Annotated in this window: 52 protein-coding genes and 4 riboswitches (2 of these 56 running past the window's edge); of the genes, 27 read left to right on the top strand and 25 right to left on the bottom strand. The window is 64.1% G+C overall.

Features of this window, described 5'->3' with window-relative positions:
- The 3 genes from IEY43_RS10045 to IEY43_RS10055 all read left to right on the top strand — a co-directional run.
- Positions 1 to 291, top strand: the 3' portion of a protein-coding gene (locus IEY43_RS10045) for a hypothetical protein (RefSeq protein WP_188948460.1). 261 nt of this gene lie to the left of the window's left edge; only the last 291 of its 552 coding nucleotides appear in the window; the start codon falls outside the window, past its left edge; the stop codon is at positions 289 to 291.
- A 207-nt stretch (positions 292 to 498) separates the two neighbouring features.
- On the top strand, positions 499 to 1785 hold the full coding sequence (locus IEY43_RS10050) for an aspartate kinase (RefSeq protein ID WP_188948461.1): 1287 nt from the start codon (positions 499 to 501) through the stop codon (positions 1783 to 1785).
- A gap of 112 nt (positions 1786 to 1897) precedes the next feature.
- Positions 1898 to 2677: an aminoglycoside 3'-phosphotransferase gene (locus IEY43_RS10055; RefSeq protein ID WP_188948462.1), complete on the top strand. Its 780-nt coding sequence runs from the start codon at positions 1898 to 1900 to the stop codon at positions 2675 to 2677.
- On the opposite strand, the gene IEY43_RS10060 is transcribed toward IEY43_RS10055, so the two are convergent.
- Positions 2674 to 3348, bottom strand: coding sequence for a response regulator (locus IEY43_RS10060; RefSeq protein ID WP_188948463.1), 675 nt, complete (start codon positions 3346 to 3348; stop codon positions 2674 to 2676). The genes IEY43_RS10055 and IEY43_RS10060 overlap by 4 nt on opposite strands.
- Entirely contained in the window at positions 3345 to 5042 is a 1698-nt protein-coding gene (locus tag IEY43_RS10065; protein ID WP_188948464.1) for a sensor histidine kinase, read from the bottom strand. The genes IEY43_RS10060 and IEY43_RS10065 overlap by 4 nt, the downstream gene beginning before the upstream one ends.
- Positions 5043 to 5230: 188 nt before the next feature.
- On the opposite strand from IEY43_RS10065, the gene IEY43_RS10070 reads away from it, so the two are divergent.
- On the top strand, positions 5231 to 6670 hold the full coding sequence (locus IEY43_RS10070; RefSeq protein WP_188948465.1) for a CitMHS family transporter: 1440 nt from the start codon (positions 5231 to 5233) through the stop codon (positions 6668 to 6670).
- A gap of 88 nt (positions 6671 to 6758) precedes the next feature.
- On the opposite strand, the gene IEY43_RS10075 is transcribed toward IEY43_RS10070, so the two are convergent.
- Positions 6759 to 7313: a mycothiol transferase gene (locus IEY43_RS10075; protein WP_188948466.1), complete on the bottom strand. Its 555-nt coding sequence runs from the start codon at positions 7311 to 7313 to the stop codon at positions 6759 to 6761.
- Positions 7314 to 7458: 145 nt separating this feature from the next.
- On the opposite strand from IEY43_RS10075, the gene IEY43_RS10080 reads away from it, so the two are divergent.
- From IEY43_RS10080 to IEY43_RS10090, 3 genes are all read left to right on the top strand, one after another.
- Positions 7459 to 8352, top strand: a complete 894-nt coding sequence (locus IEY43_RS10080; protein ID WP_188948467.1) for a 3-methyladenine DNA glycosylase — start codon at positions 7459 to 7461, stop codon at positions 8350 to 8352.
- Between the two features lie 66 nt (positions 8353 to 8418).
- Positions 8419 to 8880, top strand: coding sequence for a hypothetical protein (locus IEY43_RS10085; protein WP_188948468.1), 462 nt, complete (start codon positions 8419 to 8421; stop codon positions 8878 to 8880).
- A 42-nt stretch (positions 8881 to 8922) separates the two neighbouring features.
- Complete coding sequence (locus IEY43_RS10090; RefSeq protein WP_188948469.1) at positions 8923 to 10500, top strand: cation:proton antiporter; 1578 nt, start codon at positions 8923 to 8925, stop codon at positions 10498 to 10500.
- Positions 10501 to 10507: 7 nt separating this feature from the next.
- On the opposite strand, the gene IEY43_RS10095 is transcribed toward IEY43_RS10090, so the two are convergent.
- Positions 10508 to 11638, bottom strand: a complete 1131-nt coding sequence (locus IEY43_RS10095; protein ID WP_188948470.1) for a methyltransferase domain-containing protein — start codon at positions 11636 to 11638, stop codon at positions 10508 to 10510.
- A 176-nt stretch (positions 11639 to 11814) separates the two neighbouring features.
- Here IEY43_RS10095 and IEY43_RS10100 point away from each other — a divergent pair, with 176 nt between their 5' ends.
- Entirely contained in the window at positions 11815 to 12780 is a 966-nt protein-coding gene (locus tag IEY43_RS10100) for an ankyrin repeat domain-containing protein (protein ID WP_188948471.1), read from the top strand.
- Here the strand turns inward: IEY43_RS10100 and IEY43_RS10105 are convergent.
- The gene (locus tag IEY43_RS10105) at positions 12777 to 13187 is read right to left on the bottom strand and encodes a YchJ family protein (RefSeq protein ID WP_188948472.1); all 411 of its coding nucleotides are present in this window, start codon (positions 13185 to 13187) and stop codon (positions 12777 to 12779) included. The genes IEY43_RS10100 and IEY43_RS10105 overlap by 4 nt on opposite strands.
- Positions 13188 to 13406: 219 nt before the next feature.
- Here IEY43_RS10105 and purS point away from each other — a divergent pair, with 219 nt between their 5' ends.
- From purS to purL, 3 genes are read left to right on the top strand one after another with little or no spacing between them, the layout of a single operon-like run.
- Complete coding sequence (purS, locus tag IEY43_RS10110; RefSeq protein WP_188948473.1) at positions 13407 to 13658, top strand: phosphoribosylformylglycinamidine synthase subunit PurS; 252 nt, start codon at positions 13407 to 13409, stop codon at positions 13656 to 13658.
- On the top strand, positions 13658 to 14410 hold the full coding sequence (purQ, locus tag IEY43_RS10115) for a phosphoribosylformylglycinamidine synthase subunit PurQ (RefSeq protein ID WP_188948474.1): 753 nt from the start codon (positions 13658 to 13660) through the stop codon (positions 14408 to 14410). Before purS ends, purQ begins: the two co-directional genes overlap by 1 nt.
- On the top strand, positions 14407 to 16719 hold the full coding sequence (gene purL / locus IEY43_RS10120) for a phosphoribosylformylglycinamidine synthase subunit PurL (protein WP_188948475.1): 2313 nt from the start codon (positions 14407 to 14409) through the stop codon (positions 16717 to 16719). The genes purQ and purL overlap by 4 nt, the downstream gene beginning before the upstream one ends.
- Positions 16720 to 16970: 251 nt before the next feature.
- On the opposite strand, the gene IEY43_RS10125 is transcribed toward purL, so the two are convergent.
- The gene (locus IEY43_RS10125) at positions 16971 to 17366 is read right to left on the bottom strand and encodes a GerMN domain-containing protein (protein ID WP_229777351.1); all 396 of its coding nucleotides are present in this window, start codon (positions 17364 to 17366) and stop codon (positions 16971 to 16973) included.
- Between the two features lie 462 nt (positions 17367 to 17828).
- On the opposite strand from IEY43_RS10125, the gene IEY43_RS10130 reads away from it, so the two are divergent.
- Entirely contained in the window at positions 17829 to 18890 is a 1062-nt protein-coding gene (locus tag IEY43_RS10130) for an LLM class flavin-dependent oxidoreductase (protein ID WP_188948476.1), read from the top strand.
- Positions 18891 to 18910: 20 nt separating this feature from the next.
- Entirely contained in the window at positions 18911 to 19573 is a 663-nt protein-coding gene (locus tag IEY43_RS10135) for an NADPH-dependent F420 reductase (protein WP_188948477.1), read from the top strand.
- A 90-nt stretch (positions 19574 to 19663) separates the two neighbouring features.
- Here IEY43_RS10135 and IEY43_RS10140 read toward each other — a convergent pair whose 3' ends face one another.
- The gene (locus IEY43_RS10140) at positions 19664 to 20011 is read right to left on the bottom strand and encodes a zinc ribbon domain-containing protein YjdM (protein ID WP_188948478.1); all 348 of its coding nucleotides are present in this window, start codon (positions 20009 to 20011) and stop codon (positions 19664 to 19666) included.
- 199 nt (positions 20012 to 20210) lie between these two features.
- On the opposite strand from IEY43_RS10140, the gene IEY43_RS10145 reads away from it, so the two are divergent.
- Positions 20211 to 21398, top strand: a complete 1188-nt coding sequence (locus IEY43_RS10145) for a siderophore-interacting protein (RefSeq protein ID WP_188948479.1) — start codon at positions 20211 to 20213, stop codon at positions 21396 to 21398.
- 120 nt (positions 21399 to 21518) lie between these two features.
- Here the strand turns inward: IEY43_RS10145 and IEY43_RS10150 are convergent, their stop codons facing one another.
- The 4 genes from IEY43_RS10150 to IEY43_RS10165 all read right to left on the bottom strand — a co-directional run bounded on the left by IEY43_RS10150 (position 21519) and on the right by IEY43_RS10165 (position 25149).
- Positions 21519 to 22856 (bottom strand): NtaA/DmoA family FMN-dependent monooxygenase, encoded by a 1338-nt coding sequence (locus IEY43_RS10150; RefSeq protein WP_188948480.1) that lies wholly within the window; start codon positions 22854 to 22856, stop codon positions 21519 to 21521.
- Entirely contained in the window at positions 22853 to 23662 is an 810-nt protein-coding gene (locus IEY43_RS10155; RefSeq protein ID WP_188948481.1) for a 3-oxoacyl-ACP reductase, read from the bottom strand. Before IEY43_RS10155 ends, IEY43_RS10150 begins: the two co-directional genes overlap by 4 nt.
- A 61-nt stretch (positions 23663 to 23723) precedes the next feature.
- A riboswitch (TPP riboswitch) is annotated at positions 23724 to 23817 on the bottom strand.
- Between the two features lie 65 nt (positions 23818 to 23882).
- Positions 23883 to 24485: a hypothetical protein gene (locus IEY43_RS10160; RefSeq protein WP_188948482.1), complete on the bottom strand. Its 603-nt coding sequence runs from the start codon at positions 24483 to 24485 to the stop codon at positions 23883 to 23885.
- A gap of 4 nt (positions 24486 to 24489) precedes the next feature.
- Complete coding sequence (locus IEY43_RS10165) at positions 24490 to 25149, bottom strand: hypothetical protein (protein ID WP_188948483.1); 660 nt, start codon at positions 25147 to 25149, stop codon at positions 24490 to 24492.
- A 135-nt stretch (positions 25150 to 25284) separates the two neighbouring features.
- Between IEY43_RS10165 and IEY43_RS10170 the strand changes: the two genes are divergently transcribed.
- The 3 genes from IEY43_RS10170 to IEY43_RS10180 all read left to right on the top strand — a co-directional run bounded on the left by IEY43_RS10170 (position 25285) and on the right by IEY43_RS10180 (position 28901).
- Complete coding sequence (locus IEY43_RS10170) at positions 25285 to 26073, top strand: HNH endonuclease family protein (RefSeq protein ID WP_229777352.1); 789 nt, start codon at positions 25285 to 25287, stop codon at positions 26071 to 26073.
- A 172-nt stretch (positions 26074 to 26245) separates the two neighbouring features.
- Positions 26246 to 26455, top strand: a complete 210-nt coding sequence (locus IEY43_RS10175) for a hypothetical protein (protein WP_188948484.1) — start codon at positions 26246 to 26248, stop codon at positions 26453 to 26455.
- 241 nt (positions 26456 to 26696) lie between these two features.
- Positions 26697 to 28901, top strand: coding sequence for a bifunctional metallophosphatase/5'-nucleotidase (locus tag IEY43_RS10180; RefSeq protein ID WP_229777353.1), 2205 nt, complete (start codon positions 26697 to 26699; stop codon positions 28899 to 28901).
- Positions 28902 to 28980: 79 nt separating this feature from the next.
- On the opposite strand, the gene IEY43_RS10185 is transcribed toward IEY43_RS10180, so the two are convergent.
- From IEY43_RS10185 to IEY43_RS10240, 12 genes are all read right to left on the bottom strand, one after another.
- The gene (locus tag IEY43_RS10185; RefSeq protein ID WP_047118098.1) at positions 28981 to 29304 is read right to left on the bottom strand and encodes a putative quinol monooxygenase; all 324 of its coding nucleotides are present in this window, start codon (positions 29302 to 29304) and stop codon (positions 28981 to 28983) included.
- 595 nt (positions 29305 to 29899) lie between these two features.
- The gene (locus IEY43_RS10190; RefSeq protein WP_229777354.1) at positions 29900 to 30292 is read right to left on the bottom strand and encodes an MmcQ/YjbR family DNA-binding protein; all 393 of its coding nucleotides are present in this window, start codon (positions 30290 to 30292) and stop codon (positions 29900 to 29902) included.
- Between the two features lie 50 nt (positions 30293 to 30342).
- The gene (locus IEY43_RS10195; protein WP_188948486.1) at positions 30343 to 31284 is read right to left on the bottom strand and encodes a class C sortase; all 942 of its coding nucleotides are present in this window, start codon (positions 31282 to 31284) and stop codon (positions 30343 to 30345) included.
- 95 nt (positions 31285 to 31379) lie between these two features.
- Complete coding sequence (locus tag IEY43_RS10200; RefSeq protein ID WP_188948487.1) at positions 31380 to 32879, bottom strand: SpaH/EbpB family LPXTG-anchored major pilin; 1500 nt, start codon at positions 32877 to 32879, stop codon at positions 31380 to 31382.
- An 82-nt stretch (positions 32880 to 32961) separates the two neighbouring features.
- Complete coding sequence (locus tag IEY43_RS10205) at positions 32962 to 35652, bottom strand: DUF7927 domain-containing protein (protein WP_188948488.1); 2691 nt, start codon at positions 35650 to 35652, stop codon at positions 32962 to 32964.
- A gap of 225 nt (positions 35653 to 35877) precedes the next feature.
- The gene (locus IEY43_RS10210; RefSeq protein ID WP_188948489.1) at positions 35878 to 36294 is read right to left on the bottom strand and encodes a CoA-binding protein; all 417 of its coding nucleotides are present in this window, start codon (positions 36292 to 36294) and stop codon (positions 35878 to 35880) included.
- Between the two features lie 96 nt (positions 36295 to 36390).
- On the bottom strand, positions 36391 to 37809 hold the full coding sequence (locus tag IEY43_RS10215) for an NtaA/DmoA family FMN-dependent monooxygenase (RefSeq protein WP_188948490.1): 1419 nt from the start codon (positions 37807 to 37809) through the stop codon (positions 36391 to 36393).
- 2 nt (positions 37810 to 37811) lie between these two features.
- Positions 37812 to 39056, bottom strand: coding sequence for an acyl-CoA dehydrogenase family protein (locus IEY43_RS10220; protein WP_188948491.1), 1245 nt, complete (start codon positions 39054 to 39056; stop codon positions 37812 to 37814).
- A 44-nt stretch (positions 39057 to 39100) separates the two neighbouring features.
- Positions 39101 to 40723: an ABC transporter ATP-binding protein gene (locus IEY43_RS10225; protein ID WP_188948492.1), complete on the bottom strand. Its 1623-nt coding sequence runs from the start codon at positions 40721 to 40723 to the stop codon at positions 39101 to 39103.
- A gap of 28 nt (positions 40724 to 40751) precedes the next feature.
- Positions 40752 to 41639, bottom strand: coding sequence for an ABC transporter permease (locus IEY43_RS10230; RefSeq protein ID WP_188948493.1), 888 nt, complete (start codon positions 41637 to 41639; stop codon positions 40752 to 40754).
- A gap of 14 nt (positions 41640 to 41653) precedes the next feature.
- Positions 41654 to 42610 carry an ABC transporter permease gene (locus IEY43_RS10235; protein ID WP_188948494.1) on the bottom strand — a complete coding sequence of 319 codons (957 nt, stop codon included), beginning with the start codon at positions 42608 to 42610 and terminating at the stop codon, positions 41654 to 41656.
- A gap of 11 nt (positions 42611 to 42621) precedes the next feature.
- Positions 42622 to 44256, bottom strand: a complete 1635-nt coding sequence (locus tag IEY43_RS10240; RefSeq protein WP_188948495.1) for an ABC transporter substrate-binding protein — start codon at positions 44254 to 44256, stop codon at positions 42622 to 42624.
- Between the two features lie 121 nt (positions 44257 to 44377).
- Positions 44378 to 44469: riboswitch (SAM riboswitch) on the bottom strand.
- A 543-nt stretch (positions 44470 to 45012) separates the two neighbouring features.
- Here IEY43_RS10240 and IEY43_RS10245 point away from each other — a divergent pair.
- The 6 genes from IEY43_RS10245 to IEY43_RS10270 all read left to right on the top strand — a co-directional run bounded on the left by IEY43_RS10245 (position 45013) and on the right by IEY43_RS10270 (position 50550).
- Entirely contained in the window at positions 45013 to 45876 is an 864-nt protein-coding gene (locus IEY43_RS10245; RefSeq protein WP_188948496.1) for an SDR family oxidoreductase, read from the top strand.
- Positions 45877 to 46038: 162 nt separating this feature from the next.
- Complete coding sequence (locus IEY43_RS10250) at positions 46039 to 46545, top strand: sigma-70 family RNA polymerase sigma factor (protein ID WP_229777355.1); 507 nt, start codon at positions 46039 to 46041, stop codon at positions 46543 to 46545.
- Complete coding sequence (locus IEY43_RS10255; protein WP_188948498.1) at positions 46542 to 47228, top strand: anti-sigma factor family protein; 687 nt, start codon at positions 46542 to 46544, stop codon at positions 47226 to 47228. The genes IEY43_RS10250 and IEY43_RS10255 overlap by 4 nt, the downstream gene beginning before the upstream one ends.
- A 69-nt stretch (positions 47229 to 47297) precedes the next feature.
- Positions 47298 to 47825 carry a COG4315 family predicted lipoprotein gene (locus tag IEY43_RS10260; RefSeq protein ID WP_188948499.1) on the top strand — a complete coding sequence of 176 codons (528 nt, stop codon included), beginning with the start codon at positions 47298 to 47300 and terminating at the stop codon, positions 47823 to 47825.
- A gap of 190 nt (positions 47826 to 48015) precedes the next feature.
- Positions 48016 to 49839 (top strand): gamma-glutamyltransferase, encoded by a 1824-nt coding sequence (gene ggt / locus IEY43_RS10265; protein WP_188948500.1) that lies wholly within the window; start codon positions 48016 to 48018, stop codon positions 49837 to 49839.
- A 195-nt stretch (positions 49840 to 50034) separates the two neighbouring features.
- Positions 50035 to 50550, top strand: coding sequence for a COG4315 family predicted lipoprotein (locus tag IEY43_RS10270; protein ID WP_188948501.1), 516 nt, complete (start codon positions 50035 to 50037; stop codon positions 50548 to 50550).
- A 94-nt stretch (positions 50551 to 50644) separates the two neighbouring features.
- Here IEY43_RS10270 and IEY43_RS10275 read toward each other — a convergent pair whose 3' ends face one another.
- Positions 50645 to 52063: an LLM class flavin-dependent oxidoreductase gene (locus tag IEY43_RS10275; protein ID WP_188948502.1), complete on the bottom strand. Its 1419-nt coding sequence runs from the start codon at positions 52061 to 52063 to the stop codon at positions 50645 to 50647.
- 73 nt (positions 52064 to 52136) lie between these two features.
- Positions 52137 to 53480: an acyl-CoA dehydrogenase family protein gene (locus IEY43_RS10280; protein ID WP_188948503.1), complete on the bottom strand. Its 1344-nt coding sequence runs from the start codon at positions 53478 to 53480 to the stop codon at positions 52137 to 52139.
- Positions 53481 to 53497: 17 nt separating this feature from the next.
- Positions 53498 to 53588, bottom strand: a riboswitch (SAM riboswitch).
- A 266-nt stretch (positions 53589 to 53854) separates the two neighbouring features.
- Positions 53855 to 53956: riboswitch (SAM riboswitch) on the top strand.
- 5 nt (positions 53957 to 53961) lie between these two features.
- Here IEY43_RS10280 and IEY43_RS10285 point away from each other — a divergent pair.
- The 4 genes from IEY43_RS10285 to acs form a co-directional block, all read left to right on the top strand.
- Positions 53962 to 54783: an ABC transporter ATP-binding protein gene (locus tag IEY43_RS10285; RefSeq protein ID WP_188948504.1), complete on the top strand. Its 822-nt coding sequence runs from the start codon at positions 53962 to 53964 to the stop codon at positions 54781 to 54783.
- Between the two features lie 83 nt (positions 54784 to 54866).
- Entirely contained in the window at positions 54867 to 55889 is a 1023-nt protein-coding gene (locus tag IEY43_RS10290) for an aliphatic sulfonate ABC transporter substrate-binding protein (RefSeq protein WP_188948505.1), read from the top strand.
- 5 nt (positions 55890 to 55894) lie between these two features.
- Entirely contained in the window at positions 55895 to 56731 is an 837-nt protein-coding gene (locus IEY43_RS10295) for an ABC transporter permease (protein WP_188948506.1), read from the top strand.
- A 72-nt stretch (positions 56732 to 56803) separates the two neighbouring features.
- On the top strand, positions 56804 to 56825 hold the 5' portion of the coding sequence (gene acs, locus IEY43_RS10300; RefSeq protein WP_188948507.1) for an acetate--CoA ligase. 1940 nt of this gene lie beyond the right edge of the window; 22 of the gene's 1962 nt are visible here — the first part of the coding sequence; its start codon is at positions 56804 to 56806; its stop codon lies off the right edge, out of view.

A 56825-nucleotide genomic window follows, 5' to 3' on the forward strand; every position in this document is an offset into this window, starting at 1 on the left:
GCGACGCTTCCGACGACGCTGGACGGCGCTCTGGAGCGCTGGCTGCGGGCGGTGTCCGGCCTGGCGGAATTCAACGGGCAGACGCTGACCGCGGACCCCGCGATCAGTTCCAGCGAACGCTGGCGCTATTGGCGCGCGAGCTTCAGCGACGGCACCAAGACCCAGGTGGACATTGGTCTCAAGGGCGAAAAAGCCGTCGTTGCCGTAAACGTTACTAAGGCTGGGAGTCCAGAGATGGTGTCGGAGTGGAAGTCCTTTTGGCGACAAATTTTGGCTCGCACCAAGGAATAAGGCGCGATAATAGGCACATTCACCGGCGCTCTCTAGGCAATATGACCAACCGTTAACGTCACAAGTAGGTCATGATCGAGCGAAGCTGTCACAATATTTATCTGGTAGATGTCTCGCGCGGCATGATCCTGTACCCGCCAACCACGGTGTCGGCGGCGCTTCGGGAGGCGCGCGAGCCACAGCTTTCAACAGGTGGAGTGAGTGCCCATGGGCCTAATTGTGCAAAAGTTTGGCGGTTCGTCCGTATCGGATGCCGAAGGCATCAAACGCGTCGCGCGCCGAATTATTGACACCAAGAACCAGGGCCACGAGGTGGTTGTGGTGGTTTCCGCCATGGGCGACACCACCGACGACCTGCTGGACCTTGCCGGCCAGCTGACCGACGAGGCTCCCGCCCGCGAGATGGACATGCTCCTGTCCGCAGGTGAACGCATCTCCATGTCCCTGCTGGCCATGGCGATCGACCAGTTCGGCGAACGCGCCGCTTCCTTCACCGGCTCCCAGGCCGGCCTGATCACCGACTCGACCCACGGCAAGGCCCGCATCATGGAGGTCTCGCCGCAGCGCGTGCGCCGCGCCATCGACCGCGGCTTCATCGCCATCGTCGCCGGCTTCCAGGGCATGAGCAAGGAATCCAAGAACATCACCACGATGGGCCGCGGCGGCTCCGACACCACCGCGGTGGCGCTGGCCGCAGCGCTCGGCGCCGACGTCTGCGAGATCTACACCGACGTTGACGGCATCTACACTGCCGACCCGCGCGTGGTCCCGTCCGCGACCAAGATCGAGAAGATCACCAGCGAGGAAATGCTGGAAATGGCGGCCAGCGGATCCAAGATCCTGCACCTGCGTTGCGTGGAATACGCGCGCCGCTTCGGAGTGCCGCTGCATGTGCGCTCCTCCTTCAGCACCAACGAGGGCACCTGGGTGCTCCCGGACCCCAACGACAAGATCAAGATTCAAGAGGGAGAACCCTTGGAACAGCCAATCATCTCCGGTGTTGCCCACGACCATTCCGAGGCGAAGGTCACCGTCATCGGCGTCCCCGACATCCCGGGCAAGGCAGCACAGATCTTCGGCGTGATCGCCGCGGCCCAGGCCAACATCGACATGATCGTGCAGAACATCTCGACCCGCGGCTCGGGCAAGACCGACATCTCCTTCACCCTGCCGATGACCGAGACCAAGCATGTGCTGGACGCGCTGAACACCGCCAAGGGCGAGATCGGCTTCGAGGACATCGAGCACAATGACGAGGTCGGCAAGCTGTCGCTGATCGGCGCCGGCATGCGCTCGAACCCGGGCGTCTCCTTCACCTTCTTCGAGGCCCTGCACCAGGCCGGCGTGAACGTGGACATGATCTCCACCTCCGAGATCCGCATCTCCGTGGTGACCGATGCTGACAAGCTCAACGACGCGGTCCGCGCCATCCACACCGCGTTCAACCTGGACACCGAGGTGGAAGCCACCGTGTACGGCGGCACCGGCCGCTAGGCGAACCTTCCACTTGATCCGCCAGGCGGCCAGGCACTTCGGTGCCCGGCCGCCTGCGGCGTTAACACCCCGGACTTTGCGGCGCGCTCCGGGGCGCTGTCATGCTTGGGGCATGAGCAAACCCCTTTTCCTGGCAGCTCCCCCGCCCGCGGATCTGGCGGTGCCGCCCCGCGTGCTCCAGGCGGCCGGCGGCGAGCCGATCCACGGAGTCTGGCTCAACGGCCCGGGCGGGGTGACCTACCGGCTCGGTGAAGGACCTTCGCCGCGCTTCGCCAAGTGGTCCCCGCGCCCGGACGCTTCCGGCGAGGCCCGGAGCACCGCGGCCGATGAACTCGATCTGCGCCTCGAGGCCGAAAGGCTGCGCTGGGCGGCGGACTACCTGGCGGTGCCGCGGGTGCTGTCGCTGGAGGAATTCGACGACGGCCAGCTCATGGTCACCGCCGCGCTTCCCGGCCAGAATCTGGTCTCCGATTTCGGCAAGGCCGAACCGAGGCTGGCGGCCCGCGCACTGGGCCGGGGGCTGCGCCGGCTGCACGAAGCGCTGCCGGTGGGGCGCTGCCCGTTCCGCTGGGATCTGGAAACCCGTGCGGGATGGCTGGGGGACGAACTGCGCGCAGCATTCCTGGCCGAAGCGCCCGAGGAGGACCTGGTGGTCTGCCACGGGGATGCCTGCGCGCCGAACACCCTGGTCGGACCGGGGTACGAGGTCACCGGACACGTGGATTTCGGCGAGCTGGGCGTGGGCGACCGCTGGGCCGACCTGGCGGTGGCCGCATGGAGTACCGAATGGAATTTCGGGGCCGGGGTCGAAGCCGAGGTCTATGCCGGGTACGGCATCGAGCCCGACGCGCGCAAGATCGACTTCTACTGCCGCCTCTGGGACGCTACCTAGCGGGAGAGGTAGCGGTGCTCGGGGCGGCCGCGCGTCCCGTAGCCCAGTTGCAGCTCCAGCGCCTCGTTCGCGACCAGCGCCGCAAGGTAGCGCTGCGCCGTGGCCCGCGCGACGCCCACGGCCTCGGCCACCTCGGCGACGCTCATCGGCCGGGCCGACTGCTTCACGCAAGCCAGCACCGCCTGCTCGGTGGGCGCCGCGCTCGCGCCGGCGGCCGGCGCGTCATCGGCCCCTTGCAGCGTCTTGTAGAGCCGGTCGATGCCCTGCTGGTCCAGCTGCCCCGCGCCCTCCAGCTGACGTCGGTAGCGGGCCCAGCCCTTGAGCTTGGAGGACAGCGTCTTGGCGCCGAAGGGCTTGATGATGAAGGACAGCGCCCCGCGCGAAATCGCCTGGGAGATGTTCTCCGGTTCGGTCGCGGCGGAGATCATGATTGCGTCCACGCCCAGCGCGGGCAGCAGCTCCAGGCCGCTGACATGCGGCAGGTACAAATCCAGCAGGACCAGATCCGGTTTCTGCGCGGCGACCACCTTGGGCACCACCCGCGGATCCTGCACCGGTTCCAGCGCCTGGAATCCGGGCAGCGCGTTGACCATGTCCGCGTGCAGGGCGCCGACGCGGAAGTCGTCGTCGACGATCAGCACCCGATAGTTTCCCGTGGTTTTGCCGCTCATGGGCGAGGTCCTTCCGGTCGTGGATTTTCGGCGGGGGCCTGCGTTTCGGCGAGTACCGCGGGCAGCCGGGCGGCGAGCACGGCTCCGCCCTCGGCGCCTCCGGGGTCGGCCACCCAGACGTCCCCGCTGCGCGACTGGGCCAGCCGGCGGATCAGCGGCAGCCCCACCCCGGCGCCGTGCTCCGCGCCCTGCGCGGAGCCGGTGGAGACCGCGGGCGCGAAGATGTCCAGGCCGGCGGCGATGCCAGGGCCGGAATCCGCCACGGCCAGGTGCAAGGTGGTTCCCTCGGAGAGCAGGTCCACCTCCACCCAGGGGTCTCCGACGCCGCGCAGCGCCGCGGTGAAGGCGTTGTCCAGCAGGTTGCCGAGCACCGCGGTGGCGTCCTGCGCGTCATGGGCGGAGGCGATCTGGCCGAAGAGCATCGACTGCGGCGAGACACGCAGCTCGATGCCCTGCTCGTGGGCGCGCACCGCCTTCGCGGAGATGAAGGCGGACAGGTAGGCGTCGCGCACCGCCTCAAGCCCGGGGACCTGGGCAATCTTCGGCCCGGTCTCCATGACCTCCTGCAGGTACTGTTCGGCCTGCTCGATCTTGCCCAGGTTGATCAGCCCCAGCACCGCATGCATGCGGTTGGCGAATTCGTGGCGCTGGGCGCGCAGCGCATCGGCCATGTCTTGCACCGCGTCAAGCTTGGTGCCCAGTGCCTCCACGGTGGTCACGTCGTGGATCAGCACCACCTGCCCCAGGTCCACGCCGTCGCGGTTCACGTCGGTGACCCGGGCGATCAGCGAATTCCCGTTGGCATTCAGCCGCAGCGGCGCCTTGGCGTGCTCGCGGATGGCGCGCACCAGGGCCGCATCCAGCCCGGCCGACGCGTAGTGGCGCCCGACGACGTCCTTCAGCTCGGTGCGGTGAGGCAGGCCCAGCAGCTGGCGGGCCGCCTTGTTGCGCACCGTGATCCGGTGGTCCACGCCGATGCCCATGACGCCTTCGGTCACTCCGTAGAGCACCGCCTGCTGGTCGCGGACCAGCTGCGCGATCTCAGAGGGTTCCAGTCCCAGGGTCTGCCGCTTGAGCTTGCGCACCGTGTAGCGACCGGCGAGCACCGCCAGCACGGCAGCCAGCAGGGCGAACAGCACGATCCAGCTGAAGGACTGCGCCAGCGCCCCGGTCAGCGAATCGGTGGTCACGCCAACCGATACCTCGCCTATGACTATGCCGGAAGAGGAATATATCGGGACCTTGGCGCGGACCGATTCCCCCAGGGTGCCGTGCTCGCGCGAGAGATCCTCCACGCCGCTCAGCGCCACCGGCTCGGTGGACACCTTGCGCCCGATTTCCGCCGGGTTGGGATGGCTCAGCCGCAGCCCGCGGTCCTCGGTCACCACCACGAAATAGGCTTCGCCGCGGGCCACGATGGCCTCGGCCAGCTGCTGCAGCGGTCCGGTCCGCAACGCCTGGACATCAAGCCGATCCTGGGCCGCGTAGCGCTCGACCTCCCGGACCACCGAGGGCATGACCGCCACCGAGCGCGCGATGGTCAGCGAGCGGTCCTCGGCCCGGTTGAACACCTGGTTGTAGCTGGCATAGAGCGTGCCCGCGGTAACCAGCACAATCAGGAAACCCACCACGATGAACTGCAAGCGCATGATGCGCGAGGCGAAGTGTCGGGTTCCGGTGCGGGAGGAAGGCATGGCACCAAGCATATCCACCGGAGCGCACCCGGGTGAGTTTTATGAGCAAAAAGATTCCAATGACCTAAAGGGGACAGTAATCAGCACAAGCATCGCGACGTGAGCGCCGACACGTAGCTTGAAGGGGATTCCTCATTCCACCGGATGCCACGCCGATGTGGCACCACAGATCCAAGGAGGTCGGGGCAATGCTTGTTGCACTCGGATTCCTCATGGTCATCACCTTCATGGTGCTGATCATGACCAAACGCATGACTCCGCTGCTGGCGCTGATCATAGTCCCCACCGCGTTCGGCCTGTTCGCCGGCGCCGGGTTCGGCCTGGGCGACATGATCATGGACGCCATCAAGTCAATGTCCGGCACCGCGGCGCTGCTGATGTTCGCCATCATGTACTTCGGCCTGATGATCGACGTCGGGCTCTTCGACCGCCTGGTGGCGGGCATCCAGAAACTGGTCGGCAACGACCCGGCCAAGGTCGTCATGGGCACCGCCCTGCTGACCGCAGTGATCTCGCTGGACGGCGACGGCTCCACCACCTTCATCGTGGTGACTGCCGCGCTGCTGCCGATCTACCAGCGGCTGGGCCTGAGCCCGGTGGTGCTCACCTGCGTGGCCGGCTTGACCAACGGCACCTTGAACATCGTCCCCTGGGGCGGCCCGACGGCCCGCGCCGCCGCGGCGCTGGGTGTCGAGGCCTCCGACGTGTTCGTCCCGATGCTCCCGTCGCTGGGCATCGCCCTGGTGGTCATCGGCATCTTCGCCTGGCAGATGGGCATCGCCGAGCGCCGCCGCATGCAGCGCGAACGTCCCGAGCTCTGGGGCACCTCCTTGGGCGGCGGCAATGTGACCGCCGGCGCAGGCGGTTCCGGCAAGGGCCGCAGGACTCCGGGCGGCGCGTCGGCCGGCGGCTCCCCCATCGCCGTGCTGGAAGCCGTGGCCACCAAGGGCAACGGCACCGAGGCCGCGACGCTGGACGGCACCGTGCTGGACCCTAACCGCGAGACCCTGCGCCCGAAGCTGTTCTTCTTCAACCTGGCGCTGACGGTGGCCATCATGGTGCTGCTGGTCGTCGACGTGCTGCCGCTGTCCTACCTGTTCATGATCGGCACCGCCATCGCGCTGGTGGTCAACTTCCCGAAGGTCTCAGACCAGGTGAAGATGATTTCCTCGCACTCCAGCGAGATCATCGCGGTGGTCTCCATGGTGCTCGGCGCCGCGGTGCTCACCGGCGTGCTCTCCGGCACCGGCATGGTCGACGCGATGAGCCAGTGGCTGGTGGCGATCATCCCGGATTCACTGGGCCAGTACATGGCGGTGATCACCGGCCTGATCTCCATCCCGGCAACCTTCTTCATGAGCAACGACGCGTTCTACTTCGGCATCCTGCCGGTGCTCACCGAGGCCGGCGCGCACTTCGGAGTCCCCGCGGTGGACATGGCCCGCGCTTCCATCACCGGCCAGCCCGTCCACATGCAGTCCCCGCTGGTCCCGGCGATCCTGCTGCTGGTGTCCCTGGCCCGCGTGGACCTGGGCGACCACCACAAGAAGGTGCTGTGGCGTGCGCTGGTGGTCAGCCTGGTCATGCTCGTCTCCGGCGTGCTGTTCGGAGCGATCGCCATGGGCTAAGCGCCCAGCGGACCGTCCCCCGTTCCGCCCTCGTCCTCGGCCCGTGCTCCGCCCCTCCGGCGGGACACGGGCCGAAGTTCTTGCATGCTCAGGTCCGGGGATACCACGGCGGCAGATAGTCCCGCGGCGGATCCTCCCCGACGCGCCCGTCGATCGCTTCGCGCAGCAGATCCGCGTGGCCTGCATGACGGCCGTACTCCTCGATGAGGTCGCACACCAGCCGTCGGACGCTTGCCTTGCCGCCGTCGAATTCCAGCGCACTGGGCTGGTCCAGCGCCCCGGGTTGCAGCAGCCCTTGCTGGATGCGGCGGCTCGCGGCCACCGCCTGGTCGTACCTCCGGTAGGCCGCCGCAGGGTCGGTGCCGATGAGCTGGAACTGGTCGACCCCCTCCGCACTCAGCGCCAGCAGCGTTTCAGGCTTGCGCCGGGCGATCAGCCAGGTGAACTTCTCGTCCTCGACGGCGGCCAAGTGCTGCAGCAGCCCGCCCAGGCTCAGTTCGCTGGATTCCAGCCGGAAATCCAGCTGCTCGATGCCCAACCCGTCGGCCTTGTAGCGGAAGGTCGCGCGCAGCCGGTCCAGCATGCCGAACAGGTGCTGCTGCTCCGTGCCCGCCGGCGGCGGCTCCCATAGTGGTTCATTCATCGTGCGGCCTCCCGGGTTTTCGGTTTTGCTGCCTTGCAGTATGCGCGCCTGGGGCCCTGTCCGCCAACATCAACCGGCGGCCGCGCAGGTGTGAACTGGAGTACCAAAGGTGGAGTTGCAGCGCGCGGGACAGGATAATTGAGCCATGCCCCAAACCCTTGAGGTCCTCGCCCCGGCCGATTGGCTGGCCCGGGCGGCCGCGCACGAGCGCCGCGCCCGCGCCTTCGGCGAACCCTTCGTGGCGCGGCGGATGACGGGGCGCAAGCACCCGATCGAGGACTTCCTGTTCACCTACTACACGCAGAAACCCGGCCAGCTCTACCGCTGGCATCCCGGGAACGGCGTAGTGCTCTCCGGCCCCGAGGCCGCGCAACGCGGGAACTGGAAGTTCTACCGCCAGGTGGACACCGAAGGTGGACCCGGCTGGGGCTTCGACGCCGAGGCCTTCGGCCGAGCCCGCACCGAGGCCATCAGGTTCGCCCGCATCATCCTCTCCGGCACCGCGCAGCGCCCGGGAAATTTCGCCTGCTTCGGCCTGCATGAGTGGGCCATGGCGTACAAGTCGGAGGCCAACGGCATCCGCCACGAGTACCTGCCGCTGCGCTTGGGCGCCGCCGGCACGGACGAGGTCGTCGAGTCCCACCGGATCCGCTGCACGCACTTCGACGCGTTCCGCTTCTACACCCCGCAGGCCGCGCCGCTCAACGAGCTGCAGCCCACCCGCGAAACCCAGCGCGACCTTGAACAGCCCGGCTGCCTGCACGCTAACATGGACCTGTACAAATGGGCGTACAAGCTGACGCCCGCGGTGCCCAGCGACCTGGTGATGGACTGCTTCGAGCTGGCGTGGGACATCCGCACCATGGACATGCAGGCCTCCCCCTATGACTTGGGCGACTGGGGCCACGATCCGATCCGCATCGAAACGACCGAAGGCAAGGCCGAGTACGTGCGCCTCCAGAAGGAGTTCGCGCAGCGGGCCGAGGTGCTGCGCGCCCGGCTGCTGGACGTGGCCAGTGCGCTGGTGCTGCCCGAGTAGCGGCAGGCCGGGATTCCCGCGGCCGCGGCTCTGGCAAAGTCCGCGACCGGCGTGGAGAATGAGCCCATGGATGATGCGCAGACGCTGAAACGCCGGACGGCCCGGGTCTCCGGATTGCGGGTTGCGGCCGTGGCGCTCGCCGCCGGAACGGCGCTGGCCGGCTGTTCCCCGGCGACAACGGAGGCTTCCCCGACGGACCTGGAGATCGTGGTCCGCAATGACGGCACCACGGTGTCCCATGAGTACCGGCTTCGCTGCCAGGGCGAGCAGGTCGGCGAGGGCAGCACGCTGCCCACCGCGCAGGCGGCCTGCGCGCTGCTCGCCTCTGACCCCTCGGCGCTCTCCCCGTCGACGGACCAGAACCGGGTCTGCATCGAGATCTACGGCGGTCCGGATACCGCCGAGGTCACCGGGATGCTGGCCGGCCGCGCGGTGAGCGCGTCCTTCGACCGGCACAACGGCTGCGCCATCGACGACTGGTCTGCCGCGGCGCCGCTGCTGGGCGATGGGGCGCTCGGCCACCGGTAATATCCCCGATCCTGCGGGTCAAGCAATTAGAATAGGAAGACTATGGAGTTTTTCCTGCTGGTCATCGCATTGTTGTTCGCCACGATCTTGATCGTGGGCATTGGTGAGCGGATCAAGCTCCCCTACCCCATCTTGATGCTGGTTTTCGCGACCCTGGCCGGTTTCCTCCCCTTCATGCCGGAGATGCATATCGATCCGGAGCTGATCCTGCCGATCTTCCTGCCGCCCTTGCTGTTCGCCACGGCGCAGCGCAGCAGCTGGTCCGTCTTCAGGTTCCGCTGGAAGGCGCTGATCCGGCTGGCGGTGATCCTGGTCGTGGTCACTGCGGGACTGGTCGCGACGGCGGCCTGGGCCTTCGCACCGATCGCCTCGGTGCCGCTGGCACTGGCGCTCGGCGCGGTGGTCGCCCCGCCGGACCCCGTGGCGGTGGACGCGATCGCCACCAAGGTGAAGATGCCGCGGCGGCTGACCTCGCTGCTGGAAACCGAGGGCCTGTTCAATGACGCCATGGCCATCGTGATCTTCCAGCTGGCGGTGCAGGCCACCGTGAACCAGTCCGAGGTCGGGCTGTCCATCATTCCGCAGTTCCTGCTGGGCGCGGCCGGCGCGGTGGTCCTGGGCCTGGCCATGGGCTGGCTGATCGGCGCGCTGAACCGCTTCGTTCCGAACCTCGCGGCCCGCAGCGCGGCCACCCTGGTGGCGCCCTATGCGGTCTACATGATGGCAGAGGAAGTGCACGTCTCCGGCGTGATCGCGGTGGTGGTGACCGCACTGGAGATGGTGCGCCGCGACCGCCCGCAGGACTCGCAGGAGCGCCTGACCCGCCACGCCTTCTGGGAGGTGCTGGAGATGCTGGCCACCGGCCTGGCCTTCGGCCTGATGGGCATCGAGATGAACTCGGTGATCCAGGAGGAGGGCAGCAACCTGCTGGGGTTCATCCCGGGCATCATCGCGATCTGCGTGGTCGTGATCGGCGTGCGCGCCGTGTGGATGTTCGCCTCCTACTACCTGCCCAACCGCAAGAACCCGAAGATCTCCGCAGCCAAGGACACGCTGGTGCTCACCTGGTGCGGGATGCGCGGGCTGGCCACACTGGCGCTGGCGCTGGCGCTGCCCAAGGTCACCGCCGACGGCGCCCCGATCGAGGGCCGCAACTTCGTGGTGGTCGCCGCGTGCTCGGTGCTGCTGACGACGCTGGTCATTCCGGGGCTGAGCCTGCCGGCGTTGATGCGCGTGCTGAAGCTGCGCGGCAACGAGCAGGACACCAAGCGGGCGCGGCGCGCGCTGGCCCGCCGGGCGGAGGCGGTGGCCATCGCCGCGCTGAAGAAGAACGTGGAACTGCAGGAGCTGCCGGAGAACTACCAGCAGGCGGTGCGCCGGCGAATGAACTCGCTGCACACCATCCTGGCCACCGACCCGGATCCGCACGATGCGATCACCGACGAGAAGTACACGCAGATCCGTGCCGTGATCGCCAAGGCGGACGCGATCCAGGGCATCGCGCTGCAGGCGGCCCGCGCCGAGCTGCTCAAGGCGCGGCGCGAACCGAACGTCGACCCGCATCTGGTGGACGAGATCATGGGGCGCCTGGACCGGCGCACCGCGACCCTGGACCGCTAGCCGGACCTCAAGCCGCGCTGCGCTGCAGCTTGACGATGACCTCGAAGTGCTCGGTCTGCGGGAACATGTCCATGACGCGGGCCAGCTGCGGGGTGAACTTGTCCAGGCGCTTGAGGTCGCGGGCCAGCGATGGCGCGTTGCAGCTGGAGTAAATCAGGTGCTCCACGTCCGAGGCGTTCAGCCAGGCGGCCAGCTCGGCGGAGATGCCGCGGCGCGGCGGATTGACGATGACCGCGTCCGGCGCCCATCCGGCGCCCAGCGCGTACTCGGTGGCGTCGCCGACGATGAATTGGACGCCGTCCAGCCCCAGGCTGGCTGCGCTGGTGCTGGCCGCCTCGACGGCCTCGGCGCTGGTCTCGATGCCGTGCACCGTGCGGCCTTCGCCGGCGCAGTGCAGGGCGAAACCGCCCACGCCGCTGTACAGGTCCCAGAGGCTTTCCGGGTTCACGTCGTCGATCCACTGGCGGGCCTGGCGGTAGAGCGCGGCGGCGATGTGGGTGTTGGTCTGGAAGAAACCCTGCGGGCGCAGGTGCATGGGGATGCCGTTGAGCTCGAACTGCAGTGTGGTGCGGCGCGTGAGGATGATCTCCTCCGAGCCTTCGAGCACCGCCTTGTGCTCGGGCAGGAAATTCACCGACACCACCGAGCCGGGCGGCATCTTCTCCACGAACTGCGGCAGCGAGTTGCGCAGGGCCACGAAGTGCTTCTTGGTGCGCAGCACCCAGCGGACCATGATCGCCCCGGTGTCCGAGAGCGTGAGGATCACGTGCTTCAGTTCGCCCTTGCGCCGGGGGACGTCGTAGGGGATCAGCTTCAGCTCGTGGATGAAGCGTTCGACGACCGGGAACATGGCGCGCAGGGCGGGGTCGATAACGCCGCAATTTCGCAGGTCGACGCCGTGTCCATCGGCGTCGAGGATGCCGATGGTCGGATGCTCGGTGGTGCCGGAGATGACCATCTTGGCCTTGTTCCTGAAGCCCTGTTCCGGGCTTGGCTGGGCGGGCAGGAAGGCCAGCTGCCCGAAGTCGGAGAGCAGCTCCTGGCAGCGCTCCACCTTCGATTGCAGCTGAAGTTCGTAGGGCACCGTCATCAGGGTGCAGGAGCGGCAGCGATCGGCGGAGAAGTAAAGGCATTCCATGGTGCCTACGATTTTAGCGAAGAACCCTGGGGTTGAACGCCAAGTGTTCTCGACGCGGATTGCCCGCAAATTTTCAGCTTCGAGGGCTAAGCTCAATTTCAGATCAACCAGTTACCGAGCAGTGTTCAACGCCGCGCTGCGGCGGCGAATGAGGTTTGCGGACCGCGAAAGGAACGATGGCACTTCGTACCGGACTCACCACAACCCGTCGTGGCATCGTGTTGATGGCCATTCCGCTGGCCGCCGCGATCGGCGCCTGCACCGCCTGCGGGCCCGCGGCGCCGCAGGCCGAAAGCGTCCAGTCCAGCCCGTCGCCCTCAGCGAAGACCACCGCCGCCACCGCCCAGGGCCCGGAGGCGACAGCGGCGCAGGACGAAGCGAAGAAGCCATCCACCGGAAACACCGCATCGGCCGAGCCCACCGCTGCCCCTGGAAGCAAGGCCGCGAAGACTCCGGCTCCCCCGACGGCGAGCGTTGCTCCGCTGTCTTCCGGCGCGGCGGCCGGCGCGACGCTCAGCGCCCTTCCCACCACCAGCGCCAGCTTCTCGAAGGCGACCTCTGCGCTGTATCGCGCGATCGAGGACGGCAGTCCGGAAGCGGTGCGCAAGGCAGTCAAGGGCGGAGCGGACCTGGACACCGCGGATTCCTCCGGGCGCACACCGCTGATGCGCGCGGTCATCGCGGGAAATGCCGCCATCTGCAAGCAGCTGCTGGATGCAGGTGCGGACCCGAACGCCAAGGACGACTACCAGGAGTCGCCGTTCCTGCGGGCCAGCGCCTCGGGCATGGTCGGCACGCTGGCCGAGTTCCTGGACAACGGCGCCGACACCCACTCCACCAACCGGGTCGGCGGCACCGCGCTGTCGGTGGCCGCGGAAAACGGGCAGGTGGGTTCCGTGCGGGCGCTGCTCAAGACCGATATTCCCGTCGATCACGTCAACGACCTGGGCTGGACCGCGCTGCATGAAACCATCGTGCTGGGCCAGGGAAGCACGAACTCCATCACCATTGCCCGCCTGCTGGTGACCCACGGCGCGAATCCGGCGCTGAAGGACCAGACCGGATCGGACGCCTTCGAGCTGGCCAAGGAACGCCAGCAGACGCAGATGCTGAACACGCTCGTCGCCGCCAGCCGCTACTAGAGCGCGTCCAGGTAGAACCAGGCCCCGTTCTCGCGCACAAACGTGCTGACCTCATGCTGGCTTCCGCGCTGTCCGTCCTGGGCATAGTGCGCGATGAACTCCACGACCCCGCGCACGGCCTGGGCTCCTCCGGAACGGGTCTTCACGATCTGCAGCCCTTCCCAGTGCAGTTCCCCGTCCAGCTGCAGATCCGCCGGGCGGGTGGTTTCATGCCAGGAGAGCAGCAGGTACCCGGCGAGCCCCAACACGAAGGCGCTGTAGCGCGAGCGCATCAGCTGCTCGGCGGTGTCCGGCAGCACCTCGCCCGAGGCGCGGTGCTCGTGGAACGGCTGGCAGCACCGCGAGTAGGCGGGCTTCTCGGCATCGAGCGCACGGCAGGGACAGGGACTGGAGGCGTGGAATTCCATCCGTCCAGCTTACGCGGGGCACCCGAAAACCCCTTCATGAGCCTAAAATCACATGGCTAATAACTAGGAGAAACAGTTCTGGGCCCGCACCGGCAGGTTTTCCCCGTCACATTCCCGCTAGACTGGGTAGGCAAGCTCGCGGAGCGCCAAATCCCCTTGGTGTGAGACGGCACGTCTCCGTGTGGCATTTAACCCCTTCGCGCACAGGAGATACGCCGGATGCCCCGCATCGTTGTAGATGTCATGCTCAAGCCAGAAATCCTTGACCCCCAGGGTAAGGCCATTGCGGGAGCACTGCCCCGCCTGGGCTTCAACTCCTTCGAGGCCGTCCGTCAGGGCAAGCGCTTTGAACTCACCGTGGACGGCGAGGTGACCGAGCAGATCCTGGCCCAGGCCCGCGAGGCCGCCGAGACCCTGCTGTCCAACCCGGTCATCGAAGATGTTGTCAACGTCGAGGTCGTTGCGGACTAATGAGCACCGAACTTCCTCTGATTGGCGACTACTCGACGCCAACCGCTGAACTGTCGGGCGCCCGCATCGGCGTGGTGACCTTCCCGGGCACCCTCGACGACCGCGACGCAGCCCGTGCAGTGCGCGCCGCCGGCGCCCAGGCCGTGTCCCTGTGGCACGCAGACACCGACCTGCAGGACGTCGACGCCGTGGTGATCCCGGGCGGCTTCTCCTACGGCGACTACCTGCGCGCAGGCGCGATCTCCCGCTTCGCCCCGATGATGGACAAGATCATCGATGCGGCGAACTCGGACGCCAAGCTGCCCGTGCTGGGCATCTGCAACGGCTTCCAGATCCTGACCGAGTCGCACCTGCTGCCCGGTTCGATGATCAAGAACGACCACCTGAAGTTCATCTGCCGCGACCAGGTGCTGCGCGTGGAGAACGACCAGACCGCCTGGACCAACGGCTACACCGCCGGCCAGGAGATCACCATCGTGCTGAAGAACCAGGACGGCCAGTACGTGGCCGACGAGAAGACCCTGGACATGCTCGAGGCCGAAGGCCGCGTGGCATTCTCCTACGTGGGCTGGAACCCTAACGGCTCGCGCCGCTCGATCGCCGGCATCAGCAATGCGGCGGGCAACGTCGTGGGCCTCATGCCGCACCCGGAGCACGCCATCGAGGCCGGATTCGGCCCGGATGCCCGCGGCACCGACGGCCTGACGTTCTTCACCAGTGTTTTGACCCACCTCGTCGGAGGCAAGAAGTGAGCGAGCAGACTCAAGCATTCAACATCGACACCGTCGATAACGCGGCATCGACCCCGGACGTCGAGCTGCCGTGGGCCGAGCTGGGCCTGAAGGACAACGAATTCGCCGAGATCGTCAAGATCCTGGGCCGCCGCCCGACCGCGGCGGAGCTGGCGATGTACTCGGTCATGTGGTCCGAGCACTGCTCCTACAAGTCCACCAAGACCCACCTGCGCCAGTTCGGCCAGAAGGTCACCGAAGAGATGAAGAAGGACCTGATGGTCGGCATGGGCGAAAACGCCGGTGTCACCAACCTGGGCGACGGCTGGGCCGTGACCTTCAAGATCGAATCGCACAACTCCCCGTCCTACGTGGAGCCCTACCAGGGCGCCGCGACCGGCATCGGCGGCATCGTGCGCGACATCATCTCCATGGGCGCCCGCCCGATCGCCGTGATGGATCCGCTGCGCTTCGGCGCGATCGACCACGAGGACTCGCAGCGCGTGGTGCACGGCGTGGTCTCCGGCATCGGCGGCTACGGCAACTCGCTGGGCCTGCCGAACATCGGCGGCGAAACCGTGTTCGACCCGATCTACCAGGGCAACCCGCTGGTCAACGCGCTGGCCGTGGGCGCGCTGCGCCATGAGGACCTGCGCCTGGCCAACGCCTCCGGCGTGGGCAACAAGGTCGTGCTCTTCGGTGCGCGCACCGGCGGCGACGGCATCGGCGGCGCCTCGGTGCTGGCCTCGGAGTCCTTCGACGACACCAAGCCCTCCAAGCGCCCTGCCGTGCAGGTCGGCGACCCGTTCGCCGAGAAGGTGCTCATCGAGTGCTGCCTGGAGCTGTTCAAGGCCTCGCTGGTCGAGGGCATCCAGGATCTGGGCGCCGCGGGCATCTCCTGCGCCACCTCCGAGCTGGCGGCCAACGGCGACGGCGGCATGAACGTCGAGCTGACCAACGTGCTGCTGCGCGACTCCACCCTGACCCCGGGCGAGATCCTGATGTCCGAGTCGCAGGAACGCATGATGGCCGTGGTTTCCCCGGACAACGTGGAAGCCTTCGAAGCCGTCATGGCCAAGTGGAACGTCGAGTACTCCTGGCTGGGCGAGGTCACCGACGACAACCGCCTGACCATCACCTGGAACGGCGAGGTCATCGTCGACGTGGACCCGAGCACCGTGGCAGTGGACGGCCCGGAATACGACCGCCCGTACGCCCGCCCGGACTGGCAGGATGCGCTGCAGGCCGACACCTTCCGCGCCTCGGAGGCCGGGAAGAACCTTCCAGAGTCCGGCGACCAGCTCAAGGCCGCCGTGCTGGAGCTGATCGCCAGCCCGAACATGTGCGACAAGTCCTGGATCACCCGCCAGTACGACCGCTACGTGGGCGGCAACACCGCCCTGGCCGCCCCGGATGACGCCGGCGTGGTCCGCATCGACGAGGAAACCGGCCTGGGCGTGGCCATCGCCACCGACGCCAACGGCCGCTACGCCTACCTGGATCCGTATGCCGGCGCCCAGCTGGCCCTGGCCGAGTCCTACCGCAACGTCGCCACCTCCGGCGCCATTCCAGCGGCCGTCTCCGACTGCCTGAACTACGGCTCCCCCGAGGATCCGGACGTCATGTGGCAGCTGGCCGAGGGCATCCGCGGCCTGTCGGACGCCTGCATGGAACTGGGCGTCCCGGTCACCGGCGGCAACGTCTCGCTGTACAACCAGACCGGCGACAAGGCCATCCACCCGACCCCGGTGGTTGCGACCCTGGGCAAGCTGGACGACGTCGCCCGCCGCACCCCGTCGGGCTGGCGCGAAGAGGCCGACGGCCAGGCCATCTACCTGATCGGCACCACCGCCGATGAGCTGGACGGCTCCGAGTTCGCCAACCTGCGCGGCCACCTGGGCGGCCTGCCGCCGAAGGTCGACCTGGGCGCGGAGAAGGCGCTGGGCGCGATCCTGATCAACGCCAGCCGCGACGGCATGATCGACTCGGCCCACGACCTGTCGGAGGGCGGCCTGGCCGCCGCGCTGTCGGAAATGGTGCTGCGCTACGGCGTCGGCGCCCGTGTGGCCCTGGACGAGATCAAGGCCCGCGACGGCATCGATTCGTTCACCGCGCTGTTCTCCGAGTCACAGGCCCGCGCCATCGTGGCCGTGCCGCGCAGCGAAGAGGTCCGCTTCAACGACATGACCAGCGCCCGCGGCGTCACCGTGGCCCGCTTGGGTGTCGTCGACGCGCAGTCCGGCGCTCTGGAGGTCCAGGGCGAGTTCACCGTTTCGGTGGACGAGCTGCGTGAAGCCCATGAAGGCACCATGGTCAAGTACTTCGGCTAAACCCGACCGTACTGCCCGCAACGGCGGCCGCTCCCACTACGGGAGCGGCCGCCGTTTTCCTTGCCGGGCACGAACGCGAGGCCAGACGCGGGCCAGGCACTCGGTAGCTTTGGGCATCAAGCCCGTACCGGATGCGTCCAGCACCTGTCGCAAGGCGCCGTAAACCTGGCCCGGCGCCTCCCGCGGAACCGCAATCCCCACAGCGCCAGGAACGCTCGGGCTACCCCGAGCCATTCCTCAGCCGCAACCGGCTACTTGGAGCTGAGCACTTCTTCGATCTTTTCGCCCTCCACCAAGATTTCGGCTTCCCCGGTACCAGCCGCGGTCATCGCCGTGTACTTGAGCTGCTCGATGATCCGCGGGTCATCGCAGGTACCGCCGGAACTGACGGTTCCTTCCAACTCAACGGTCACCACATCCCCGTCCACCAAGGACGTGACGTACTCCAAATCCGAAGCAGCCAAGGCGTTGCGCAGCCCCGAGCCGCCGAGTTCCTCGTTGTCGTCGGCGAGCAGCGCCGCCATAGAGGCCTCGACCTGGTTCGTGAATTCTTCCGGCCCGGTCTGAGTAGCGACCAGCGAGTCGCCACAGCCGATTTCAGGCCCTGACTGGCCGGCATCGCCCACCGCAACATAAAACAGAGTCAACGCCGCCGTCGTTGCCGCGACCGAGCTAGGAGCGCTGGGTGCTGAACTGCCGGTCGGGCTCGCCTGATCCGATTCCGCGGAGCTGGGAGTTTGCGCCGCAGGGGCGGTGCTGTCGTTCGGGCCATCTCCATCACCGCCGCTGCAACCGGTGGCCAGGAAAAGCATTCCGAGGCCGAGCGCTATCGGCAGTCGGGACATCCGTTGAGGTCGCATGATCTCCTCCTTGCTAGGCCTGCACGAACAGTCCCTTAACCGTAGTGGCTCCCGTTAATGGCATTCCAGCACAGAGGCATTGCATTCTTGTCTCAGTTGCAGGCGCCGGTTGCCGCCCGGGCTCATTTTCCCCCGGCCGCCGTTGCTCGTTTCCGCCGCGCGGGGACCCCACCCAACCCTATAGTTGACACGTCAACAAGTTTGATGCATGATTGAGGCATCAACTTATTTCGGAAACGGGGACTGCAGATGAACGCCATCGAAAACATCGAATTCGGCATCGACACCTTCGGCGACGTGCCCAGCGGCCCGTCGGGCGAGCTGGTAACGCAGGCCCAGGCCATCCGCGCCACGGTGCAGGAAGCCGTGGTCGCAGACCAGGCTGGCGTGGACGTGATCGCCGTGGGCGAGCACCACCGCCCGGAGTACGCCATCTCCAGCCCCGAAACCGTGCTGGCAGGCATCGCGACCGCCACCGAGAACATCCGCCTCAGCTCCGGGGTCACGGTGCTGTCCAGCGACGATCCGGTGCGCGTCTTCCAGCGCTTCGCCACGGTCGACGCCCTGTCCAACGGGCGCGCCGAGGTCATGCTGGGCCGCGGTTCGTTCACCGAGTCCTTCCCGCTTTTCGGCTACGACATGGCCGATTACGAGGTCCTCTTCGAGGAGAAGATCAACCTGTTCCACGAGCTGCTGGGCGAGAAGCCGGTGACCTGGAACGGCACCCAACGCGCCCCGCTGCAGAACGTGGAGGTCTTCCCGAAGACCGAATCCGGGCGCCTGAAGACCTGGGTGGGCGTAGGCGGTTCGCCGCAGTCGGTGATCCGCACGGCCCACTACGGCTTCCGCATGATGCTCGCAGTCATCGGCGGCTCCCCGGAGCGCTTCGCCCCGTACGTCGACTTGTACCGCCGGGCCAACGACCAGTTCGGCCACGAGACCCTGCCGGTGGGCCTGCACTCCCCCGGCTTCGTGGCCGACACCGACGAGCAGGCCCGCGAGCTGATGTTCGACGCCTACAAGGAGCAGCGCGACCGGATCGGCGCTTCGCGCGGCTGGAGCCCGATGAGCCGCAGCGAGTTCGAGCACGAGGCCGCGGAGGGGTCGCTGTACATCGGCTCGCCGGAAACCGTGGCGCGCAAGATCGCCGCCACCCTGCGGAGCCTGGACATCGGCCGCTTCGACCTGATTTATTCCGGCGGCGCCGTGGACGCCGGCGCCCGCCTGCGGGCCGTGGAACTCTTCGGCACCAAGGTCATCCCGCTAGTGCGCGACATGCTCGCCGAGCAGCCCGCCAAGATCAACAGCTAACCAGCCAGGAGGCAGAGAACATGGAGCAGCAGACCATCGGCATCCTCGGCGCCGGCAAGATCGGCACCGTGCTCGCCCGCCGCGCGCTGGCGGCAGGCTACAAGGTGCTCATCGCCGGATCCGGCGACCCGGGCGCCATCGCCCTGACCATCGAGGTGCTGACCCCGGGCGCGGTCGCCGTGGACCCGGCCACCGCCGCCGGCCAGGCCGACATTGTCATCCTCGCCCTGCCGCTGGGCAAGTACCGGAACATCCCGGCCGCGCAGCTGGAGGGCAAGCTGGTCATCGACGCCATGAACTACTGGTGGGAGACCGACGGGATCCGCGAGGACCTGAACACCCCGGGGGTTTCCACTTCCGTGCTGATCCAGGACTTCCTGCCGGGCTCGCGGCTCGTCAAGGCCTTCAACCACATGGGCTACCACGACCTGGAGGACGAGGCCCGACCGGCCGGCGCCGCGCAGCGCAAGGCCATTGCGCTGGCCGGCGACCGTTCCGCGGATGTGGAGCAGGCAGGCCGGATCATCGAGGCGTTCGGCTTCGATCCGCTGCCGATCGGCCCGTTGGCCGAGGGCGTGCGGCTGCAGCCTGGGCAGCCGGCATTCGGCGCCAACCAAACCCGCGAGCGGCTGGCGGAGCTCATCGGCCTGGCCATTCCGGCGGCCCCGCTGACCGGCCAGTAGGCCTCCAGCACCGGAAGAACCAGCACCACGCGGCACGGCCCGCCCCTTCGAGCGAAGGGGCGGGCCGTGCCGCGACAGGGATTTCCCGGTCTAGATCTTCTTCACGATCGAGGACTTCAGCTCCATCTGGCCGAAACCGTCGACCTTGGCGGCAATATCGTGGTCTCCGGTGCCCTGCACCAGACGGATATTGCGCACCTTTGTTCCGGCCTTCAACGCGCTCTGCGCGCCCTTGACCTTCATGGTTTTGGTGATGCTGACGGTGTCCCCGTCCTGGAGGATGTTTCCAACGGCGTCCTTGATCACCGCTTCCGCGGTTTCTTCGGACTCGGAGACCGCGTTCCATTCATGGCCGCATTCAGGGCAGACCAGCAGCGCATCCATCTGGTAGGTGTACTCGCTGGAACAGTTCGGGCATGGCGGCAAAGTATCAGACATGAGGCTAATTTTAGTGAGCTGACCTGCATATTGTCGACCGAATCGAATATCGGACGGAATCGGATTCCGCTTCGCAATGCGGGTGTTTTCCGGCAGCCGCCGGACTCCTGCGCCAGTGGGATCCGCCCTTGCCTGTCCGGGCCGATTCGCTCATACTCAGGCTAGGAGCAGTAGCCCGAACAGCGCGGGAAGGCACACCATGTCGAAGCACAAATACAACAAGTACGGCCCCCAGGTGTCCATCTCCGCCAAGGAGGGCCTGACCCTTGAGGTGCTCAGGATTGCCGAGAAGGCCGGAGCCCAGGCCGGGCACGCAACGGCCAAGGAGCACCTGTACCAGAGCATCGCCAGCGGGTCGCTGCTGGACGAGCAGCAGACCGGCGAACTGCTGGCCGCCGCCGAACGGGCCGGAGCCGCCGCGGCGCTCACCGCGGCGCGCAAGGTGCTAGACAAGACGCTGCGCACCTCGTTCAGCCCGACGCGCTACGCTCCCCCAGCTCCCGGCGCGGCGCCCCCGGCAGCACCCGCCGCGGCGCAGGAGGCGCGGCCGTATTCCGAAACCTACGAAGAACCGTTGGCCCGCTACTCCCCGCCGGTCAGCCACGTCGAAGCCCCTCGGCACAAAATCGACCAGCATGTCCTGACCGTGACCCGGGTGCAGAAGCTCAGCGACCAGCTGGTGCGCATCGTGGCCAGCGCCCCGAACCTCGACGGTTACCGATCCAATGGCGCCCTGGATGAATACGTCAAGGTCTATGCGGCAGATCCGGCCCTGGGCCTGGTTCCGCCCTACGACCTCCGAGAGCTGCGCCAGCGGCTGCCCCGCGAAATGATGCCTCGCTCGAAGTCCTACACCATCCGCTGGATCGACCACGTGGTCGACGAACTGGCCATCGACTTCGTGGTCCACGGCGGCCCCGGAACGGTCGGGCACTGGGCGGGAACGGTCGAGCCGGGGGCGGCGCTGGTCATTTCCCCGGCACGCAGCAAAACTTCCCTCCAGCTGGGGGCCGAATACTATGTGCTGGCCGCGGATGAAGCCGGGATCCCCGCCATCTCCAAAATCCTCGAAGCGCTCCCGGAGCACGCGCAGGGGGTGGCGTTGCTCGAAATCGCCGACGACCAAGGAATGTTTGACGTGAAACATCCTCAAGGGGTTGAATTGCGCTGGCTTTCCCGCGACGGTGTTCCGGCCGGACGCAGCGAAGTCCTGGCCGATGCGTTCCAGACGCTGACCGTTCCGAGCCGTGGCCTGGGTGTTGTGGCGCATGCGGAACGAAGCACCGTCAAGGCGATCAGCCGCATCTGCGAGCAGTGGAATTTGTCGAAGCGCTCAACCCACATTTCCTCCTATTGGACGCTGCGCGAAGGACGGATGATGCGCTGACCGCCGTGCCTGCGGTTTCCTGCCCGAGGCGGAATACACCGAAACGCAATGCGCTTCGGTTGTATTCCGGCTCGGCGACCAGCATCTAGGGACACGGCGGTCGGCGTATCTCGGCGGCTGCTAGCGGGCTTGGGCCAGCGCTCCCCCGGCGACCGGCATGGGCAGACCCAGATGGCCGCGCAGCGTGCGGTGCTCGTAGGCGGTGCGGAACCGCCCGCGCCGCTGCAGCTCCGGGATCACCAGTTCGACGAAATCGGCCAGGCCGTCGGGCAGGTTCGGCGGCATCAGGTTGAAGCCGTCAGCCGCCCCGGTATCCAGCCAGAGCTCGATCTCGTCCGCGATCATCTCCGGGGTACCCACCACGGTGCAGTGCCCGCCCCCGGCCGCCAGCAGCCCGAGTAGTTCACGCACCGTCGGCTGGTGGATCTCGATCAGCCGCAGGATCGTCGCATAGCGTCCGGCTGGGCCGGTGAATTCCGCCGCGGAGGGCAACGGCGGCACCGGGGCATCCAGTTCCCAGGCATGGGTGTCCTGCTGAACGAAGACCGCCAGCTGGGCCAGCGCCTGTTCGATGGGCAGCAGGTCGTTGAGCCGGCGCTGCTTATCCTTGGCCTCCTCCAGGGTGCGGCCCACGTAGGCGACCAGCCCCGGCATGATGGCCAGGGCCTGCGGATCGCGCCCGGCCGCGGCGGCCCGGGAACGCACGTCCTGCGCGTAGTCCAGCGCCATCTGCCGGTCCGCGGCCACCGCGTAGATCGCCTCGGCATGGGCCGCCGCGAGCTCGCGCCCCTGGGCGGAGGCCCCGGCTTGGAAGAGGACCGGGGCGCCCTGCGGCCCGTCGGGAATGTTCAGCGGCCCGCGCACCCCGAAGTGCTCGCCCGCATGGTCAATGCGCGAGAGCTGATTCGGGTCGGTGAATACCCCCTCGCGGTCGGCCTGCACCGCGGCAGCGGGGTGGGAGCCGAACAGCTGGCGCAGCACCGTGATGAACTCATCCGCGCGGCCATAGCGGTAGGCATGGTCGCCCAGGGTTTCGCGCCCGTGGTTCTGGGCCTCGGCGTCCCACATGCTGGTGACCACATTGGCCCCGGCCCGGCCGCCGGAAAGCCGGTCCAGGCTGGCCAGCATGCGGGCGGCATGGAACGGGGTGTAGAAGCTGGAGGACACCGTGCAGACCAGGCCGATCCGGCTGGTGTGCTGGCTCAGCGCGGACAGCAGCGTAAACGGTTCGAAGAACCAGGTAGGACCTGCCGCCGCGGCCTCCGGGGCAACGGCCTGGCCGTCGGCTAGGAACACCCCGTCCAGCAGGCCCCGTTCGGCCACCTGCGCCAATTCGACGTAGTACGCGGTCTCGCCCAGCCGCTCCGCCGGGGAGTCCGGCGCACGCCAGGCCGCCTGGTGGTGTCCGGCGCCGTAGATGAACAGGTTGAAACGGGCCTGCTTCACCGGCTGGCTCATCCCTTGACCAGTCCGCCGTCGACGATCAGGTTCTGCCCGGTCACCCCGCGCGAAAGCGGCGAGGCGAAGAACAGCACCGCGTCGGCGAGCTCGGCCGGGGAGGTCACCCGGCGCAGCGGGGTGCCGGAGGCGATCAGGTCGAAGACCTCCGCCGGGGTGGCCGCCGAGGCATCGGTGGTGCGCAGCAGGCCGCCGGAAACCATGTTGACGTTGATTCCCTCCGGGCCCAGGTCGTCGGCGAAGGTGCGGGTCAGCGACAGCAGCGCCGCCTTGGCGGCGGTGTAGTCGTGGTACGGGACCACGGGGTGCTGGAACAGGTTGGTGCCGATGTTGATGATGCGCCCGAAGCCGGCCTGGCGCATGCCCGGCAGCGCCGCCTGGATTGCACCGACGGGTGCGAGCACGGAGCCGGTGAACTGGGCGGTGAGTTCTTCGGCGGACAGCTCGTCCGCCTTGGAGCGGGCATCCCCGTTGAAGGAGAAATCAACCAGGGCATTGTTGACCAGGGTGGTGACTGGACGTCCGAAATGCTCGGTCGCCGCGGCAACCAGCGCCTTCAACGCGTCGGCGTCGCGCACGTCGGCCTGCAAGGCCAGCGCCTGCCCGGGGAAGGCATCGGCCAGTTCCTCGGCCGCCTGGAAGGAGCTGTTGTAATTGATCACGACCTGCGCCCCGGCCTTCAGAAAAGCGGTGCTGATGGCGGCGCCCAGTCCGCGCGCTCCGCCGGTGACCAGCACCAGCTGGTCCTTGAGAGGAAGGGAAGAGTTTGCCGACGTTGCGGCGTCGATTGCTGTGCGTGCGTTCATGGTGCTCGAACTCCTTGAAGATGTGTCAAGGCGAACGGGACCCCGGGATGGATGCGTGGCATCGAGGTATCCAGGACATTCCCTTCGCCAGTGCTAACTGGATCAGGTTCGACGGGTTTTATCTCAGCCGCTCGGCGGCACCCCGTGTCACTATGTCCCATTAGTACCACAGGCCGTCTCGGACGGCCCAACACAAGTCTCTTCCGGGAGTTTCGGGATGCTACTGGATCACTTGGTATTCGTAGCTAGCTCGGGTTTCAGGTTGCGGAACCTGCTCGATGACCATGCTCTGGATTACCTTCCGGTCGATCTCGAACTCGGCCACGTTGTGGGGTTTCGTGCACGTGTGGGAATGCTCCAGCAATGTCGTTGCCCCGTCCCGGACAGTCAGGTCGACCTGGCCCGTTCCGGTGCAGGCATATTTGATCAAATACGGCCCGGGCAAGTCCACCTCAACAGATGTTGTGTCCGGGGCCAGGGTTCCGCCCTGTTGGTACTTGAATCCCGCCGCGGCCCAGGCAACCAGCCCGTGATATCCACGCTGGTCGAGTTCTCCTTGCCAGAAACCCATGCTTTCTTCGCTCCCGGCCGTTGAATGCAACCCGACTACTGCAAGATACATCAGCGGGGGAAAGGTCATCGCGGCCTCTTGTTGTTCGAGCTTCTCCTCCGACGACAGCTCCGCGATGGGCTGCCGGTATTGAATGTTGTCCGATCCCAGGTTGGAAAATTCGCGATCTACCGGGCTCAATTCGGAGACCGGAGTCGTGCAGGACGTGAGCGCCAGAACCGCGGCACCGAGTAGAGGCATCATCTTCCTCATCCAGTCACCCGTCATTTCTCCGGTACAGATTGACCTCGAAAGAGCCGACCGTTTCAGGTTCTCCAGAAACTAAAATGGTGTAGCCCTGGGCGGCCCGGTCAATTTCAAACACACCTTCAGTTGTTTTCGCGGGGATACCGCAGTTCAACGGGATCTCGTTTGAAGGCAAGACATCCGGATCCATAGCCTCGCTGTCGAGAAATACCTGCAAAGTTGCGAGTCCGACTCCCCAACACCCGAATTCCACAACGTAGGTTCCCGCATCTTGCGCGTCAGCGCCCATGGACATCGATTCGTTGACAGATACTGGCTGGCCGTTTTCATCCGTGTAGGTCGTTACGCGGAAGAAACCGGCCGTTCCCATCAGCAGTTCATCGGCGTTCTCACGAGAATCCGGATCCCCGAAGATCGGCGCAGGTCGCAGAACCTGCGTTTGCAGCTCCGAGAATATCGGAATGCCTTCTTGGTAGTACTTCGCGTACGGATCTTCGTCGTGGTCTTGTTGCTCGGCATCCCATGCTGTTCCGTTTCCTCCACCTTGCTGTTCATCGGTTTCAAGCTTGGATACGGGCGTCGTACAGGCGCTGAGCAGAAGCACGCCGGTGAGCAACGGGAACAAAAACTTCTTCACAGGAACATCCCAATAGTCGTTCAAATACAGCATTATGTCGACCGTATTTCGCCCATTGAAGGAAAACAATACTTGTCACACTGGATTACGGCGACAAATTGATAACTTTCCCAACGCAGCCGACCCACCGCCGAGAAGAGAATCACAAGCAGACACCAAACAGGAAGCATGATTTCGTCGGTGCTGGAGCATAAGGTCGATTGCTGGGACCGAGGATTCCGTCCCTGTCGCTTAGTCAAGGAGAAGTACCACCGCATGCGATTGCCGCGCCGCACACTATCCGTTGTCCTTATTGCATCCACCCTGGGCCTGGCTTCATGCTCCGCACTGACTTCCACGGATTTCAGCGGGACGAATGGTGCCCAGGCGGCGGCTCCGTCCGCCGATCAGAAGGCGGAGTACTCCGAATCGCTGGAACAGTTGGAGGATATCGCAATCAAGGGCCGCGCCCCGAAAACCGGCTATTCCCGCGAGCAGTTCAGCAATGGATGGAAGGATACCGACAACAACGGCTGCGATGCACGCAACGATATCCTCGCTCGCGATCTGGAAAATGTCGAGTACAAGCCGGCCCGGGTCGAATGCGTGGTGCTGAGCGGAACATTTGATGATCCTTACACCGGCAAGACGATCAATTTCGAGCGAGGCCAGACCACGAGCTCGGCCGTGCAGATCGACCACATCGTTGCGCTGTCGGATGCCTGGCAGAAGGGCGCCCAAAAATGGAGCAAAGACGAGCGCCTCCAATTCGCCAACGACCCGCTAAACCTGCTGGCTTCCGATGGTCCCACCAATGCTTCCAAGGGCGACAAGGATGCGGCAACTTGGCTACCGCCAAACAAGGACTTCCGCTGTGAATATGTATCACGGCAGACCCAGGTCAAGGCCAAGTACGGCGCTTGGATGACCCAAGCGGAACACGACGCTATCAAGAAGATCTTGGCTTCCTGCGTCTAGGCAACCCCTACCGGCCGCTACTCTCAACCCTCAGACTGAGCGTTTCACAGTAAATTACCACCTTGGACGTATGTTCAAACAGCTGGAGTTATGGCATGATTGATGTTATTCCAGCTGATAGCGAATTGTTTTCGCGATGATTTAGCGAAAATCAACAGTTCAAAGGTGCACAATGAAGTCACGGTTGCTCGGCGTAGTACTGCTGCTAGCCAGCGTCTGCATTTTCGTGTTCGCGCTGGACAACTCCCAGCGCTCAATGGCAACTACCTGCTGGGTCGCCTCAACCCTGATGTTCATTGCGGCGGCCATGCTGCTTCTCGGCGATATCGTCGGTTCGTCCTCCGCAACCGCTGGCGATCCACGCCGCAAGCGCCAACGCTAAAAGGACTAAAGTTCACCCATCGCATGCCCTGTCCACCGGCAGGGCATGCGGCACTTTAGGCGACGCCAACTACCGGTACGGCGTCGTTCAATGCCACAAAGATCTGTTTTATACGTGAAATTTACGTTCAAGCATCGACAGGTTCATCTTCATGGGATAAACATGAGAGAGGTCACACGCTTAACTCTGAGGAGGATCTATGCCTGCGTTCAGGCAGATCAAAAACTTAACGCTGACTTCCATGGCTACTGCAGCTTTGATTGCCTCCGGATGCGTTGCCGCGCAGGCCGCCCCGGCAGCAGAACCAGCCGCCCCGGGGACATTCACCCTGGATATCTTGGACATCAACGACTTCCACGGCCGCATTGCCCAAGATCGAGATTCCGCAGGTGCGGCAATCTTGGCTGGCGCAGTCGATACGCTGAGGGCCGCGAACCCGAACACGCTCTTTGTGTCGGCCGGCGACAACATCGGCGCTTCGACCTTCGCTTCGGCCTCGCAGAAGGACGCGCCAACCATCGAAGCATTGGGCGCCGGCGGTCTCGACGTGTCAACCGTGGGCAACCACGAGTTCGACCGCGGTTTCAAGGACCTGAAAGGCCGAGTCATCCAGAGCTATGCCAAGGCCTCCGGCCAAGACGGCGCAGACTTCGCCCTGGGTGCCAATGTCTATGACAAGGCCACCGGCGAGCCTGCTTTGAAGGAATATGCAATTCGCGAGGTCAACGGCGTCAACGTCGGCTTCATCGGCACGGTCACCGCGGACGTCCCGTCGCTGGTCACCCCCACGGGCATCAAAGACCTTACGTTCGGCAACGAGCTCGAAGCGGTCAACCGCGTAGCCAAGCAGCTTTCCGACGGCGATACGACCAACGACGAAGCATCAGTCATTGTCGTGCTGTCCCACAACGGCTCGGAAAACACCTCATGCGGCACTATCGCCGCAGAGAAAACCACCTACGGCGAGCTGGTGCGCGGTGCCAGCGAGCAGGTGGACGCCATTGTTTCCGGGCATACCCACCAGCCGTACAACTGCGAAATCGCAGGTCCCACGGGTACCGAACGACCGGTCGTCCAGGCGCACCAGTATGGCACCACCCTGGGCAAGATCTCACTTGAGGTCGACGAGGCTAGCGGTGAAGTGGCCAGCTCCTCGACCGAGCTCTTGCCGCTGGCCATCAAGGACGATGCCGACGAATGGGTTTATACCCCGAACAAATCCGTCACGCAGATCGTCGATACCGCAATCACGGAATCCGAGAAGGTCGGTAACCAGAAGATCGGTCAGATCTCAGCCGACATCCTGCGCGGCGGCAAGGAACCGGGATCGGATCGCGGCGTGGAGTCCACGCTGGGCAATACCGTGGCGGACATCCACTTGTGGGCCACCTCGAATGAGGACTTCGCCGGCGCCAAGGCGCAGATCGCGTTCATGAACGCCGGCGGCCTGCGCGCCGACCTACTGTACGGCAAGGACGGCACCGTCAGCTACAAGGCGGCCGCCGACGTTCAGCCATTCGCCAATACGCTGAAGACCTTCGACCTGACGGGTGCCCAGATCCGCGAAGCTCTGGAACAGCAGTGGCAGCCAAACGGCTCCGAGCGCTCGAAGCTGCAGCTGGGCATCTCCGATGGCCTGTCCTACACCTACGTCGAAAAGGCCCCGCGCGGGGAGCACATCAAGGACATCACCTTCAACGGCGAACCGCTGGATGAGAAGGCCACCTTCCACGTGGTTGCCAACGCGTTCTTGGCCGCTGGCGGCGACAACTTCGCGGCCTTCGCCGAAGGCACGAACCACGCCGACTCCGGGCAGATCGATCTGGACGCCACCGTGAACTACTTCAAGTCGCACGACGTCGTCGCTCCAGCGCCGCTGGGACGCGCGATGATCGCCGGCACCGACTGGGCCAAGGTCGAGCTTTCCACGACCGAAGCCGAAGCCGGCGAAGACATCAAGGTCACCGTTACCGGGCTGGAGGAAGGCGCGCAGATCACCGCATCGTCCTTCGGCGGAGAGCTGGAGATCACCGACATTCCGGCGGCTGACGCGCAGGGAACCACCAGCTTCACCCTGCCGATTGCCGAGGGCACCGAGGCCGGCGACTACGAGTTGCTGATCTCGCTGGTGCAACGCGAAAGCATCTCCACCATATTCACCGTGGTGGCCACGGAGCCGTCGGCCAGCCCGACTCCATCGGAAAGCGCTTCGCCCACGGCCAGCCCGTCGCCGACGCAGACTCCTGACGCATCGGGCGAGTCGACCGGCTCCGCCACGCCGAGCGCGTCTGCCACCCAGACGGACAACGGCAATCAGAATGACCGCGACGACCTGGCGCAGACCGGATTCAGCGCATCCTGGATCGGCATTGCGGCCGGTGCCATCGTCCTGCTGGGCATCCTCCTGTTGCTGGTACGCCGCTTCGGGAACAAGAACAGCCACTAGGCTGATCGCCGAGCCAGCTGCGTAAAGTGAAGGCGCGGACCCCCAACGGGGTCCGCGCCTTCAACGATTAATGAGTGAATTAGTCGATGACCAGTTCGCCCATGGTGTCCCAGTCCTCGCCGTCGACCTTGCGGGAGACGATCTTCGGGGTGGATACCAGCAGCGGGCGCATGGACTCCAGCCCGGCTGCGAAATGCGCGGAATTGACGTGGGCCCCGGCGGCTTCGTCATCGCGGAATGCCTCGACGAGCACGAACTCGTTGGGGTCCTCGACGCTGATCGACCAGTCGAACCACAGGTTGCCTTCTTCGGCGCGGGTGGCCTTGGTGAATTCGGCAACGTGGTCCATGAAGCTGTCGGTGAATTCTGGCTTTACCTGATATTTAACAACGATGAAGTACATGCTTCTAGTCTATTGATTCTTAGGCGATTCAAGACGGAAAACGGGTGTATTGTTTGTCCCTTTGGCGAAATCGCAGTCCACGGGCACGTGGCTCGATTTCGTTGTCGCATTGCCTCGGCACGGGGATCCGAAGCGCCGGTGCACTCAGGCGCTGGCGCTTGCAGTGACCGGTTTCGTCAGATCCCGCCGGAAGATCCAGAACGGCGCAAGGGTGCGGTCGTGCGGCGACTTACTCCCTTCCCCTAGGCAGAAAGACTTGAACCGAAACGCCCCCACGCTTCGGTCGACCGCGTGACCTGCAATCCATCCTACTGAAGACTTGACGTGTTGCATCCGGAAATAGCCTTCTTGAGCCAATTGCAGGTAGCGATGTTGGAAAACTTAGGTAGCCCAAGGACAGAGATCATATTGAAATCTAAAATCAACCTGACAAGACTGTATTTAGGATGAATCTTGCGATCATCCATCGCTGCCGGGGCGGCGCAAATAATCCCCCAAGTTATTTGTGTAGCAGTGAGGCTCTCCATCTACCCCCAATACGGTGGAGAGCCGCCCCCTTCAAAATCCCATGCCTTCGATGGCGCCGTGCCGACGTTCACCAGGTACGGCGAATCACGTCCTTGTCCCGGTTCGGCATTCCGTCGACGACCAGATCATAGGAATCCTCGATGAGCTCGCGCATGGTTTGCTCGTCCAGCCCCACCCGCACCGAATTCCAGTGCTTCTTGTTCATGTGATACCCCGGGGTGATCTGCGGGTGTTCGCTGCGTTGCTGGTCGGCCAGCGCGGGTTCGCATTTCAAGTTCAGCAGGAGCTCACCGTGCAAGTGCATGAGCAGCGCAAATAGCTTGCCGTTGGCCCGATCCCGGCCAGCGACCTTGAAGACGGTAGCTCCCGGTCCGAAGGGATGGTCTTCATAGGCACTGGGCATCTGCAGGCACAGGGACCGCCAGACGTTTTCCGTGCGCTCCATGTCTGTATCATCCATGCTGGCCACCCCGTTCGATCGCCTGTGGTTTCGTCTCGGATTCTACGGTATCAGCGTGCCTTGGCTGCCGCGGATCGTCGGGCGTCTCCGTATCCGGATCGCCAGAAATACGCCCCGATTGCCAGCAGCCCGCCACCGTAAATCACAGCCCACCAGGGGAATCCCGGGATCGTGGGGTCTTCGCCAGCCGCTTCGATGTCCTCGATGGGGGTCGGCGTGACCCGTTCTCCCGTGACGAGGATACGCTGGCTGTTGATCCCCAGCGGCGTGCAGGTCACCAGGGTGACGAGATCTTCCCCGGATACCGCGTGCAGGGAGTCGGTGTCTTCCGGGTCGACCACCTTGGTCTCGCGAACTTCATAGGTGAGCACCTCGCCGAACACCTCGACGGTGAATCGATCTCCGACGCCGACCTTGTCCAGGTTTGTGAACATCTCGGCCTGCGCGAGGCCGCGGTGGGCGGTGAGCACCGAGTGGGTGTCGGCGCCGCCGATCGGCAGGCTGGAACCTTCCAGATGACCGATGCCGCGCAAGAGCGTTTCATCGCTGGTTCCGTGATAAATCGGCAGGTCGACATCGATTCCGGGGATCCGAAGGCGGGCCATGACATCCGAGGTTCCGGCGCTGAGCATGTCTTCATACCGCAAATCCGCATTGGACGTGATGCCGCTGCCGGTCGGCACATTGGCATTCGCGTCGAGAACCACGCCGGAGCTCAGCGCGTTGTTGTAGGCCTTGGCTAGGGCCAGCTGCTGGTCGACGCCGGGCGATGCGTGCTCCAGGCTTTGGCCCATTTCCTCGATGAGCAGCGACTGGTTGTAGGAGGACAGCCAGCTGGCGGCCGAAGGATAAAGCACAACGCTCAGACCGACAACGGCAAGCAAAGAACTGGCGATCGTCAGTAAACCCGGACGCCAGCGGCGGGCGCCCCCTGCCCCACGACGCCCGCGGGCAGCGGTGCTCGCCGGAGTGGGATTCGGGGTATCAAGCATGATGTGTCCTGACGAAGATTGGGAGAATAAACGTGTGATGGCGGGAGAGCTGTCGCCCGCCCGCCATCACAGGTGCTGAACCGCAGGTGCGGTTGCTACTTGGTTTCCTCGCGGGCTGCTCGACGGCGGCTCACGATGACCATTCCGCCGGCGACCAGCAGTACCGCAGTACCGCCGATGACCATCAGGATCTGGCCGTTGGCACCGGTCAGCGGAAGTTCAGGAACATCCTGCTGGCTGTTGACGATGGTTGCGTCGTAGACTCCGACCTCGTTGGCGCCGATCTTCACAGCAACAGGGGTGAACGCCTTGTCGCCGGTCGGGGTGACGAAACCGGCCGGGGCTTTGGTTTCCTTCAGCACGTAGCAGCGTTGGGTGGCGTCCTTCTTGTCGTGCTCGCTGTCGCTGACGTACAGGCCGGCAATGTCGATCACGCCGTTCTTGCCGCTGGTGAAGGTGTCGGTACCGTTGACTTTCAATGCCTCGCCAGTGGCTATTGCGCCGTCGCAGGTGTCGGCGTACGGCGCTTCGGCGGCGAAGACCTGGAACTTCGCGCCCTCAAGCGCAGCGTTCGTGCCCGCGGCAGTCTTCAGCGCGATCAGATCGCCCCAGTTGGTGGTGACGTCGTTCGATTCGACCTTGCCGTTGTGGCCCGGGGTGGTGATGTAGGCTTCGGCGTCGTTTTCGATCTTTCCGACTTCCTTGACCACGGCGGAGAAGGTCACGACAACCTTCTTCTCGCCCTGGGTCTTCAGCCACTTCCGGCCTGCCTCGGTGAATTCGACCTTGACTGTCTGCCCCTCGTTGGACACCGTGTAGTAGGCCGGATTGACAGCAACGCCATCCAGCTTGACGCTGGCCACGCCGGTGCCGTTCAGGCCCAGTCGGGAATCGAAGGTATCGGTGACCTCGAAGCGGGTCATGTTTTCCCCGCTCTTGGTCTTCGGAACGTCCACGGTCACCGGGAAGTTCACGACGCCGCCCAGACCCAAATCGGACTGCGGGTCGATGGACTTGGTGATACCGGTCGTACCGTTCTTCGGGTAGACATTGACGTCGTAGAGCCAGCTGTTCTCGAACGGGGTCGGAATCGTGACCACGAAAGGCTGCGAGCGGTCGACAACCTCGGCCGGAGCGGCGGTCTCGCAGATGACGTAGGCGCCCAGCTTCAGCCCGGTCAGTGTGGTGACGCCCTTACTGTCCGTCAACGGTGCAACGATTGGCGAACCCAGGGTGTGGTTCGGAATCGAGGTACAGGCGTTGGACAGGTCCAAGTTATCCAGCTTGTCCCAGTCGCTGGTTTCCCCCAGGTTCACGTCGGTCAACTGGTAGGCGGTGAACTCAACGCCGGCAATGCCATCACTGGTGATTGCGTCGCCGCTGCCGTCCGGCTTCTGCGTAGCGTCGGTGCCGTTCTGGTGCTTGTGCTTGTTGATCTGGATCGATCCCGGGCGGTCGACGTCGATGTTGCCCACGGCGTCGCCCTGGTCAGCCAAAGCTGCACCGGCTCCCCCAAACAGGCCTGCAGCGGCAAGGGTGATGGCACCCAAACCGGACAGTACACGCTTCCCCCGAGTGTGCTTGAATTCAGCCATTTCAGCTGTGTTCCTTTCTATTTCGCCACTGCGTCCCCAGCAAGCGGCTGCGAATGATAATGAGTAAAACTGTGAAAATTTGTTAGTTCTTCGGTGCGGCCGTCTTGCGACGCCACGCGACAACCCCGAGGGCCGCCAGCAGTACCGCGCCACCGCTGAAGAGGAAGGTCTGGGTTCCGGTGCCACCGGTCAGCGGCAGTTCCAGTCCTTCTCGTTGTTCGTTGGTGATCTTTCCGAGGTCCCGCACGATCTGCGCCGGAGATTCCCCGCCCACGGTGAAGGCATGCTTGCTTTCATCCAAGACGAATCCGGCAGGTGCCTTGGTCTCAATCAGCGTGTAGGTTCCCCATGCCAAATCGGTGAGCTGGAAGCCTCCGGCCTTCGGATCCTTGTCTGCACCTGAGCACTTGCTGGCCGCCGAAGCAACGCAGTCTTCGATCGCCACCTTCGTGCCGTTGGTGCCTGGCCCGGTCAGTTCCCATTCCGAGCCCGAGAGCGCTGCGCCGTTCACATCGCTCTTAGTCCAGATCGCAGTTCCAAGAACCGGGTGCTCCGTGCAGTTAGTTACCTCGGGATCGCACACTGGATCCTCTCCGTCTGGAACCAGGAAGTTCTTCACGACAGCATTGCCGAGCTCAGCAGTCTTGATCTTGACTGAGTAGGTCACGGTCGCTTCCGATTCAGCTCCAACCTTTCCAGTGATCACGATCTGGTCTCCCCGCAGGCTTGCGTCTAAGCCATTCGTGGCCCTGAGCGAACCATCTACGTACTCGGCATCATCCAGGACATCGCGAAGGAAATCACGATGGTCCACCTCAACCTCAGCGGCTCCCGAGTTGGCGAACTTCAAGGTGTAGTTCACCGTTTGCCCAGGAGCGACCAACGTGCCCGATTCAGGATCCGATGTCTTGCTGATACTCAGGTCCCCTGGAATCGGATGTTCTGTACAGCTCGGATCATCAGGTTCGCAAGTCTCCGGTGGGGTCTCACCGGATGGAACGATGAAGTTCGCAGCAATACCGTCACCAAAGTTCTCCGTCTTCACTTTGACCTTGTAGGTGAGAATTAGCGGTTTATCTGGTGACACAGTCCCGGTGACGTTGATCTTGTTTGCATTCAAAACGGCGACCAGGCCGGAGTCCGCCTTGATCGAACCAGCAATCAGATCAGCATCGTCCAAGACCCCCGCAAGGTGATCTACGTAGTCAATATCGACAGGGAAGGTACCTTTTGCAGTGAAAGTGAGCTTGTATTCAATTTCGTCGCCTGGCTGGACTTCCGTTCCGGAAGACGGGTTAGAAGACTTACCCACAATAGGTTCTGCCGGAATCATACGATTAAGAACCTGACAGCTTAATGCGTTTTCGCGATCGACATCCACTGCGAACCCGGTGGCACCGACATTGCTCACGCTCACTTGTTTTCCTGTCACGTTGTCGATGCAAACGGCATTGGAGCCACTCTGCTGCTCGAGCGCGTACCCCAACTGCTGGCGCTCCGCGAACTGAATGGTTCGACGGTCATTCTTCAGGTCAGTGACCTTGAAGTTCACGGCTCCATTCTTAGCGGTGACGGCGCTAAGAGGTTCGACCTTGTCAACGCTGCGCCCGTCAAACGTCCACCCCGCGGTCGGTGCGAGCTTGCCAGAAAGGTCACGGACCTGCTTGACGATGCTAACCGTTCCTTGGCAGTTCTTCAGAGCAATTTCCGATAGCTTCTGGGTCAATTCTGCATAGTTCGCGATACGGAAATAGTCGGTTCCCTCGGCTGATCCGGAGATGTCCTTGATATTGGAAACGTTCACACCCGCGCCAACGCCCAAACCCATCACGAAGCTGCCGGAGGCCTTCAACTTGTCTGCAGCTGTTACCGCAGTCGACAGGTCGATAGCTTGGAAAGCACTACCCATGTCCACATTGCCAGTGGGAGTGGCATCCAGTCTATTCGGATTTGGGGTTCCGTAGGCAGTGGGGTTGCCGTCAGTGACGAAGAGGACGACGTCGTACTGACCGGATGGAACTTGTCGTAGGGCGGCATCCCAGTTAGTGCCGCCGTGGTTCTCCGGAACGCGCTTGATACCAGCAATGGAATTCTTGACAATGGTTGCACCCCGAGAAGTCGAGACCGACGTCTTGGACAGGGCCGTGTTGGTACCATCAGGGGCAAGGGAAGCAAAGGTGTAAACACCAACTGCGGACGGGGTTCCCGTGAGTGCATTGACGACGCCCTGTGCGGCAGTCTTCGAAGATGCTACGTCACCGTTCGTCAGCGAGTTGGACAGATCCAAGACAATCGCAACTGAAAGTCCACACTGTGCCGGAAGCTGCGGGTTCGCCAGTCGGCTTGCCATTGCGCTCGCTTTAGAAACGGGAGCGGGGCGGTCTTCGACTGCTATTGATTCTTCCGTTAAGTTGTCATCAGGTCTCGGATAATTCTGCGCTATGGGATTACTGTCTGACTCGTTATCCGGCTCCGATAGTGTCGCTACCGGCGCGTCGGAGGCTTCCAGTGTGGATTCCGCCGAGGTGTCGCTCGTTTCCTCTCGCACGGTAGGCGTTCCATCGGCCTGGCTGTTTTCTGGAGTTTGAGCTGCTGCTGCAATAGGGCCGAACCCCACGAGCAAGGTCAGCACAAGCACAGTGGTCGAAAACAGTGCCGCGAGAGCAATGATCGCCCGACGGGGGTTCGAAGTGCGTTGCCACCCCATCGCGCGCATTTGACCCAAAATACGCGAATTTTGGGCAGCCCTGTCCCCTGATGGGTTGCCAATCATTGAAATTCCCCAAGTTCGATGGGACGCTGGAACGCGTTAAACACCATCGGAGGCATAGGTATAACCCACACCTCATTGATCGCCCAAACCCCAAGTCAGAGCGAATCCCCAAGTATTCTTCGGCTCCCCAGCCACCCGAATGTATGTTTCTGCCGCAAGCCTATAGGCGTACTTGGAAAATTGCATACTTGAATCAACAAGTAGTTCGTAACAAAACGTAATAATTCAGAGTGCCGGGTATTCAATCATCGGGCAGGTGTCCATCACGACGTCCAAGCCTGCTTCTTCGGCTCGTTTAGCCGCGCGCTGGTCTATTACCCCTAGTTGGAGCCAGATTGCCCGCGCACCGACAGCGATTGCCTGGTCTACGATTTCGCCGACTTTTTGCGAGTTGACGAAGCAGTCCACGACGTCGATCGTTCCCGGGATTTCCTCCAGCTTCTCGTAACCGGTCTGGCCGTAAACGGACTCGCCGGTGAGCGACACCGGAATGATTTCCATGCCCAGCGTGTCCTTGAGGAAACGCGCGACCGAAGGCGCAACGCGCCGCGGATTGTTGGTCAAGCCGACAACTGCCCAGCGGCCTCGATTTGTCAGCAATCGCCGGATGACTGCGGGATCGTTTACGTGGTTGGTGCCCATGTGCGCAACGATACCGCCGTGTTCTGCGAAAGTCTTTGGACAAGGAAATGGCAGGTAGATCCCCTCCCAGTTGGATCTACCTGCCAAGCTTTGTTCCTAGCCCTGATATTGCAGGCTGGCCTCGGAATTTGCAGCCGAGAATTCGGAGAAGGCGCCGCGGTACCGGGCCGCCGGATGGTTCGCCGGGAGCTTGTCGCCGCGGTTGAAGACCTTCTGGCGCAGGCTTCCCGGTGCGTACTCGCTCTGAGCCAGGCCGCGGCGGCGCAGCTCCGGAAGGACGCCCTCGATGAAGTTGTCGTAGGATCCGGGCAGCACGTGGTTCATGATATTCAGCCCATCGATCCCGGCGTCCTGCCAGCGCTCCAGCTCGTCAACGATCTGCTCCGGAGTGCCGACGATCTGCTGGGCCTTGGCGCGGTAGTTCGCCAGGTCGCGCAGGGTTGGGTTGCGGCCCGGGGTCGAGGCCAGCACTGCTTCCAGCACTCCCTGCGCACCTTCGGTCTTCACCTCGCCCAGCGGAGTGTCCAGGTCCAGCCCACCGAGGTCGACACCGATGCCTCCCCCAATATGGGCAACGATGGCGTCAAGGTCCAGATACTCGTCATATTCGGCTTCCAGGGCCTTGGCCTCCGCTTCGGTGGAACCGACCACGAAGGAAAGCCCCGCAAAAACCTTGATGTCATCGCGGGTGCGGCCAGCGGCTTCGAGATTGCCGATCAACTGGGCATTCTTCTTGGCGACGTATTCCGGGTGCGGAGCGAACAGGAATGTCGCTTCCGCATGCGTTGCGGCGAACTGGGATCCGCGCGGCGAGGATCCAGCCTGGAACAGGAACGGGGTCCGCTGGGCGCTGGGCAGGGTCAGGTGCGGTCCGTCGATCGAGTACAGCTGGCCTCGGTGGTTGATCTTGTTGACCTTGGACGGGTCCGCATAGATGCCCGACTCCTTGTCGGCCAGCAGCGCCCCGTCCTCCCAGGAGCCTTCCCAGAGCTTGTAGGCCGCTTCCACATATTCCTCAGCCCAGGCGTAGCGGTCGTCGTGCGCAACCAGGCTGTCGCCGCCGAAGTTGCGGTGCGCGTTCTCCAGCACGCTGGTCACGATGTTCCAGGCCACGCGGCCGTTGGACAGGTGGTCGAGCGTGGAGGCCTGGCGGGCGAACTGGAACGGGTGCGCCTGCACCACCGAGCTGGTCATGGCCAGTCCGATGTCGCTGGTGGTGGCTGACAGCGCGGAGAGCAGCACCAGCGGATCCTGGCTCGGCACCTGCAACCCCTTGCGCACCAGCGAGGCCCAGCCACCTTCGTGGTCGCCGTACAGGCCCACCACGTCGGCGAAGAACATGCTGTCGAACTTGGCGTCCTCCAGCTTCTTGGCCAGGTCCACCCACAGCCCCAGCTCGTTGAACTGGTGCTGTTCGGCCTGAGGGTGGCGCCACATGCCGCCGAGGATGTGGCTGGAGGTATTCATCAGGAAAGCCGAAAGCAGGAAGCGCGGCCGTGATTCGAAGGTTCCCATGGCTACTTGGCTCCCTTGGCTTCGCCGATGGAGTGAAGCCCCGTCGGGATGGTTCCGTTGATGAAGTAGTCGCCGACCGAGCGGGCCTTGAAAGCGACGGGGTTGTGGGTCGCGACGGTGCGGGCGTTGCGCCAGAAGCGGTCCAGCGATTTGGAGGTGGACACCGCGGAAGCCCCGGTGACGTCGAAGAGTTCGCTGGTGGCATCCAGGACCAGCTTCGGGGTGGCCACGTGCGCCTGCTGGACCGCGAGCTCGGCGCGGACGAAGGCGGCTTCCTCGTCCAGTCCGAGGCTCGGGTCCACTGCTGCGTCCAGATCACGAGCGGCAGCGACCACGATCGATTCTGCGGCGAAGACGTTGGATGCAAGGCGTCCGACCAGTTCCTGGATCTGCGGGTCGTCCTTGAACAAAGCGCCGGAGCCGGTGTTGAAGGTGCGGGTGCGGGTGGCCACAATGTGGGCGGCTTCGTTGCGGGCGGCTTTGCCGATGCCGACCAGCACCGAAAGCAGGCACAGCTGGAAGAACGCCGGCTCCAGGGTGGAGGCCACCTTGCGCTGGATGATGTTCTGCTCGTCCACCTCGACGTCAGTGAAGATCGCGGTGCCGGTGCCGGTCAGCGGCTGGCCGAAGCCGTCCCAGTCGTCGAGGATCTGAACGCCCCGGGCGTGGCGGTCGATCACCGCGTATTGGCGTCCCTCGACACCGTCGGTGCTCGCCATGACGACTACCCAGTCAGCGAAGATCGAGCCGGTGGTGTAGTATTTCTCGCCGCGCAGCACCCACCCGGACCCGGTCTTGATGAGTTTGGTGTTGGTGCTGCCCAGCGCGTTGCCGCCGCGCTCGGTGGCGGCGTTGCCGAAGATCTCGCCGGCAAGCACACGCGGGAACCAGCGGTCCTGGAATTCCTGCGGCTGCAGGGCAATGGTCTCCACGAACGAGAAGTGGCTGCGCAGCAGGTGGGACACGTTGGAGTCGGCGGCCGACAGCTCGATGAGCAGGCGGAAAAGATGCTCGTGGTTGACCGGACTGCCGCCGTGGCTTGCCGGTACGCGCAGCGTGGTGAAACCGGCGTCCTTCAGCCACTGGACCTGTTCGAACGGCAGGACGCGGTTTTGCTCGCGCTCCCGGGCACCTTCGGCGATGCGGGCGAAGACGTCGGCGAATCGCGCGGAGAGCTGCTGGTAGGCGGCTTCGCTGCCGTAGGGTGCGGTAATGATCTGGGTCGATTCCAGGGCGTCGGTGCTCATAGTATCTCTTTCGGAATTCAGTGAAATAAGTGGTTCTTGGAAATTCAGCAACTGCGCGTATCCGCGAGTTCGCGCAGCACATGGCCGGGGTTCGCGGCCAGCAGGGTTCGGGTGTACTCGTGCTGCGGGGCGGAGAAGACCTGCGCCACGGGCCCGACTTCGACCAGCTCACCGCCGCGCATCACGCCAACCTGGTGGCTGATGCGTTCAACCACGTGCAGATCGTGGGAGATGAACAGGTAGGTGAGGCCTTCCTCGTGCTGAAGCCTGTCGAGCAGTTCCAGAATTTGTTCCTGGGTCAGGACATCCAGTGCGCTCAGCGCCTCGTCGAGCACCAGGATCTTGGCGCCGCTGGCCAGCGCCCGGGCAATGGCTACCCGCTGCCGCTGGCCGCCCGACAGTTCTCCGGGCCGCTTGGAAGCAAGTTCCGCTGCCAGATTCACCTGTTCCATGAGCTGGGCAACACGAGCCCGCCGCCAGGCCGCGTCCCCCAGGCGGTAGTTGAGCATTGGCTCGGCAATGATCGATCCGACCTGCTGCCGCGGGTCCAACGCGGAGTCCGGGTTCTGGTAGACCAGCTGGGCTTCGCGCCACAGCGCGTATCGCTGTTTTCCGCCGAGGCCAGTGACGTCGTTGCCATTGACGCGTGCGCTGCCTTGACTGGCTTCGAGCAGACCCATGATGATTTTCGCGGTCGTGGACTTGCCCGAACCGGACTCCCCAACCAAGGAGAATGTTGTTCCTCGTGCGACGTCGAAGGATACGGAAGACACCGCTGCATGGGTGGCGTTTCCCTTGCCGAAAACCTTGCCCAGATTCGTGACCGAAATTGCCAGCTCATCGGTGCTTCGCGCTTCCTGCTGGTTCGCAGTGGCGTAGGCCTGGTCCAGCAGGGCATTGGTATACGGGTCGGTGCTCTTTGAGACCAGTTCCGCCACGCTGCGGTCTTCGAGGATGCGCCCTGAATTCATGACCAGTACCCGGTCGGCAATATCCGTGGCAACTGCTAGATCGTGGGTCACGAACACCACGGTCGTCCCATTTTTGCGAGCCAGCGACACAAAGATCTCCAGCACCGTTCGCTGCACGGTGACATCCAGTGCGCTGGTCGGCTCGTCAGCGATCAGCAGCTGCGGGTTCAAGGCGAACGCGATGGCGATCAGCACACGCTGTTTCAGTCCACCGGACAGCTCGTGCGGGTACTGCGACAATCGACTCTCGGCACGGTCGATGCCCACGCTTTCCAGCAGCTCGATCGCCTTGGAGCGCCACTGCTTCTTGGGAACCGAACGGCTAGGATGCAGTCTGAAAACCTCGACCACCTGGGAACCGATGGTCTTCACCGGGTCCAGTGAGGCACCCGGGTCCTGCGGCACCAGCCCGATTCCGGCCCCGCGGATCTTGCGCCATTCGTGCACGTTCAGCGTGGTCACTTCGGTACCGCCAAAGCGAATGCTGCCGGTGCATTCGGTTCCTTGGGGCAGCAAACCGATCAAGGCCTTGGTCAGCGTCGACTTGCCGGAGCCGGATTCTCCAACAATGGCAACGATCTGCCCCCGCGGGATCTGGAGATTGATGTTGTCCGCGGCAATGGTTCCCTGCGCGTACTGAACCGTGAGGTCTTCAATCCGGATCACCGGACTGGCGGTATTCTGTGGGGCGTTCATGGATTTCTCCTTTCAACCGGGTACGGCGCTAGAAGCGGAAGGCTTTATTGATGGTTCGGCCAAGGGTGGCCATCAACATCACGGCAGCAACGATGACCAGGCCAGGCAGGGTCGTGAGCCACCAGGCAACCGATAGGTACTGCCGCCCTTCGGAGATCAGCAGGCCCCATTCCGGGGTTGGCGGCGGCGAACCGAAGCCAAGGAAACCGAGTCCGGAGATGGCCAGGATTGCCGCGCCAAGGTCAACTGCAAGCAGCGAGAGGACCGGACCGATCACGTGGGGAATGATGTGGCGGCGGAGCACGGTGAAGTACTTGCCACCGCTCATCAGCGCAGCCTGCACGAAATCCCGTGAACGAACACGGAGCACCTCGGTACGCACCAGTCGCGCGAAGGCGGCGATGGAGGCGATGCCAACACCGAGCCCCAGAGACAGCGGGCCGGGTTCGGTCGCAGTCACCAGGATCAGTGCGATCAGGAAGGCAGGGACGGCCAGGATGACATCCACCAGGCGCATGGCCACGCTGTCGGCAAACCTGCCCGCAGTTCCGGCAAGCAACCCGAGAATCGATCCGACAATGCTGCCGATCAGGCAGGCGAGCCCAGCGGTGAGCAGCGTCTGCCGTGTTCCATACACGACGCGGGAGAAGACGTCGCGTCCCAGGTGGTCGGTGCCGAAAAGGTGTTCGGTGCTCGGAGCCAGGAGTTTGTCTGCAGGGATGCCGGTGATCGGATCATGGCCGGTGAACAGCGCCGGGAGGAAAGCCCACGACAGCATGATGGCCAACGGAACAAGCACCCACCACTGCGCCAGCCGGCGCCGGGCCGCCGAAGCACTCGCGATCCGCGAGTTCGGCTGTTCGGAAGCGGCCAGGGTCGCAACCGCCGTATCGACGTTGTCTGCCAGGAGACTCATTGACTATTCCTTCCCTAGGCCGCAAGCGCGCGGGGCGAACCGGAGCTGGCGGTGATGATGCGCGGATCGAGCTTCGGATGGATGAGGTCAACCAGCAGGTTGGCTGAGGTGAACACGACTGCGGTCAGCAGGACCAGTCCCTGAACCAGCGGAATGTCCTGGACGGTGACCGATTGCAGGATCAGCTGTCCAAGTCCTGCGCGGGCGAAGACTGTTTCGGTAATCACCGATCCGGCCAACAGCGTTCCAATGGTGATTCCGGCGATGGACAGTGCGGCGGGCGCCGCGTTCTTCAGCATGTGGCGGTAGAAGATCCAGGATTCGCTGGCGCCCTTGGCACGCAGAACATCCACAAATGGTTGGGTACCGACTTCCTGGACGCTCTTGATGAGCACCTGTGCAATGGGTGCACTCAGATGCACGGCCAGCACGAAGATCGGCACCGCCAGTGAGAGGAACGAGTCATCCGGGAACAACGACATGATTCCGAGCTGTACTGCAAGCAGTTGCAACAGCACCAGGCCCAGCCAGAAGACCGGAATGGACACCATGAGCGGAGGAAGATTCAGCAGGAGATTGCGCAGTCTCGGGCCTCGGGCCAGGCTGGCTGCAGCTGTGAGCGCCACAGCGAAGACCACCGCGACCACGAATGCCGAGCCGGCAAGCACGAGTGTTGAACCGACAACCTCGCCGATCCGGGCGGATACTTCCGAACCGCTGGACAGTGAGTATCCCAAGTCCCCGCGCAACAATCCGAGCAGCTGGGAAAAGTACTGGACAATAACCGGTTGGTCATAGCCGTAGTACTCCTTCATCTGCGCGATCGTCGCCGGATCTGCCGCAGAGTCCGAATTGAGGAAGATCGTCACGGGATCGTTGGGAAGCGACTGCACTGCGATGAATACCGCGGTGTAGGCAAGCCAGATCACCAGCAGAGCCTGGCCAACGCGTTTGGCAATGTATCCGCCCATGGTTTGCGCTCCTAGCCTTCGCTCTTCCAGGCACCCTGGAAGATCGGGGCGGTACCGGAAGTGAACTCGACGTGGGCGGACTGGCTGGCACCGTAAACCTGGACCTCATCCCACAGTACGAGGGCCAGTGCCTTGTCCAGCACCAGTGCACGCTGTTCTTCTTCGACAAGCCCCAAGTGCTCTTCTTCGCTGGTCGCGGCCTGTTCCTTGGCGAAGAGCTTGTTGAGTTCCTCGTCGGCGTTCAGGGTCTGGGTGTTATTGGCCGGGGCATAGACCGGGCCGAGGCCGCCGAGCGCGAACTGGCGGGTACCGAAGAACTCGACCTTGTCATCGACGAGCGCATTGACCAGGAAGGTATTGTCCGCTGCGCGGTTGACCAGCTTCACGCCAAGATCGCGCCACTGCTGCTCGATCAGCTCGAATGCGGGCTTGATGACGACCGAGTTGTTCGACGTGGCTACCGTGATTTCCAGCTTTTCGCCGTCTTTTTCGCGGATTCCGTCAGCACCGACCTTCCAGCCTGCTTCATCCAGAAGCTGCTTGGATTTCTCCGGGTTATAGGCGATTTCGGACGACAAGTCGACGAAGCCCGGGGCCTTGTGGTTCAGGACCGAACCGGCCACCACGTAGCTCTCGGACAGCACGGTGTCCTTGATTGCCTGGCGATCGATACCGATCTGGAGGGCCTGGCGAACCTTGACGTCTTCCAGCTTGCCGGAACCGATGCGCACGGCAGCTTGGTTGGTGGTCAGGTCGACACCCTGCGCGGCGAAGACTTGGCCCCCGTTGGCTGCCAGCACCTGTTCGTCCACCGGCTGCAGTCCGCGGACAAGGTCAACCTGGCCGGACTGCGCAGCGCCAGCGCGGCTGGCTACCTCAGGTAGGTACTTGATCACCAGTTTGTCCAGATAGGCGTCGCCCTGGTTTTCTGCGGTTTCGGGTGCCCACGCGTAGTCGTCTCGGCTGGTGAAGACGACTTCCTCGTCCGGCTTTTCCGATTCGAAGACGAACGGGCCAGAGCCCACGATCTTCGCGATAGCGGACTGTCCTGCGTTATCCAGCTTCAAGGTCTTCGGGGAAACCAAGCCTGCTGCGACGGACGAGGTGGCACGCAGGAAGTTGGCGTCTGGACGTTTCAGCGTCACCTTCACCTGGTTCTTGCCGAGGACCTCCGCCGACTTATAGGCGCCGAAGTCCACGTTCGGAGCGACCTGCGCGTCCTTGATGCCCAGGCCCAGCGCGTCAAGGTTGAGCTTGACCGCTTCCGCGTCCAGCGCGGATCCATCGGAGAACGTCACCCCGTCACGAATGGTGAACGTGAATTCGGTCTGGTCGTTGTTTGCTTTGAAGTCCTCAGCGATCCATCCAACGAGCTTGCCGGACTCCGCATCGAAGTAGGTCAGGCGGTCCAGGACCGAGTTCAGGACGTTTGCCTTCTCATAGAAGCGCGCCGCCTGCGTCTGCCAGTTGTTAATCGGGGTAACTTCGGCAAAGGTAAAGGTACCGCCTTCAACCGGATCGCCGGCGGCAGCGGGAGCACCTTCAGCCGGAGCTGCGGTAGTCGAATTTCCGCCGCATGCGGTCAGGGTCAGGCCCAGGACGGCAACAAGTGCCGCCGCTTTCAAACTCAGGTGCGCAGTACGCATATTCGTAAGTTCCTCTCGGTATTTGAGCCGAGGATTACGCCTGATATTCAACGATCCGGTTGTTGCGAATTCGAGGGAAGGCAGAGCACTCCCCTTGAAGAACCGTTGCGAAATCTAGCAATCTCCATCGGTCCTGGCCTTAGCACCGATCCCGCTATCGGGTGGTTGCTGCGACGTCAACGAGCCAGGTCTCTCAGTCGCTCTGGATGGTGTGGCGTCCAATTTCTTGAACAATTTCAGTGTCGAACACGGAATCGCTTGTGACCAAGCGTGACGTAAGGAATACGTCATGAAGTCATGGAAAAAGTGGTACCCCGCGAGTTTCACGCCATATTTGACGTAACAAATTGCCTTGTGGCGTTATGTGACGCCGATCAAAGCGCACACTTGACGACGGCTGGTTGGGCTCCTGCTCCTGATTCCGCAGTCCAGCTTTCAGGGAGCCCGTTTTAGCTCCTGCTGCAACGGCACCACAAGTGGCTCGGTTCTCCCCAGTGTTTTTCTGGCTCGACGAGTGCTGATGCAGGTGGAGAATTTTCCGTACCAGCTGCGCCCTTTGCATACCGGACGCCAATATCAGCTGGCGGCGACGCCCATCGAATCGAAAGGAATTCCTTGTATTCAGGCCCTGGCTGCAGGTCTTCATGATTCGGGCGGCCCTGCGGTCCACACCGACAACGCTTCACCCGCTGAATCCTTACGATCTCGGGCCTCTGCGAATAGGCTGGGGTCCACGGAAGCCAACGGAGGAACCCCATGAAGATCGCAGTCGCCGGAGCCACCGGAAAACTCGGCACCCTCGTCATCGATGCACTGTTATCCCGGGGCGCCCCAGCGGACAGCTTGGTCGCGCTCGGCAGATCCCCTCAGAAGCTCGAAGCCCTGGCAGCCAAGGGCGTGGAGACCCGCGCCGCCGACTACAACGCGGCGCACACGCTCGTCGCGGCCCTCGAAGGCGTCGACCGGCTGCTGCTGATTTCCGGCAGCGATGTCGGACACCGGATCCCGCAGCATGAGAACGTCGTCAATGCCGCCCGGCGTGTTGATGTGTCGCTGATCGCCTACACATCCATCGCCAATGCGCGCACCGGCCAGCTGAAACTGGCCGCCGAACATGTGGCCACCGAAGACCTGCTGGCAGCATCCGGGATCCCCTATGTCCTGCTGCGCAACGGCTGGTACACCGAGAACTACACGGACCAGCTCATGGGCTACCTCAACAGCGGGGTCATCCTCGGCGCGGCGGGCGAGGGAAAAATCAGCGCAGCCACCCGAGCGGACTTCGCCGAGGCTGCAGCGGCCGTCCTGCTGGACGAGCAGGTTGCCGGGGGAACCATCTACGAGCTCGGCGGAGACAAGCCCTTCACGCTCAGCCAGCTGGCCGGAGCGCTCGGCGCCGCCGCCGGGCAAGAGGTCACCTACCGGGACATGGACCCGCAGACCCTGGCAGGCATCTACGAACAGTCCGGAATTCCCCAGGTTTATGCCGAGATCTTGGTGGACACCGACTTGCGCATCCGCAACGGCGCCCTTGAGGTGCACGGCTCGGACCTCGCCCGGCTGATCGGCCGCGCACCCACCTCGCTGGGCAAGGCCATCAAGCAGGCCCTGGACAGCTAAGCCTGAACAGCCAGGGCCGGCACCGCGAGTCGGGCGTCCCTGCGAGCGCACACCGGCCCTGCGCGAAGATCTTTGGCCCTGGTTGAACAAAAAACCCGGCTGGCTCGTGTAACTTGCATGAGTGAGAATCAGGTCCGAAAATCCTGGCCGCGAAAGGGGCGCGTGACTACCAGCGACGATGCCACCCTGCGGCTGCTGCATGAACGGTACGCGCAGCCGCTGTGGCGCTACGTCTTCTCGCTGACCAGGGACTCGTACCAGTCGGAGGACATTGTCCAGGAGACTCTGCTCAAGGCGTGGAATTCCCCGCGGATTCTCGACGAGCCGGTGGAGGAGGTCCGCGGGTGGATGTTCACGGTGGCGCGGAACCTGGTGATCGACCAGTCCCGCAGCGCGCGCTCCCGGCATGAACGCAGCATCGAACGGCTGCCCGAGGAAGCGTCCGCGGATCATGCAGACCAGATTTTCGACGAGATCCTCATTCATGACGCGCTCGCGGCGCTGAGCGAACCGCACCGGCAGGTGGTGGTGCTCGCATACTACGGCGCCTGCAGCACGCAGCAGATCGCGGCGGAATTGGGCATAGCCGACGGAACAGTGAAGTCCCGGCTGCATTATGGGATGAGGGCCTTGAAACTGGCCCTCCAGGAACGGGGAGTGACACGATGAGCGAGCATGAGAAGTTCGCCCAATGGGATGCCGCCTACGTGCTCGGGGCGCTGGAGCCGGTCGATCGCCGGCTGTTCGAGGAGCACCTGGAGAACTGCGAGCGCTGCCAGGGTTCCGTCTCCGAGCTCAGCGCGCTGCCGGGACTGCTCTCGCGCGCGCACGACCCGGAGGAAGTGACGGCCCTGGTGCCTCAGCCCCCGGCGGACCTGTTCGAGAAGACCGCCCGGCGCGCTGCCTCCGAACGGCGGCGCCGCGGCGGCCGCATGATCCTCCTGGCCGCGGCAGCCGTCGCCGTGATCCTGGGTATCGGGCTGCCGTTCCTGCTGCGCCCGGCCGACCCCGGTCCGGTGCTTGCCCTGCAGCAGGTTGCCGAGCAGTCGCTGAGCGCACAGGTGGGCTTCGAATCGGTGGCATGGGGAACCCGGCTGAATATCGACTGCGACTATCCCGCAGGCTATGAATTCGGCGATGCCAACGGCCCATGGTCCTATGCGCTGCTGGTGACCGACACCCAGGGCAGCACCATGCAGGTCGCCACCTGGAAGGCAGTGCCCGGCAAGGAGATCACCCTCCAGGCCGCCACCTCGCTGCCGGTGGACCAGATCGCCGAAGTAACGGTGAAGACCCTGGCCGGACTGACGGTCCTGCAGTCGCCGATGGACAAGAATTTGCTCCAGCAGTGAACCGGAACGGGCTGCTCCTCGTGTAGCAGGCAAGCCGCTCACGCGGACACCACGAGAAAGGCACAGCTCATGAAATCGTCACTGAAGTCCTGGTGCGCAGCAACCGGAGCCGTCGCGGCCCTGGCATTGGCCCTGTCCGGCTGCGCGGGCGACTCTGGATCCACCGGCACCGCATCGCCGTCCGCCGGCGCCCAGTCCAGCCCGGTTTCTTCCGCACCGGCGCAAAGCAGCCCGAGCAGCGCCATGCAGGCCACCTCCCTGGCCCTCGCCGACTCATCGCTGGGCAAGATCGTGGTCGACGGCAAGGGCATGACGGTGTACCAGTTCGACAAGGACACCAAGGGCGCCGATTCCTCTGCTTGCTCCGGTCCTTGCGAAGACCAGTGGCCGGCGGTCCCGGGCGGAACCGACGTCACCGTTGACGGAGTCACCGGGAAGACCGGAACCATCACCGGCGTGAATGGCGAAAGCCAGCTGACTCTCAACGGGTGGCCGTTGTACTACTTTGCCGGCGACAAGAAGGCCGGCGACACCGCCGGCCAAGGCGTCAAGGACGTCTGGTGGGTGCTTGACGCCGCCGGCACCCCGATCAAGTAACGCCATAAGCCCTTGGCCGGCTGGACGCCCGGGTGCACGCAGCGCTGCGTGCACCCGGGCGTTTGCCTGCCCGCGGCCGGCTTAACAATCGTCCGAAATCGGAATGTGGCGCGTGTCACGCTGTGCGGAAAAGATGTTTGTCCCGTACATTGGCGCATACTTCATCCCCATCTTCTGAGGAGATCCAGGTATGTCACGACCACGTATCCGGGCCATTGCCTGCGCCGCAGCACTGGCCCTAGGACTGGGAGCAGCATCCGCAGTACCGGCGAGCGCCGATCCCAGACAGACCGAGAAGGACCCAGTCGCCCAGGGCAGCGGAGGCGCCGTCGCCTCCGTGGATCCCCAGGCCTCCGCGGCGGGAATCGAGATCCTGCGCAAGGGCGGCAATGCCGTGGACGCCGCGGTCGCCACCGCGGCCGCCCTGGGCGTCACCGAACCGTACAGCGCCGGCATCGGCGGCGGCGGGTATTTCATGTACTACAACGCCAAGACCGGAAAGGTCAGCACCATCGACGGGCGCGAAACCGCCCCGGCGGCCATGCCGAACGACGCGTTCATCGACCCGGCCACCGGCAAGCCCTACAACTTCACCCCGGAGCTGGTCACCAGCGGGGTCTCGGTCGGTGTTCCCGGTACGCTGGCCACGTGGCAGCGGGCACTGGAGAACTGGGGCACGCAGGACCTGAAGAAGGTGCTGCAGCCTGCCATCCAGACCGCGTCGCGCGGTTTCGTGGTGGACAAGACCTTCCGCGAGCAGACGCTGGACAACAAGAAGCGCTTCGAGGCGTTCGAAGACACCAGCGAGCTCTACCTGCCCGGCGGCGACGCCCCGAAGGTGGGCAGCATCTTCAAGAACCACGACCTTGCGGCCACCTACCGGCTGCTGGCCAAGAACGGGCCCAAGGCCTTCTACCAGGGGAAGCTGGCGCAGGAGATCGCTGACACCGTCACCGCGCCGCCCAAGAGCGCGGACACCGACCTGCCGGTGCCGGCCGGCTTCATCACCACGCAGGACCTGGCCGACTACGCCGTGGTCGAACAGGCGCCGACCAAGGTCGAGTACCGCGGGCTTCAGGTCTTCGGCATGGCCCCGTCCTCCAGCGGCGGCACCACCATCGGCGAATCGCTGAACATCCTGGAGCAGTTCGACCTGTCCTCCATGCAGACCCCGTCCGCGCTGCACCACTACCTGGAAGCCACCGCGCTGGCCTATGCCGACCGCGGCAAGTTCGTCGGCGACCCGGCGTTCGTGGATGTGCCGACCAGGACCTTGACCGGCCAGCTCTTCGGCGCCGAACGCGCCTGCGCGCTGGACCCGGAACGCGCGGCGGCCAAGCCGGTGGCTCCCGGGGACGTCGAGAACTTCGACGGGCTGTGCCCGGCGGAAACCGGCGTACCGGTTGACGAGCAGGACACCGAAAACGTGTCCACCACGCACCTGTCGGTGGTGGACCGCTGGGGCAACATGGTCGCCTACACGCTGACCATCGAGCAGACCGGAGGCTCGGGCATGATGGTGCCGGGGCGCGGGTTCCTGTTGAACAACGAGCTGACCGACTTCTCCACGGTGTACAACCCCGAGGATCCAAACCGCATCGACCCGGGCAAGCGCCCGCGCTCCTCCATGGCTCCGACCATCGTGCTGCGCGACGGCGAGCCGGCGCTGGCCATCGGATCCCCGGGCGGTTCGACCATCATCACCACGGTGCTGCAGACCCTGGTCAACCGCATCGACCTGGGCATGGACCTCGGCCAGGCCATCGCCGCCCCGCGCGCCTCGCAGCGCAACACGGCGGCCATCACCGCCGAACCGGAGTTCATCACCGCCTACGGTTCCGCACTGGAGGCCTTCGGGCACAAACTGACCCCGGCCGGGGATTCCTTCACCCCGCAGGCGGAAATCGGTGCGGTGGCCGCCGTGGAAGTCGATGCCAACGGCAAGCTCACCGCGGCGGCAGAACCCACCCGCCGCGGCGGCGGATCCGCCATGGTGGTGAAGCCGGCCAAGTAGCCCGGCCGCGGCTCGCGCTCCGTCCGCGTCATGGACTGGGCGCGGGCCCGGCTTTTCGGCAGCAGCAGGCTGGAACTGAAAAACTCCCGGGGACGCTGAACCCGGAAGGGCGCTGTCTCGTTCTCACCTTGTACGGTTTTCCACCCTTCCGCCCCGGCGCTGCGGGAGGAACCAGGACGAACAAGGAGCACGATCATGGGCAGGGCATTTTCGACAGCCGCGGTCCTCACCGCGGCATTAACACTGGTTCTGGCCGGATGCTCCGGCCAGAACGGTTCCACCCAGGACACTTCAGGCACGTCGAACTACGGGGTGCCCAACACCAACAGCAGCCCGGTGCCGAATCTCAAGGAAAACGGCGCAATCCTGGAAATGCGGCAGACCGAGCTGGGCAGCATCGCCACCGACCAGCGGGGCATGAGCATCTACCAGTTCGACGAGGACACGCAGAACTCGGGCGCCTCCTCCTGCACCGGCGGCTGCCTCGACCTGTGGCCCCCGGTCCCCTCGGGACCTGCCTCGCTGAGCGATGCCAAGGGCATCACCGGGAAGCTGGGCACCATCACCGGCACCGACGGCAAGCCGCAGCTGACGCTGAACGGCTGGCCGATGTACTACTACGTTTCGGACAGCAAGCCCGGCGACACCAAGGGCCAGGCCGTCAGCGACGTGTGGTGGGTCGTGGACAGCGCAGGCGCGCCGATCCACTGAGCACGCCAGCAGGCACGCCGCAGCTTAACTGCCGACCGGCCCCGCCGCCCTTTCCAGGGCGGCGGGGCCGGTCGGCTGCGGTAGCGCTTTGGTCCTAGACCTGGGTGGCCAGGCGGTTGGAAACCTTGAAGGACGCCGCGCGATGGGTGTCCTTGACGTGGTCGCCCGCGCCGAACAGCTTGTTGCGCAGCGAGCCGTCGGCGTATTCGGTCTTGTACGCACCGCGGGCCTGCAGCTCGGGAACAACGTACTCGACGATGTCCTCGAAGGTGCCCGGGGTGATGGCGTAGGCCAGGTTGAAGCCGTCGACGTCGGTGTAGTCCACCCAGTCGATGAGCTTTTCAGCGACCTCGGCGCCGGAGCCCACGGTGATCGGGCCGAAGCCGCCCACGCCGACCCACTCGGCCAGCTGGCGCACGGTCCACGGGTTACCCTCGTCGCCGCTGGCCTTCTGGAAGGTGGCCACCGAGGACTGGATGGCGTTGGACTTCACGTCGGCGCCGATGACCTCGTCCGGGTTGAAGGTGGACAGGTCGATGCCCATCCAGCCGGAGATCAGCACCATGGCACCCTCGATGTCCGCGTACGACTTGTAGTCCTCGTACTTGGCCTGGGCTGCGGCCGAGTCCTCGGCCGTGATAATGGTCTGCATCGCGAAGATCTTGATGTCGTAGCGGCCGCGGCCGGCGGCCTCTGCGTGGTCGCGGATCTTGGTGACGGTGTCCTTGAGCATTTCGCGGGTCGGGCTGGTCACGAAAACCGCCTCCGCGTTCTGCGCGGCGAACTTCAGGCCGCGCGGCGAGGTGCCTGCCTGGTAGATGACCGGGGTGCGCTGGGTGCTCGGCTCGGTGATCGCGATGCCCGGGACCTTGAAGTACTTGCCTTCGTGGTTGATCGGGTGCACCTTGGCAGGGTCGGTGTAGACGCCGGTTTCCTTGTCGGCCTGCACCGCGTCGTCTTCCCAGGAGCCTTCGAGCAGCTTGTAGACGACCTCGAGGTATTCGTCCGCGTGGTCGTAGCGCTCGTCGTGTTCCATCTGGTCTTCCTGGCCCATGTTGCGGGCGGCCGAGGGCAGGTAGCCGGTGACCACGTTCCAGCCCACGCGGCCGTTGGTCAGGTGGTCGAGGGTGGCCAGGCGGCGGGCGAACGGGTACGGGTGCTCGTAGGCGGTGCCGGCGGTGACGCCGAAGCCGAGGTTCTCGGTCACCGCGGCCATGGCTGAGACCAGCAGGAACGGGTCGTTGACCGGGGCCTGGGCGCCGGTGCGCAGCGGGGACTCGTTGGTGCCGTTGTACACGTCGTAGGTGCCCAGCACGTCGGCGATGAACAGGCCGTCGAACTTGCCCTTTTCCAGCACCTTGGCCAGGTGGGTCCAGTAGCCGATGGTCTTGTAGTCGGCGGCCTTGTCCTTCGGGTGGCGCCACAGGCCAGGAGACTGGTGCGCGACGCAGTTCATGTCGAAGGCGTTGAAAAGGATCTCGCGCTTCGGATTCGCAGGCTGGTTCTCGCTCATGGATGTGCCCCTTGTTCGTGGTTGAGAAGTGGTTGAGAAGTGGAAGTCTGGCGGGTGCGCGGCGCTGCGGCCGCTAGCCGGCGTGGTTCTGGGTGGGTGCGGACAGCTCTCCGGTGACCGAGAGCCGCTGGGGCTGGACCCCGTTGATCTCGTAGTCCCCCACGATGCGCGCCTTGTAGATGGCCGGGTTGTGGGTGGCGATGGTGCGCGCGTTGCGCCAGTGCCGGTCCATGTTGCAGCTGCTGCGGGTGGACGAGGCGCCCAGCCCGTCGAACAGCTTGCTCGTGGCGCTGATGACCAGCGGCTGCACGATGGTCTGCGCCCGGTTGGCGGCCAGCTCGCAGACCGCGAAGCGCTCCTCCGCATTCAGGTGCGCATCGGCCAGCGCCGCTTCGACCTCCAGTACGGCGCCGATGACCACGGAATCCGCGGCGAAGACTTCGGCGGAGACCTCCCCCACCAGCTGCAGCACCTGCGGCTCGCGGTGCACCGGGACGCCGGTGCCGGTGGTGAAGCTGCGGGTGCGCGCCTGCACGGAACCGCGCATGTCGTTCAGCGCCGCACGGCCGATGCCGGCCTGCACCGCCATGAGCACCAGCTGGAAAATCGAAGCCTCGGGATCATTGGGGTCCTCCGGCATGAAACTGTCCACCGGAACCTGGTGGAACTCGGTGGTCCCCGTGCCGGTCAGCCCCTGGCCGAAGCCATCCCAGTCGTCAAGGATCTTCACCCCGCTGTGCTGGGTCGATACCACGGCAATCTGCCGGCCGGGGCGGTCCGGGCGGGCCACCGCGACGGTGGTCCAATCCGCGAAGATGGTGCCGGTACAGTAGTATTTTTCGCCGTTGACCACCCAGCGCCCGTCGACCTGGCTGGCCTTGGTGTTCAGCGCGCCCAGGGCGTTCCCGCCGTTTTCGGTGTAGGCGTTGCCGACAATCTGCCCGGCGGCGATGCGCGCAAACCACTTGCCCTTCAGCTGCTCGTCCTGCAGGCGCAGCACGTCTTCGACGAAGGCGACGTGGGCACGCCAGAGCTGCCCGATGTGGGAATCCGCCTCGGAAAGCTCAATCAGCAGGCGGAAGACGTCGCTGAGCCTGGCACCGTGGCCGCCGTTGGCGACCGGAAGGCGCAACGCCCCGAAACGCTCGCGGTTCAGCAACCCCACCTGCTCGAAGGGCAGGATGCGGTTGCGGTCCCGGTCCTTGGCTCCGGCGGCAATCTGGGCGAACACCGGACGGAAAATCGCGGCGAGGCGCTCGTAGTCTTCGTCGGCTCCGGGACCGGGAGTCACCTTGAGCAACTGGCGGGTCGGACGCTCTTCGGTGAATTCATCGAGCTCCAGCGCATTGCCGGCTCCCGGCGTGCTCAGCGTGTTGAAGTCCACCTCGAGATTGTTTTGGGGTGCGCCAAAAGACATAAAAAAGTCCTCGATTCTTTCCATCGATCCTGGCGGTAGCACCGTCCCGGCTAAAGGTGGTTGCTGCGGCGTCGTGGAGCCAGATCTCTCAGCCGCTCTGGATGGGTCGTAATCATTTGTAGCCGTAACAAACGGGCGGCTCCAAGCGCCGAAGTCATATTTCGTCGCCGAAAGACTTGCTGTTGCAGAACCCGACGGGTGCTCTATGCGGTGAACCGCCGAAGATGACCCACGCATGGAAGGTAAAAATCGATCAAACCGTCATTCAATGAAATAAATAACGAAATATCCCACAGCTCGCGCAGTCATATCGAAGATTTTTCATGTTACGCAGGATTTGCAATGAAATCGTTCGAATGCATGTAATAGACCTGTAACCATCCCGAGCGGCCGAGAGATCTGGCTCTATGACGCCGCAGCAACCACCGTTGAATCCTAGGATTCCCGGCCGGTGCTACCGCCAGGACCGATGGAGATGATCATGGCCACTGCCTTCGCCCTGCCTCAGACCGCCGACAGCACCAGCACGTCCACCGCCCTGCCCGTCGACTTCCGCAATGTCTCGCGTACGTTCACCACAAAGAATGAACAGCGCACCGTTCTCGCGGACGTCAACCTGCACATCGATGCGGGCCAAGTCGTGGCGATCCTCGGTGCCAGCGGCTGCGGTAAGTCAACACTCCTGCGTTCGGTTTCAGGTCTGGATCGCCCTTCGAGTGGCGCGGTCTTCACCGGCGCCCGGGAAGTCAACGACATCAACGAACTTTGCGCGGTAGCATTCCAAGAACCGCGATTGCTTCCTTGGCGTTCGGTGCGAGAGAACATCTCGCTCGGACTGGCTTCGGGAACCAACAGGCTGGAAGGCAACGAACTCATTGACCAGCTTCTGGAGCTGACCGGCCTGAGTCACGCGGCCGACCTGCGGCCACGCGAGATTTCCGGTGGCATGGCACAGCGGGTTTCCCTTGCCAGGGCGCTGGCACGCCGCCCTGGCGTGCTGCTGCTCGATGAACCATTTGGCGCTTTAGACGCACTGACCCGCCTGAAAATGCAGGACTTACTGCTGTCGATCCATGCATCGTTCCTAACGACCGTATTGATGGTGACCCACGATGTCGACGAAGCTTTGACTCTCGCCGATCGCGTTGTGGTTCTTGGACGTCGTAACGGCCAGCAGTCGGCAACGGTCATTGAAGACCTCCGGCTGGAGGCTCCCCACCCCCGTAGCCACAGCAACGAGCAGTTCGTTGCCAACCGGGCAAGGCTCCTTGGCCTTCTGGGCGTAGACGCCACAAACCACTAGCGCCAGCTTCGCCGACGCACTTTCTCTTCAACGGCTGCACTTTCGCGGCCGCTGCACTCGCACGCACAAATCAAGGAATTCTCATGCTCGCAAACCACTTCACCCGTCGCACCGCATTGTCTCTCGCAGCCTTGGCAGTTGGCGCCGTTGCACTGTCAGGCTGCGCCGGCGAAAACGCTTCGGCCGCAGGCGACGGCAAGACGCTGTCCATCGACTTTGCCACCTACAACCCGCTGAGCCTAGTTCTCAAGGAAAAGGGATGGCTGGATGCGGCAGCCAGGGAGCAGGGAGTCACCGTCGAATGGATCCAGTCCGCCGGATCGAACAAGGCCAACGAAGCGCTGCGCGCAGACGCAGTTCAGGTCGGCTCCACTGCAGGATCCGCAGCACTGCTGGCCCGCTCCAACGGCTCGCCGATCAAGACCATCTCGCTCTACTCGCAGCCCGAATGGGCGGCATTGGTGGTCAACAAGGATTCGAAGATCACCACTCCTGCAGATTTGAAGGGCAAGTCTGTTGCCGCTACCAAGGGAACCGACCCATACTTCTTCTTGCTGCAAACATTGGAGGAAGCAGGGCTGAGCGAGAAGGACATCACGCTGCAGAATGTCCAGCACGCGGACGGTCGCACCGCACTGGCAAATGGCTCGGTTGACGCATGGTCGGGTCTTGATCCCATCATGGCTTCCGCCGAGCAAGATGGGGCCAAGCTGTTCCACCGCAACCTCGATTACAACACCTATGGTGCACTGAATGCACGGGCCGACTTCATCGAGGAAAGCCCGGAACTGGCGCAGTTGGTTGTCGACTCGTATGAGAAGGCCCGAGAGTGGGCTGTTGCAAACCCGGACGAAACCGCAGAAATTCTCGCCGAAGTTGCGGGCTTGGACGCCGAAGTTGCCCAGACCGTAATCACTGAGCGTTCCAACCTGGATGTCGGCACGGTGCCGGGCGAGTCCTTCACCAAGGTCCTGGGCAATATCGCGCCAACCCTCGTTGCAAGTGGCGATGTATCCAAGCAGGAAACCGTTGACAAAGCATTAGCCACCTTGGTGGACGACCAGTTCGCCACCAAGGCCAACGCCAAGAATATCTCCGGAGAGTAATCCCCATGTCCTCGCCAACCCAGAGCCCTAAGGCTGAGCGCAGCGACCTGACGGCCGGCAACAGGAACAAGCCTGGACTTGCCGCCAGGATCCTTCAGGCTCCCAAATGGCTTTTGTCATTGATTATCCCCATCGTGACTATTGCCGTGTGGCAGTACGTCACTGTGACCGGCATTGTCGCGCCTTGGTCGCTGCCCACCCCGGGGGCCGTCATCACGGCGGCCGGGGAACTGTTCCAGGGCGGAGATCTGGGCAAACACATCGGGATCTCCACCCAGCGTGTGCTGCTGGGCTTCGCGATCGGTTCACTCCTAGGGCTGTTCTTCGGTGCACTGGTAGGGCTGTCCAAGCTCGCCGATGCCCTGCTGAGCCTGAGCATCGGCGCGCTGCGTGCGGTGCCTTCGCTGGCATGGGTGCCGTTGCTGGTGCTCTGGATGAAAATGGGCGAAGACTCCAAAGTCACTCTCATCATCATCGGGGCGTTTTTCCCGGTCTTCACCACCGTCTCGCTGGCTTTGCGCCATGTCGACGCCCAACTCGTGGAAGCAGCCCGTTCTTTCGGCTTCAAGGGTTTGAACCTGCTGCGCACCGTCCAGCTACCGGCAGTTGTCCCCTCCATTTTCTCCGGACTCCGACTAGCCCTGGCCCAGGCATGGCTATTCCTCGTGGCGGCCGAATTGCTCGGTGCTTCGATGGGTCTCGGATTCCTGTTGACTGATTCGCAGAACAACGGTCGCCTTGACCGACTGATTCTAACCATCATCTTGCTCGCCGTCTTCGGAAAAATCACCGACGCCCTGTTGTCGGTCGCCGAACGCTGGGCGATCCGGCGCTGGACCTAGGCCAACCACCGGATCTTCTGCACACCCCGATCGCTACCACCGAAATTCGTATTTCAACCCAAGGAAACTGCAATGACCACCGAATTGGCATCCA

Origin of the sequence: Glutamicibacter protophormiae (assembly GCF_014647495.1) — a bacterium.
GTDB lineage: Bacteria > Actinomycetota > Actinomycetes > Actinomycetales > Micrococcaceae > Glutamicibacter > Glutamicibacter protophormiae.

Coding starts and splice junctions, on each gene's coding strand:
- IEY43_RS10075 (WP_188948466.1), bottom strand. CDS start 7,313: ATGAATGAACCACTATGGGAGCCGCCGCCGGCGGGCACGGAGCAGCAG.
- IEY43_RS10245 (WP_188948496.1), top strand. CDS start 45,013: ATGAAGATCGCAGTCGCCGGAGCCACCGGAAAACTCGGCACCCTCGTC.
- IEY43_RS10205 (WP_188948488.1), bottom strand. CDS start 35,652: ATGATTGGCAACCCATCAGGGGACAGGGCTGCCCAAAATTCGCGTATT.
- IEY43_RS10070 (WP_188948465.1), top strand. CDS start 5,231: ATGCTTGTTGCACTCGGATTCCTCATGGTCATCACCTTCATGGTGCTG.
- IEY43_RS10100 (WP_188948471.1), top strand. CDS start 11,815: ATGGCACTTCGTACCGGACTCACCACAACCCGTCGTGGCATCGTGTTG.
- IEY43_RS10195 (WP_188948486.1), bottom strand. CDS start 31,284: ATGCTTGATACCCCGAATCCCACTCCGGCGAGCACCGCTGCCCGCGGG.
- IEY43_RS10175 (WP_188948484.1), top strand. CDS start 26,246: ATGAAGTCACGGTTGCTCGGCGTAGTACTGCTGCTAGCCAGCGTCTGC.
- ggt (WP_188948500.1), top strand. CDS start 48,016: ATGTCACGACCACGTATCCGGGCCATTGCCTGCGCCGCAGCACTGGCC.
- IEY43_RS10055 (WP_188948462.1), top strand. CDS start 1,898: ATGAGCAAACCCCTTTTCCTGGCAGCTCCCCCGCCCGCGGATCTGGCG.
- purQ (WP_188948474.1), top strand. CDS start 13,658: ATGAGCACCGAACTTCCTCTGATTGGCGACTACTCGACGCCAACCGCT.
- IEY43_RS10270 (WP_188948501.1), top strand. CDS start 50,035: ATGGGCAGGGCATTTTCGACAGCCGCGGTCCTCACCGCGGCATTAACA.
- IEY43_RS10215 (WP_188948490.1), bottom strand. CDS start 37,809: ATGGGAACCTTCGAATCACGGCCGCGCTTCCTGCTTTCGGCTTTCCTG.
- IEY43_RS10260 (WP_188948499.1), top strand. CDS start 47,298: ATGAAATCGTCACTGAAGTCCTGGTGCGCAGCAACCGGAGCCGTCGCG.
- IEY43_RS10105 (WP_188948472.1), bottom strand. CDS start 13,187: ATGGAATTCCACGCCTCCAGTCCCTGTCCCTGCCGTGCGCTCGATGCC.
- IEY43_RS10255 (WP_188948498.1), top strand. CDS start 46,542: ATGAGCGAGCATGAGAAGTTCGCCCAATGGGATGCCGCCTACGTGCTC.
- IEY43_RS10095 (WP_188948470.1), bottom strand. CDS start 11,638: ATGGAATGCCTTTACTTCTCCGCCGATCGCTGCCGCTCCTGCACCCTG.
- IEY43_RS10155 (WP_188948481.1), bottom strand. CDS start 23,662: ATGAACGCACGCACAGCAATCGACGCCGCAACGTCGGCAAACTCTTCC.
- IEY43_RS10290 (WP_188948505.1), top strand. CDS start 54,867: ATGCTCGCAAACCACTTCACCCGTCGCACCGCATTGTCTCTCGCAGCC.
- IEY43_RS10275 (WP_188948502.1), bottom strand. CDS start 52,063: ATGAGCGAGAACCAGCCTGCGAATCCGAAGCGCGAGATCCTTTTCAAC.
- IEY43_RS10225 (WP_188948492.1), bottom strand. CDS start 40,723: ATGAACGCCCCACAGAATACCGCCAGTCCGGTGATCCGGATTGAAGAC.
- IEY43_RS10295 (WP_188948506.1), top strand. CDS start 55,895: ATGTCCTCGCCAACCCAGAGCCCTAAGGCTGAGCGCAGCGACCTGACG.
- IEY43_RS10060 (WP_188948463.1), bottom strand. CDS start 3,348: ATGAGCGGCAAAACCACGGGAAACTATCGGGTGCTGATCGTCGACGAC.
- IEY43_RS10210 (WP_188948489.1), bottom strand. CDS start 36,294: ATGGGCACCAACCACGTAAACGATCCCGCAGTCATCCGGCGATTGCTG.
- IEY43_RS10135 (WP_188948477.1), top strand. CDS start 18,911: ATGGAGCAGCAGACCATCGGCATCCTCGGCGCCGGCAAGATCGGCACC.
- IEY43_RS10200 (WP_188948487.1), bottom strand. CDS start 32,879: ATGGCTGAATTCAAGCACACTCGGGGGAAGCGTGTACTGTCCGGTTTG.
- IEY43_RS10170 (WP_229777352.1), top strand. CDS start 25,285: ATGATTTCGTCGGTGCTGGAGCATAAGGTCGATTGCTGGGACCGAGGA.
- IEY43_RS10165 (WP_188948483.1), bottom strand. CDS start 25,149: ATGCTGTATTTGAACGACTATTGGGATGTTCCTGTGAAGAAGTTTTTG.
- IEY43_RS10285 (WP_188948504.1), top strand. CDS start 53,962: ATGGCCACTGCCTTCGCCCTGCCTCAGACCGCCGACAGCACCAGCACG.
- IEY43_RS10145 (WP_188948479.1), top strand. CDS start 20,211: ATGTCGAAGCACAAATACAACAAGTACGGCCCCCAGGTGTCCATCTCC.
- IEY43_RS10280 (WP_188948503.1), bottom strand. CDS start 53,480: ATGTCTTTTGGCGCACCCCAAAACAATCTCGAGGTGGACTTCAACACG.
- IEY43_RS10185 (WP_047118098.1), bottom strand. CDS start 29,304: ATGTACTTCATCGTTGTTAAATATCAGGTAAAGCCAGAATTCACCGAC.
- purS (WP_188948473.1), top strand. CDS start 13,407: ATGCCCCGCATCGTTGTAGATGTCATGCTCAAGCCAGAAATCCTTGAC.
- IEY43_RS10140 (WP_188948478.1), bottom strand. CDS start 20,011: ATGTCTGATACTTTGCCGCCATGCCCGAACTGTTCCAGCGAGTACACC.
- IEY43_RS10235 (WP_188948494.1), bottom strand. CDS start 42,610: ATGGGCGGATACATTGCCAAACGCGTTGGCCAGGCTCTGCTGGTGATC.
- IEY43_RS10085 (WP_188948468.1), top strand. CDS start 8,419: ATGGATGATGCGCAGACGCTGAAACGCCGGACGGCCCGGGTCTCCGGA.
- IEY43_RS10240 (WP_188948495.1), bottom strand. CDS start 44,256: ATGCGTACTGCGCACCTGAGTTTGAAAGCGGCGGCACTTGTTGCCGTC.
- IEY43_RS10050 (WP_188948461.1), top strand. CDS start 499: ATGGGCCTAATTGTGCAAAAGTTTGGCGGTTCGTCCGTATCGGATGCC.
- IEY43_RS10080 (WP_188948467.1), top strand. CDS start 7,459: ATGCCCCAAACCCTTGAGGTCCTCGCCCCGGCCGATTGGCTGGCCCGG.
- IEY43_RS10065 (WP_188948464.1), bottom strand. CDS start 5,042: ATGCCTTCCTCCCGCACCGGAACCCGACACTTCGCCTCGCGCATCATG.
- IEY43_RS10090 (WP_188948469.1), top strand. CDS start 8,923: ATGGAGTTTTTCCTGCTGGTCATCGCATTGTTGTTCGCCACGATCTTG.
- IEY43_RS10130 (WP_188948476.1), top strand. CDS start 17,829: ATGAACGCCATCGAAAACATCGAATTCGGCATCGACACCTTCGGCGAC.
- IEY43_RS10190 (WP_229777354.1), bottom strand. CDS start 30,292: ATGGATGATACAGACATGGAGCGCACGGAAAACGTCTGGCGGTCCCTG.
- IEY43_RS10230 (WP_188948493.1), bottom strand. CDS start 41,639: ATGAGTCTCCTGGCAGACAACGTCGATACGGCGGTTGCGACCCTGGCC.
- IEY43_RS10180 (WP_229777353.1), top strand. CDS start 26,697: ATGGCTACTGCAGCTTTGATTGCCTCCGGATGCGTTGCCGCGCAGGCC.
- IEY43_RS10150 (WP_188948480.1), bottom strand. CDS start 22,856: ATGAGCCAGCCGGTGAAGCAGGCCCGTTTCAACCTGTTCATCTACGGC.
- IEY43_RS10220 (WP_188948491.1), bottom strand. CDS start 39,056: ATGAGCACCGACGCCCTGGAATCGACCCAGATCATTACCGCACCCTAC.
- IEY43_RS10160 (WP_188948482.1), bottom strand. CDS start 24,485: ATGAGGAAGATGATGCCTCTACTCGGTGCCGCGGTTCTGGCGCTCACG.